The sequence below is a fragment of the Streptomyces sp. NPDC002156 genome (genome assembly GCF_053593675.1).
In genome coordinates this window covers 1-56447 of sequence record NZ_JBSFDA010000056.1, presented here as the reverse complement: position 1 = coordinate 56447, position 56447 = coordinate 1, and the positions used below count along the sequence as shown (strand labels likewise).

General features: G+C 68.9%; 52 protein-coding genes (1 of these 52 running past the window's edge). 33 read left to right on the top strand and 19 right to left on the bottom strand.

The features are described 5' to 3' along the window. The 5 genes from ACWCRB_RS23145 to ACWCRB_RS23125 form a co-directional block, all read left to right on the top strand. Nucleotides 1–566, top strand: partial view of a PucR family transcriptional regulator gene (locus ACWCRB_RS23145; RefSeq protein WP_369036713.1) — the 3' end only. Its footprint begins 640 nt before the window's first position; 566 of the gene's 1206 nt are visible here — the last part of the coding sequence; its start codon lies off the left edge, out of view; it ends in the stop codon at nucleotides 564–566. Nucleotides 567–655: 89 nt separating this feature from the next. Beyond that, entirely contained in the window at nucleotides 656–1612 is a 957-nt protein-coding gene (locus ACWCRB_RS23140) for an ACP S-malonyltransferase (protein ID WP_450997846.1), read from the top strand. Between the two features lie 15 nt (nucleotides 1613–1627). Then, a complete protein-coding gene (locus ACWCRB_RS23135; RefSeq protein WP_389350978.1) occupies nucleotides 1628–2623 on the top strand; it encodes a ketoacyl-ACP synthase III in 996 nt (331 codons plus the stop codon). Between the two features lie 89 nt (nucleotides 2624–2712). After that, entirely contained in the window at nucleotides 2713–2961 is a 249-nt protein-coding gene (locus ACWCRB_RS23130; protein ID WP_105971431.1) for an acyl carrier protein, read from the top strand. A 111-nt stretch (nucleotides 2962–3072) separates the two neighbouring features. Beyond that, nucleotides 3073–4356 (top strand): beta-ketoacyl-[acyl-carrier-protein] synthase family protein, encoded by a 1284-nt coding sequence (locus ACWCRB_RS23125; protein WP_389350977.1) that lies wholly within the window; start codon nucleotides 3073–3075, stop codon nucleotides 4354–4356. A gap of 127 nt (nucleotides 4357–4483) precedes the next feature. On the opposite strand, the gene ACWCRB_RS23120 is transcribed toward ACWCRB_RS23125, so the two are convergent. After that, nucleotides 4484–4978, bottom strand: coding sequence for a DUF3145 domain-containing protein (locus ACWCRB_RS23120; protein ID WP_235479438.1), 495 nt, complete (start codon nucleotides 4976–4978; stop codon nucleotides 4484–4486). A 283-nt stretch (nucleotides 4979–5261) separates the two neighbouring features. On the opposite strand from ACWCRB_RS23120, the gene ACWCRB_RS23115 reads away from it, so the two are divergent. Together ACWCRB_RS23115 and ACWCRB_RS23110 are read left to right on the top strand one after the other, a co-directional pair. Then, on the top strand, nucleotides 5262–6167 hold the full coding sequence (locus ACWCRB_RS23115; protein WP_450997845.1) for an SGNH/GDSL hydrolase family protein: 906 nt from the start codon (nucleotides 5262–5264) through the stop codon (nucleotides 6165–6167). Nucleotides 6168–6212: 45 nt separating this feature from the next. Next, nucleotides 6213–7190, top strand: coding sequence for an aldose epimerase family protein (locus ACWCRB_RS23110; protein ID WP_450997844.1), 978 nt, complete (start codon nucleotides 6213–6215; stop codon nucleotides 7188–7190). 96 nt (nucleotides 7191–7286) lie between these two features. On the opposite strand, the gene ACWCRB_RS23105 is transcribed toward ACWCRB_RS23110, so the two are convergent. Beyond that, a complete protein-coding gene (locus ACWCRB_RS23105; RefSeq protein ID WP_450997843.1) occupies nucleotides 7287–9749 on the bottom strand; it encodes a beta-glucosidase in 2463 nt (820 codons plus the stop codon). A 156-nt stretch (nucleotides 9750–9905) separates the two neighbouring features. Here ACWCRB_RS23105 and ACWCRB_RS23100 point away from each other — a divergent pair, with 156 nt between their 5' ends. Then, entirely contained in the window at nucleotides 9906–11180 is a 1275-nt protein-coding gene (locus tag ACWCRB_RS23100) for a pyroglutamyl-peptidase I family protein (RefSeq protein WP_450997842.1), read from the top strand. On the opposite strand, the gene ACWCRB_RS23095 is transcribed toward ACWCRB_RS23100, so the two are convergent. Both ACWCRB_RS23095 and ACWCRB_RS23090 read right to left on the bottom strand, forming a co-directional pair. After that, nucleotides 11150–11932, bottom strand: a complete 783-nt coding sequence (locus ACWCRB_RS23095) for an EI24 domain-containing protein (RefSeq protein ID WP_450997841.1) — start codon at nucleotides 11930–11932, stop codon at nucleotides 11150–11152. The two genes, ACWCRB_RS23100 and ACWCRB_RS23095, sit on opposite strands and share 31 nt — an antisense overlap. A gap of 43 nt (nucleotides 11933–11975) precedes the next feature. Beyond that, a complete protein-coding gene (locus ACWCRB_RS23090; RefSeq protein WP_450997840.1) occupies nucleotides 11976–12836 on the bottom strand; it encodes a hypothetical protein in 861 nt (286 codons plus the stop codon). Between the two features lie 180 nt (nucleotides 12837–13016). Here ACWCRB_RS23090 and ACWCRB_RS23085 point away from each other — a divergent pair, with 180 nt between their 5' ends. After that, nucleotides 13017–15593: a M14 family zinc carboxypeptidase gene (locus ACWCRB_RS23085; protein ID WP_450997839.1), complete on the top strand. Its 2577-nt coding sequence runs from the start codon at nucleotides 13017–13019 to the stop codon at nucleotides 15591–15593. A 13-nt stretch (nucleotides 15594–15606) separates the two neighbouring features. Beyond that, a complete protein-coding gene (locus ACWCRB_RS23080) occupies nucleotides 15607–16758 on the top strand; it encodes a serine hydrolase domain-containing protein (protein WP_450997838.1) in 1152 nt (383 codons plus the stop codon). A gap of 84 nt (nucleotides 16759–16842) precedes the next feature. Here ACWCRB_RS23080 and ACWCRB_RS23075 read toward each other — a convergent pair whose 3' ends face one another. Next, complete coding sequence (locus tag ACWCRB_RS23075; protein ID WP_450997837.1) at nucleotides 16843–17874, bottom strand: NADP-dependent oxidoreductase; 1032 nt, start codon at nucleotides 17872–17874, stop codon at nucleotides 16843–16845. 106 nt (nucleotides 17875–17980) lie between these two features. Between ACWCRB_RS23075 and ACWCRB_RS23070 the strand changes: the two genes are divergently transcribed. The 4 genes from ACWCRB_RS23070 to ACWCRB_RS23055 all read left to right on the top strand — a co-directional run bounded on the left by ACWCRB_RS23070 (nucleotide 17981) and on the right by ACWCRB_RS23055 (nucleotide 21314). After that, entirely contained in the window at nucleotides 17981–18418 is a 438-nt protein-coding gene (locus ACWCRB_RS23070) for a MarR family winged helix-turn-helix transcriptional regulator (protein ID WP_235479430.1), read from the top strand. A 150-nt stretch (nucleotides 18419–18568) separates the two neighbouring features. After that, nucleotides 18569–20167, top strand: coding sequence for a subtype B tannase (locus ACWCRB_RS23065; protein WP_450997836.1), 1599 nt, complete (start codon nucleotides 18569–18571; stop codon nucleotides 20165–20167). Nucleotides 20168–20253: 86 nt separating this feature from the next. Further along, the gene (locus tag ACWCRB_RS23060) at nucleotides 20254–20415 is read left to right on the top strand and encodes a GNAT family N-acetyltransferase (protein ID WP_450997835.1); all 162 of its coding nucleotides are present in this window, start codon (nucleotides 20254–20256) and stop codon (nucleotides 20413–20415) included. A gap of 104 nt (nucleotides 20416–20519) precedes the next feature. Continuing rightward, a complete protein-coding gene (locus ACWCRB_RS23055) occupies nucleotides 20520–21314 on the top strand; it encodes a hypothetical protein (protein WP_450997834.1) in 795 nt (264 codons plus the stop codon). 4 nt (nucleotides 21315–21318) lie between these two features. Here ACWCRB_RS23055 and ACWCRB_RS23050 read toward each other — a convergent pair whose 3' ends face one another. The 6 genes from ACWCRB_RS23050 to ACWCRB_RS23025 all read right to left on the bottom strand — a co-directional run bounded on the left by ACWCRB_RS23050 (nucleotide 21319) and on the right by ACWCRB_RS23025 (nucleotide 28216). Next, on the bottom strand, nucleotides 21319–22083 hold the full coding sequence (locus ACWCRB_RS23050; RefSeq protein WP_450997833.1) for an SCO2400 family protein: 765 nt from the start codon (nucleotides 22081–22083) through the stop codon (nucleotides 21319–21321). A gap of 194 nt (nucleotides 22084–22277) precedes the next feature. Continuing rightward, nucleotides 22278–23303 (bottom strand): galactofuranose ABC transporter, permease protein YjfF, encoded by a 1026-nt coding sequence (gene yjfF, locus ACWCRB_RS23045; RefSeq protein ID WP_450997832.1) that lies wholly within the window; start codon nucleotides 23301–23303, stop codon nucleotides 22278–22280. After that, nucleotides 23303–24436, bottom strand: a complete 1134-nt coding sequence (locus ACWCRB_RS23040) for an ABC transporter permease (RefSeq protein WP_450997831.1) — start codon at nucleotides 24434–24436, stop codon at nucleotides 23303–23305. Before ACWCRB_RS23040 ends, yjfF begins: the two co-directional genes overlap by 1 nt. Beyond that, a complete protein-coding gene (locus ACWCRB_RS23035) occupies nucleotides 24433–25971 on the bottom strand; it encodes a sugar ABC transporter ATP-binding protein (RefSeq protein WP_450997830.1) in 1539 nt (512 codons plus the stop codon). The genes ACWCRB_RS23040 and ACWCRB_RS23035 overlap by 4 nt, the downstream gene beginning before the upstream one ends. A gap of 143 nt (nucleotides 25972–26114) precedes the next feature. Then, complete coding sequence (locus ACWCRB_RS23030; protein WP_450997829.1) at nucleotides 26115–27119, bottom strand: ABC transporter substrate-binding protein; 1005 nt, start codon at nucleotides 27117–27119, stop codon at nucleotides 26115–26117. Nucleotides 27120–27220: 101 nt separating this feature from the next. Further along, complete coding sequence (locus tag ACWCRB_RS23025; protein WP_450997848.1) at nucleotides 27221–28216, bottom strand: LacI family DNA-binding transcriptional regulator; 996 nt, start codon at nucleotides 28214–28216, stop codon at nucleotides 27221–27223. A 481-nt stretch (nucleotides 28217–28697) separates the two neighbouring features. Here ACWCRB_RS23025 and ACWCRB_RS23020 point away from each other — a divergent pair, with 481 nt between their 5' ends. The 8 genes from ACWCRB_RS23020 to ACWCRB_RS22985 all read left to right on the top strand — a co-directional run bounded on the left by ACWCRB_RS23020 (nucleotide 28698) and on the right by ACWCRB_RS22985 (nucleotide 38975). Continuing rightward, nucleotides 28698–29855, top strand: a complete 1158-nt coding sequence (locus ACWCRB_RS23020; protein WP_235479423.1) for a mandelate racemase/muconate lactonizing enzyme family protein — start codon at nucleotides 28698–28700, stop codon at nucleotides 29853–29855. Next, nucleotides 29852–30856: a zinc-dependent alcohol dehydrogenase gene (locus tag ACWCRB_RS23015; RefSeq protein ID WP_389350955.1), complete on the top strand. Its 1005-nt coding sequence runs from the start codon at nucleotides 29852–29854 to the stop codon at nucleotides 30854–30856. The genes ACWCRB_RS23020 and ACWCRB_RS23015 overlap by 4 nt, the downstream gene beginning before the upstream one ends. Before the next feature lie 130 nt (nucleotides 30857–30986). Next, the gene (locus tag ACWCRB_RS23010) at nucleotides 30987–31955 is read left to right on the top strand and encodes a hypothetical protein (RefSeq protein WP_450997828.1); all 969 of its coding nucleotides are present in this window, start codon (nucleotides 30987–30989) and stop codon (nucleotides 31953–31955) included. 156 nt (nucleotides 31956–32111) lie between these two features. Next, nucleotides 32112–33224, top strand: a complete 1113-nt coding sequence (chvE, locus tag ACWCRB_RS23005) for a multiple monosaccharide ABC transporter substrate-binding protein (RefSeq protein WP_450997827.1) — start codon at nucleotides 32112–32114, stop codon at nucleotides 33222–33224. Between the two features lie 32 nt (nucleotides 33225–33256). Then, the gene (mmsA, locus tag ACWCRB_RS23000; RefSeq protein ID WP_450997826.1) at nucleotides 33257–34807 is read left to right on the top strand and encodes a multiple monosaccharide ABC transporter ATP-binding protein; all 1551 of its coding nucleotides are present in this window, start codon (nucleotides 33257–33259) and stop codon (nucleotides 34805–34807) included. Further along, on the top strand, nucleotides 34804–36051 hold the full coding sequence (gene mmsB, locus ACWCRB_RS22995) for a multiple monosaccharide ABC transporter permease (RefSeq protein WP_369036738.1): 1248 nt from the start codon (nucleotides 34804–34806) through the stop codon (nucleotides 36049–36051). The genes mmsA and mmsB overlap by 4 nt, the downstream gene beginning before the upstream one ends. 73 nt (nucleotides 36052–36124) lie before the next feature. Continuing rightward, on the top strand, nucleotides 36125–37171 hold the full coding sequence (locus ACWCRB_RS22990) for an aldose epimerase family protein (protein WP_450997825.1): 1047 nt from the start codon (nucleotides 36125–36127) through the stop codon (nucleotides 37169–37171). 211 nt (nucleotides 37172–37382) lie between these two features. After that, nucleotides 37383–38975: a pyridoxal phosphate-dependent aminotransferase gene (locus ACWCRB_RS22985; protein ID WP_450997824.1), complete on the top strand. Its 1593-nt coding sequence runs from the start codon at nucleotides 37383–37385 to the stop codon at nucleotides 38973–38975. 78 nt (nucleotides 38976–39053) lie between these two features. On the opposite strand, the gene ACWCRB_RS22980 is transcribed toward ACWCRB_RS22985, so the two are convergent. The 3 genes from ACWCRB_RS22980 to ACWCRB_RS22970 all read right to left on the bottom strand — a co-directional run bounded on the left by ACWCRB_RS22980 (nucleotide 39054) and on the right by ACWCRB_RS22970 (nucleotide 41339). Next, the gene (locus ACWCRB_RS22980) at nucleotides 39054–40385 is read right to left on the bottom strand and encodes a DUF3500 domain-containing protein (RefSeq protein ID WP_450997823.1); all 1332 of its coding nucleotides are present in this window, start codon (nucleotides 40383–40385) and stop codon (nucleotides 39054–39056) included. Between the two features lie 204 nt (nucleotides 40386–40589). After that, a complete protein-coding gene (locus tag ACWCRB_RS22975) occupies nucleotides 40590–40832 on the bottom strand; it encodes a type II toxin-antitoxin system VapB family antitoxin (protein WP_450997822.1) in 243 nt (80 codons plus the stop codon). Nucleotides 40833–40850: 18 nt separating this feature from the next. After that, a complete protein-coding gene (locus ACWCRB_RS22970) occupies nucleotides 40851–41339 on the bottom strand; it encodes an ATP-binding protein (protein WP_450997821.1) in 489 nt (162 codons plus the stop codon). Between the two features lie 159 nt (nucleotides 41340–41498). Between ACWCRB_RS22970 and ACWCRB_RS22965 the strand changes: the two genes are divergently transcribed. The 6 genes from ACWCRB_RS22965 (at nucleotide 41499) to ACWCRB_RS22940 (ending at nucleotide 46324) form a co-directional block, all read left to right on the top strand. After that, nucleotides 41499–42347 carry a helix-turn-helix domain-containing protein gene (locus ACWCRB_RS22965; protein ID WP_450997820.1) on the top strand — a complete coding sequence of 283 codons (849 nt, stop codon included), beginning with the start codon at nucleotides 41499–41501 and terminating at the stop codon, nucleotides 42345–42347. Beyond that, a complete protein-coding gene (locus ACWCRB_RS22960; RefSeq protein ID WP_450997819.1) occupies nucleotides 42344–42592 on the top strand; it encodes a DUF397 domain-containing protein in 249 nt (82 codons plus the stop codon). Before ACWCRB_RS22965 ends, ACWCRB_RS22960 begins: the two co-directional genes overlap by 4 nt. 592 nt (nucleotides 42593–43184) lie before the next feature. Next, complete coding sequence (locus ACWCRB_RS22955) at nucleotides 43185–43865, top strand: RNA polymerase sigma factor (protein WP_450997818.1); 681 nt, start codon at nucleotides 43185–43187, stop codon at nucleotides 43863–43865. 164 nt (nucleotides 43866–44029) lie between these two features. After that, complete coding sequence (gene metK, locus ACWCRB_RS22950) at nucleotides 44030–45259, top strand: methionine adenosyltransferase (RefSeq protein WP_450997847.1); 1230 nt, start codon at nucleotides 44030–44032, stop codon at nucleotides 45257–45259. 523 nt (nucleotides 45260–45782) lie between these two features. Further along, nucleotides 45783–45953, top strand: a complete 171-nt coding sequence (locus ACWCRB_RS22945; RefSeq protein WP_450997817.1) for a hypothetical protein — start codon at nucleotides 45783–45785, stop codon at nucleotides 45951–45953. Between the two features lie 14 nt (nucleotides 45954–45967). After that, complete coding sequence (locus tag ACWCRB_RS22940; protein ID WP_450997816.1) at nucleotides 45968–46324, top strand: hypothetical protein; 357 nt, start codon at nucleotides 45968–45970, stop codon at nucleotides 46322–46324. Nucleotides 46325–46347: 23 nt separating this feature from the next. Here ACWCRB_RS22940 and ACWCRB_RS22935 read toward each other — a convergent pair whose 3' ends face one another. Continuing rightward, nucleotides 46348–47412, bottom strand: coding sequence for an NAD(P)-dependent alcohol dehydrogenase (locus ACWCRB_RS22935; protein WP_450997815.1), 1065 nt, complete (start codon nucleotides 47410–47412; stop codon nucleotides 46348–46350). Nucleotides 47413–47536: 124 nt separating this feature from the next. Between ACWCRB_RS22935 and ACWCRB_RS22930 the strand changes: the two genes are divergently transcribed. The 4 genes from ACWCRB_RS22930 (at nucleotide 47537) to ACWCRB_RS22915 (ending at nucleotide 50319) form a co-directional block, all read left to right on the top strand. After that, nucleotides 47537–48151 carry a TetR family transcriptional regulator gene (locus ACWCRB_RS22930; protein WP_450997814.1) on the top strand — a complete coding sequence of 205 codons (615 nt, stop codon included), beginning with the start codon at nucleotides 47537–47539 and terminating at the stop codon, nucleotides 48149–48151. 32 nt (nucleotides 48152–48183) lie between these two features. Further along, nucleotides 48184–48435 (top strand): hypothetical protein, encoded by a 252-nt coding sequence (locus ACWCRB_RS22925; RefSeq protein ID WP_450997813.1) that lies wholly within the window; start codon nucleotides 48184–48186, stop codon nucleotides 48433–48435. An 84-nt stretch (nucleotides 48436–48519) separates the two neighbouring features. Then, on the top strand, nucleotides 48520–49440 hold the full coding sequence (locus ACWCRB_RS22920; protein WP_450997812.1) for a hypothetical protein: 921 nt from the start codon (nucleotides 48520–48522) through the stop codon (nucleotides 49438–49440). A gap of 108 nt (nucleotides 49441–49548) precedes the next feature. Then, entirely contained in the window at nucleotides 49549–50319 is a 771-nt protein-coding gene (locus tag ACWCRB_RS22915; protein WP_450997811.1) for an intradiol ring-cleavage dioxygenase, read from the top strand. A gap of 137 nt (nucleotides 50320–50456) precedes the next feature. Here the strand turns inward: ACWCRB_RS22915 and ACWCRB_RS22910 are convergent, their stop codons facing one another. After that, nucleotides 50457–51101 carry a DUF4360 domain-containing protein gene (locus tag ACWCRB_RS22910; RefSeq protein ID WP_369035755.1) on the bottom strand — a complete coding sequence of 215 codons (645 nt, stop codon included), beginning with the start codon at nucleotides 51099–51101 and terminating at the stop codon, nucleotides 50457–50459. A gap of 367 nt (nucleotides 51102–51468) precedes the next feature. Between ACWCRB_RS22910 and ACWCRB_RS22905 the strand changes: the two genes are divergently transcribed. Further along, nucleotides 51469–52293, top strand: a complete 825-nt coding sequence (locus tag ACWCRB_RS22905) for an intradiol ring-cleavage dioxygenase (RefSeq protein WP_450997810.1) — start codon at nucleotides 51469–51471, stop codon at nucleotides 52291–52293. Between the two features lie 38 nt (nucleotides 52294–52331). Here ACWCRB_RS22905 and ACWCRB_RS22900 read toward each other — a convergent pair whose 3' ends face one another. The 3 genes from ACWCRB_RS22900 to ACWCRB_RS22890 form a co-directional block, all read right to left on the bottom strand. Beyond that, nucleotides 52332–53249, bottom strand: a complete 918-nt coding sequence (locus tag ACWCRB_RS22900) for a sulfite exporter TauE/SafE family protein (RefSeq protein ID WP_450997809.1) — start codon at nucleotides 53247–53249, stop codon at nucleotides 52332–52334. Nucleotides 53250–53362: 113 nt separating this feature from the next. Beyond that, nucleotides 53363–55642: a peptidoglycan recognition protein family protein gene (locus ACWCRB_RS22895; RefSeq protein WP_450997808.1), complete on the bottom strand. Its 2280-nt coding sequence runs from the start codon at nucleotides 55640–55642 to the stop codon at nucleotides 53363–53365. Nucleotides 55643–55822: 180 nt separating this feature from the next. Further along, nucleotides 55823–56281, bottom strand: coding sequence for an RrF2 family transcriptional regulator (locus ACWCRB_RS22890; RefSeq protein WP_235479401.1), 459 nt, complete (start codon nucleotides 56279–56281; stop codon nucleotides 55823–55825). Between the last annotated feature and the right edge of the window lie 166 nt (nucleotides 56282–56447).

Genomic DNA, 56447 nt, shown 5'->3' with positions numbered 1-56447 from the left:
CCATTCGGCGGGCCGCCCGGCATGCCAAGGTGCAGGTGCTGACGGGGGTTCTTGGGGATCGGCTTGTCGTCATTGCGGGGGGCAACGACAATCCGCTCGCCGTTGCCAAGTCGCTGATCGGGCCTTATGCCGCCGGGCCCGTCGTCGCGGGGCCGATCGTGCCCGATCTGCTGGCCGCGACCCGGTCCGCGCAGGCCGCCGCCGCGGGGCTCAAGGCCTGTTCCGCCTGGCAGGACGCCCCGCGGCCGGTGCTGGCCGACGATCTGCTTCCGGAGCGTGCCATCGCCGGTGACCCCGGTGCGCGTGACCAATTGGTGGAGGAGATCTACAGACCGCTGGAGGAGGCCGGGTCCGCGCTCCTCGAAACGCTCGCCGTCTATCTCGAACAGGCGAGCAGTCTGGAGGGTGCGGCACGAATGCTCTTCGTTCATCCCAACACCGTGCGCTACCGGCTTCGACGTGTGACTGACGTCACCGGCTGGTCGCCTTCAGATGTACGATCCGCATTCACATTGCGGATCGCGCTGATTCTCGGGCGCCTGGCCGATGGGGATCTTCAACCCTAGGCTTTTGTCGGGGCCCTACAAAACCCCCTGCCGTTCTTCGTCCCTGTCCCCACGGGCGGCCGCGCCCGTCCACAAGAGAGAGTGTGAGAGTGCTCGTACTCGTCGCTCCCGGCCAAGGCGCCCAGACGCCCGGCTTCCTGACTCCTTGGCTCGAACTGCCCGGTGCCGCCGAGCGCGTCGCCGAGTGGTCCGACGCCATCGGCCTCGACCTCGTCCACTACGGGACCGAGGCCGACGCCGACGCGATCCGTGACACCGCGGTGGCCCAGCCGCTGCTGGTCGCGGCCGGGATACTGTCCGCCTCGGCACTGGGTGCCATGGGCGGTGGCCTCGTACCGGGTGCCGTCGCCGGACACAGCGTCGGCGAGATCACCGCCGCCGCCTTCGCGGACGTGCTCGACGACACGGCCGCCCTGACCCTCGTACGCAAGCGCGGCCTGGCCATGGCCGAGGCCGCCGCCGTCACGAAGACCGGGATGGCGGCGCTTCTCGGGGGCGACCCCGAGGTGAGCGTGGCTCATCTGGAGAAGCTGGGTCTGACCCCGGCGAACGTCAACGGCGCCGGACAGATCGTCGCCGCCGGGACGGAGGAGCAGATCGAGACCCTCCTCGCGGACAAGCCCGAAGGCGTGCGCAAGGTCGTCAAGCTGCAGGTGGCCGGTGCCTTCCACACGCACCACATGGCTCCGGCGCTCGATGCCCTCGCCGCTGCCGCCGCCTCGCTGACGCCCGGCGACCCGAAGGTCACGTACGTCTCGAACAAGGACGGGCAGACGGTCGCGGACGGGTCGGAAGTGCTCGCGCGGCTGGTCGGGCAGGTCGCCAACCCGGTGCGCTGGGACCTGTGCATGGAGACGTTCAAGGCGCTGGGCGCGACCGTGTTCATCGAGGTGTGCCCGGGCGGCACCCTCACCGGTCTCGCCAAGCGCGCACTGCCCGGCGTGAAGACCCTGGCCCTGAAGACCCCCGCCGATCTCGACGCCGCTCGTGAGCTGATCGCCGAGTCGCTGATCCCGACCTCTGCCGCTGACGCGGCGGGTGCCTGAAAGGAGCCCCGCGCAATGCCGAAGATCAAGCCCAGCAAGGGTGCCCCGTACGCGCGCATCCTGGGCGTGGGCGGGTACCGGCCGGTCCGGGTCGTGCCGAACGAGGTGATCCTGGAGACGATCGACTCGTCCGACGAATGGATCCGCTCCCGCTCCGGTATCGAGACCCGGCACTGGGCCTCCGACGAGGAGACCGTCGCCGCGATGTCCCTGGAGGCGTCCGGCAAGGCGATCGCCGACGCGGGCATCGCCGCCGAGCAGATCGGCGGCGTGGTCGTCGCCACCGTCTCCCACTTCAAGCAGACTCCGGCCGTGGCCACCGAGATCGCCGACAAGCTCGGCACGGCCAAGGCCGCCGCGTTCGACATCTCGGCGGGCTGCGCGGGCTTCGGCTACGGCCTGACCCTGGCCAAGGGCATGATCGTCGACGGTTCCGCGGAGTACGTCCTTGTCATCGGCGTCGAGCGGCTGTCCGACCTGACCGACCTGGAGGACCGGGCGACCGCCTTCCTGTTCGGTGACGGCGCGGGCGCGGTCGTCGTGGGTCCCTCCCAGGAACCGCACATCGGTCCGACCGTGTGGGGCTCCGAGGGCGACAAGTCGGACACGATCAAGCAGACCGTCCCGTGGAACGAGTACGACAGTTCCGGCAAGTTTCCTGCGATCACGCAGGAGGGCCAGGCGGTGTTCCGCTGGGCCGTGTTCGAGATGGCGAAGGTCGCCCAGCAGGCGCTGGACGCGGCCGGGATCACCCCGGACGACCTGGACGTCTTCATTCCCCACCAGGCCAACGAGCGGATCATCGACTCGATGGTGAAGACACTGAAACTGCCGGAGCACGTCACGGTCGCACGCGACGTGCGCACCACCGGCAACACGTCGGCCGCCTCGATCCCGCTCGCGATGGAGCGGCTTCTGGCGACCGGCGAGGCGAAGAGCGGCGACACCGCGCTCGTCATCGGCTTCGGGGCGGGTCTCGTGTACGCCGCGACGGTCGTTACCCTCCCCTAGGCACCCCGCGCCGGATCCGGATCGTCGGAACCGGAACGGGGACAACAGCCAACCCTCTCTGGATAGATACACAAGAAGGAGCGCCTGCCATGGCCGCCACTCAGGAAGAGATCGTCGCCGGTCTCGCCGACATCGTGAACGAGATCGCCGGCATCCCGGTTGAGGACGTCCAGCTGGACAAGTCCTTCACCGACGACCTGGACGTCGACTCGCTGTCCATGGTCGAGGTCGTCGTCGCCGCCGAAGAGCGCTTCGACGTCAAGATCCCCGACGAGGACGTCAAGAACCTCAAGACGGTCGGCGACGCGACCGCGTACATCCTCAAGAACCAGGACTGATCGCAGGGCCGGCCCTTCGGCCGGCCCGTCAGCCCCGCCACCCGGCGGTGGCGCCGTTCTCCCCGCCTACGCGGGGGTTGTCCTCCCGTATCCGTTGGAGAAGGAATTCCCGTGAGCCCGACCAATCGCACCGTGGTCGTCACCGGTATCGGCGCAACCACACCGCTGGGTGGCGACGCGGCCTCTACCTGGGAGGGTCTGGTCGCCGGCAAGTCCGGTGTCCGTGCCCTGGAGCAGGAGTGGGCGGCCGAGTCGGCCGTCCGCATCGCCGCGCAGATCGCCGTGGAACCGTCCGAGATCATCCCCCGGCCGCAGGCCCGCCGTCTGGACCGGTCGGCGCAGTTCGCGCTGATCGCCGCCAAGGAGGCGTGGGCCGACGCGGGCTTCACCGACCGGGCGGGCGAGGGCGCCGCTGAGGGCGAGAGTCCGGCCGTCGACCCCGACCGGCTCGGTGCGGTCATCGCCTCGGGCATCGGTGGAGTGACGACCCTGCTCGACCAGTACGACGTGATGAAGGAGAAGGGCGTACGCCGCGTCTCCCCGCACACCGTGCCGATGCTGATGCCCAACAGCCCCTCCGCCAACGTGGGTCTGCTCGTCGGCGCGCGCGCCGGTGTGCACACCCCGGTCTCCGCCTGCGCGTCGGGCGCCGAGGCCATCGGCTACGCCATCGAGATGATCCGCACCGGCCGCGCCGACATCGTCGTCGCGGGTGGCACGGAGGCGGCGATCCATCCGCTGCCCATCGCCGCGTTCGGCAACATGATGGCGATGTCCAAGAACAACGAGAACCCCGAGGGTGCCTCTCGTCCGTACGACACGGCCCGCGACGGCTTCGTGATGGGCGAGGGTTCCGGTGTGATCGTGCTGGAGTCCGCCGAGCACGCGGCCGCGCGCGGTGCGCGAGTGTACGCGGAGGCGGTCGGCCAGGGCATTTCGGCCGACGGCCACGACATCGTGCAGCCTGAGCCGGAGGGGCGCGGTATCTCCGCGGCTCTGCGGAATCTGCTGGCCGCGACCGACCTCGATCCGGCGGAGATCGTGCACGTGAACGCGCACGCCACGTCTACGCCGGCGGGTGATGTGGCTGAACTGAAGGCGCTGCGGAATGTGTTCGGTGACGATGCGGATCACATGGCTGTGTCTGCTACCAAGTCGATGACCGGGCATCTGCTGGGTGGTGCGGGTGGGGTTGAGACGGTTGCGACCGTGCTCGCGCTGTATCACCGGGTTGCTCCTCCGACGATCAATGTCGAGAACCTTGATCCGGAGGTTGATGCGGACATCGTGCGGGGTGAGGCTCGTAAGTTGCCTGTGGATGGGCGGATTGCCGCGCTGAACGACTCGTTCGGGTTTGGTGGGCACAACGTGGTGCTGGCGTTCAGGTCGGTGTGATTCTCGACTGACTGTGGCCCGGACTCCCTGGTGGAGTTCGGGCCACTTTCGGTTGTGTGTCGGCTGACCGCCGGTGGGGGCTGGTCGCGCAGTTCCCCGCGCCCCTAAAAGCCCCACTGGACGTCTCTCACACGACCTGGTGGAGCCATCTCACCGGGGCGCCCTCGCCCGCGTACCTGAAAGGTTCGAGTTCGTCGTCCCACGGCTTGCCCAGGAGTTTGGACAACTCGGCTTCCAGGTCCGTTTCGCCTCGTTGGGAGCGGGTGAGGGCGGCGCGGAGGCGGTCCTCGGGGATGAGGATGTCGCCGTGGATGCCGGTGACGGCGTGGTAGATGCCCAGGTCGGGGGTGCAGCTGTAGCGCTCGCCCTCGGCGGTGGCGCAGGGCTCGGCGGTGACCTCGAAGCGGAGCAACTGCCAGCCGCGCAGGGCGGAGGCGAGCTTGGAGGCCGTGCCGACCTGGCCCTTCCAGGAGAACTCGGAGCGCCAGGTGCCGGGGGCGGCGGGCTGGCGGATCCAGTCGAGGCTGACGCGTGTGCCGAGCACTCCGGCGACAGCCCACTCGACGTGCGGGCACAGCGCGCGCGGCGCGGAGTGCACGTACAGAACTCCACGTGTCGTCACTGGGACCTCCGGACAGAGCGGGACATCTTCGAACTGGTCGAGCGGCGGTGGCAAGGCAGCCACGTTGATGGCGAGGCTACCGTGCGGCGGCGCGAGGAGTGTGACGTACCGTCGGTCCCGATGCCATGAAACGCCCGCCATTCACCCAGGGGGACGCTTGTACTGGTGTGCGGCGTTGCACTGTTTGGGGCATTAGTTGTTCTCGGTTTCGGGAACTCCCGTGCGTTGTTATGGGCGAGAACCATTGCGCACCGCGCTGCGCGCCGACCGAGGGGACCCAGGCATGCCGAAACCAAGTCACCGTTCGCGGGCCGTCGTCGCCTTCGCGTCGGCGGCCCTGCTGGGTGTCGCCGGGTGTAGCGGCGGCGGCGGTGACACGTCCCCGGCGCCGGACGGCACGCGGGCCAAGGCCAAGCCGTCCGCGACTCCGGCGTCCGCGTGGGACAGCAGTCCGGCCTCCATGGCGGCCGTGGGCGACTCCATCACGCGTGGCTTCGACGCCTGCTCGGTGCTGTCCGACTGTCCCGAGGTGTCCTGGGCGACCGGCAGCGACAAAGAGGTGAACAGTCTGGCCGTACGGCTGTTGGGTGCGTCGGGGGCTGCCGCGCGCAGTTGGAACTACGCCGTCACCGGGTCCCTGATGGACGATCTGCCCGCCCAGATGACGAAGGCCGCCGCCCGCAAGCCCGCGTTGGTGACGGTGATGGCGGGGGCCAACGACGCGTGCCGGTCGTCTGTGGCGGAGATGACGTCGGTGGCGGACTTCCGGGCGTCGTTCACGGAGGCGTTGCGGACTCTGCGTACGGCCGCGCCCAAGAGCCAGGTGTACGTGGCGAGCGTGCCGGATCTCAAGCGGCTCTGGTCGCAGGGGCGGACCAACGGGATGAGCAAGGCGGTGTGGAAGCTCGGGCTGTGCCAGTCGATGCTGGCCGACCCGGACGCGGTCGACTCGGCGGCGACCGCGCGGCGGGACGAGGTGCGGGGGCGGGTGGAGGCGTACAACTCGGTGCTGAAGGAGGTGTGTGCCACGGATCGGCTGTGCCGGTTCGACGGGGGCGCGGTCTTCGACTACGACTTCGGGATACGGCAGCTGAGCCCCTGGGACTGGTTCCATCCGAGCCGGAACGGCCAGGCGCGGCTCGCCGAGATCGCGTACCGCGAGGTCACCGCCAAGAAGGCAGTGGCCTAGCGTTGTGACCCAGGGGTGTGACCTAGGGTTTTCCTCATGGTCCACATGAACGAACTTTTCGGCACACTTTCCGACGGCACTCCTGTTCACCGCTGGACCCTGGAGCGGGCCGGGGTCCGAGTGTGTGTGCTGACGTACGGCGGGATCGTGCAGTCGGCCGAGGTCCCGGACCGGGACGGGCGGGCCGTGGACGTGGTGCTGGGCTTTCCGGACGTGGCCGGTTATCTGGCGCACCCGGAGCCGTACTTCGGCGCGCTGGTGGGCCGGTACGCGAACCGCATCGCGGGCGGTGCCTTCCCGCTGGACGGGCGGACGTACGAGCTGGCGCGGAACAACGCGCCCAACTCCCTGCACGGCGGCACCCACGGCTTCGACAAGCGGGTGTGGGACGCGGAGCCGGTCGAGCACGGGGTACGGCTGTCCCGGGTGAGCCCGGACGGCGAGGAGGGGTTCCCGGGGCGCCTTGAGGTCTCGGCGACGTACACGCTGGACGCGGACGGGGCGCTGCGGATCGCGTACGCGGCGGTCACGGACGCGCCGACCGTGGTGAATCTGACGAATCACTCCTACTGGAACCTGTCCGGGCCCGCCTCCGGCAGCGCGGGCGGGCATGCCCTGCGTGTCGACGCCTCGCGGTACACGCCCGTCGACGCGGATCTGATCCCGACCGGTGTCGGGCCGGTGGCGGACTCCCGCTTCGACTTCCGTACGGAACGGAAGGTGGGCGCCGGGTACGACCACAACTTCGTCCTCGACAAGGGGCGGACGGCGGACGCGGTCGAGGTCGCCGAGTTGTACGACCCTGCCTCGGGGCGTGTCGTGACCGTGGCGACGACCGAGCCGGGCCTTCAGCTCTACACCGCCGACCACCTGGGTGAGCCCTTCGGGCCGGGGCACGGCATCGCGCTGGAGACCCAGCACTTTCCCGACTCCCCGAACCGGCCCGAGTTCCCGAGCACGGAGCTGCGGCCGGGTGGTGCGTACCGCTCGGAGACGGTGTACGGGTTCGGCGTACGGGACTGAGAGGCGTAGGGCTGAGACGCGTACGCCAGCCGGCTGGCCCCGGTCCGGGGGTCAGGTCCCGGGCCGGGGCCGGCTGGTGGGGCGGACTGCCCTTGGCTAGACCGTAATCGGCGCGGTGAGCCGGTGGTCGGTGATCGAGCGGCTGATCTGGATTTCGTACGAACCTTTCACAAAGGCCCATGCGTTTGCCGACTCGTCCCAGGTCTCGAAGGCGCGGCGCGGGAGTTCGAGGGTCACCTCGGTCGTCGCGCCGGGGGCGACCTCGATCCCGGCGAAGGCGGCCAGCCAGCGGGCCGGGCGGTCGGGGTCCTGAGTGGTGGGTGCGAGGTACGCCTGGATGGTCTCGCGGCCCGGGCGCGTGCCCGAGTTGGTGACCCGGACGGTGACCGTCACCCCGGTCGCTCCGTTCCCCTCCGCCTCGGCGCTCTCGTAGGTCCAGTCGGTGTAGCCGAGGCCGTGGCCGAAGGGGTACGAGGGGATCCGGCCCTTCTGCTCCCAGGCTCGGTAGCCGATGAACACGCCCTCCGTGTACGGGAGTTCGCCGTCGGTCGGGGTGACCTGGGTGACCGGGGCGTCGGCCAGCGTGCCCCAGGTGGTGGGGAGTCGGCCGCCGGGTTCGCGGGCGCCCGTGAGGACGTCCGCCAGGGCCGCGCCGCCCTCCTGGCCGGGGAACCAGGTCAGCAGTACGGCGGCGACCTCGTCACGCCAGGGCAGTTCCACCGGGGAGCCGGAGTTGACGACCACGACGGTGTTGGGGTTGGCGGCGGCGACGGCGCGCACCAAGTCGTCCTGGCGGCCGGGGAGTTGGAGGTCGGTGCGGTCGAAGCCCTCTGATTCGACGCGGTCGGTGGTGGCGACCACGACGACGGCGGTGTCGGCGGTGCGGGCCGCTTCGGCGGCCTCGGCGATCAGTTCGTCGGGGTCGCGGCGGGGTTCCTGGTGGCAGAGGCTGAAGGCGACGGTCGGCATCGGGGTGTCCTTGGGGAAGGTCACGACGTAGGTGAGGGACACCTCCACCCTTGTGTCCGCGGTGAGTTGGACCTCGGCGCGGGGTTCGGGGTCGCCGAAGAAGGCGATGAAGGGGTCGTCGCTGTCGGTGGTCTGGATGTCGTCGTAGTGGGTCGTGCCGTCGACGGTGAGGGTGAAGGCGCCGAGGCCCTTGATGCCGAAGGTGTGCGGGCCGGTGTGGCGCGGGGTGAGGGTGCCGGTGAGTTCGACGGTGTGCAGTCGGTCGTGGGTGACGCCCTCGGGGAGGTCCGAACCCATCCAGTTGATCTGGCCGTTGGGCGCGGCACCGGTGCCGATGACCGTGCCGGACGCGTCGCGGCAGACGGCGCGCAGGGTGAACCCCTTGTCTGCGACGGCGAGTTCGGTGTTCGGGTCGGCGCCGACCGAGTAGGTGAGGGCGCCTTCGGGGAGCGCGGCGGTGAGGCCGTCGAGCGGGGAGACGACGCGGGCCGGGAAGACGGTGGCGGAGCCGCCGCCGAGGACGCGGGCGTCGCGGGCGGCGGCTCCGCTGAGGGCGACGGTGTGCCCGGCGGGCAGCGGCAGGGCGCCCTCGTTGCGGACGAGGACGAAGGAGCGGTGGGCGATCTCACGGGCCAGGGCGCTGCCGTCGACGGTCGCCGGGAGTTCGGTGACTGCGGGTTCGGCGCCCTCCAGGACGCCGACGCGGGCGGCGAGGCGCAGAACGTTGCGGACGGCCCCGTCGAGGGTGGCCTCGGCGACGACTCCGTCCCGTACGGCCTTGGCGAGGGGGGCGCCGTACACCGTCCTCGGGCCGGGCATGGCGACGTCGAGGCCGCCGTCGATGGCGCCGGTGGTGGAGCGGGCGGCCGTCCAGTCGGAGACGTTGTAGCCGTCGAAGCCCCATTCGCCGCGCAGGACCTCGTTGACGAGGTAGCGGTGCTCGCTCATCGTCGTGCCGTTGACCGTGTTGTAGGCGGTCATGATGCCCCAGGGGTGGGCGTTCTCGACGATGGCCTCGAAGGGGGCCAGGTACAGCTCGCGCAGGGCGCGTTCGGAGACCAGGTTGTCGACGGTGAAGCGGTCGGTCTCGGCGTCGTTGGCGATGAAGTGCTTGACGGTCGTGCCGACGCCGCCGGACTGGACGCCGTTCACATAGCCGGCGCCGATCCGCCCGGTGAGGTACGGGTCCTCGCTGTACGCCTCGAAGTGCCGGCCGCCCAGCGGGGAGCGGTGCAGGTTGACGGTGGGCGCGAGGAGGACGTGGACGCCCTTGCGGCGGGCCTCCTGGGCCAGCAGCACGCCCGCCCTGCGGGCGAGTTCGGGGTCCCAGGTGGCGGCGAGGGCCGTCGGAGAGGGCAGGGCGACGGAGGGGTCGTCGGCGGTCCAGCGGGTGCCTCGGACACCGATCGGGCCGTCGGACATCACGAGGGACCTCAGCCCGATCTCGGGGAGTCCGGGCAGCGACCAGCTGTCCTGCCCGGACAGCAGCCGGGCCTTGGCGTCCAGGTCGAGCCAGCCGAGAGCCGCCTCGACGGCCGCCTCCCGGGCCCTGTCCCCCGATGCCTGCCGTACCTGCGGTGTCTCCGTCACGTGGGCGCCTCCTCGTCGAAGTCCATGGACGTCTCCCCGCCCAGCACTCCACCTCACACTATGGCGTAGACCACTTCCGTCACGCGATACTGCGGCCGTCCGGCAGCACCCCACTGTCGTGTCCTCCCCCACGGCGACGGAAAGGCCTGAACTCCCTTGAATTCCCTACGTGTTCGGATCGGCGTACTCGGACTCGCACTGCTGGCGGGGCTCTCGGCGCCCGCCACCGCCTCGGCCGCCGAAGCCCCGGCCGCGCCCACCGTCGAGGAGCAGCGGCTCGACAAGGCCGCGCCGCAGGAGATCCTCCGGCGTTCCGGGTTCGACTCGGTGGCGCCGAGATTCGCGCGGGCGCTCGGCGACGCGCGCTCGTACGGGCAGGCCCGCGGGCTCGTCGTACGCCAGGCGTCGGCGTTGTGGCAGCGGGCGGTCGACCGGGCGCAGGGGCGCGGTCCTGCCGGGGGCGATCTGAGCCGGGACGACGACCGGCCGCTGTACTGGGCGCGGCTCGCGATGATCCGTGAACTGCGGCTTTGGGAGCCGTCGTTCGAGGTGAGCACCGAACAACGTGCCGCTCTGCTGGGTGAGTTGGAGCGGAACTCGCGCGGGCAGACGTCGATCCGGTATCCGTGCGGCGGGGCGCTGAAGCGGGTTCTGGTCACCGGGTTCGATCCGTTCACGCTCGACCGTGACGTGCGGATCTCCAACCCGTCCGGGGCCACCGCGCTCGCCCTCGACGGCACGGTGATCCAGACGGCGGAGGGGCCGGCCAGGATCGAGACCGCCGTGTTCCCGGTGCGCTGGCAGGACTTCGCGGACGGGACGGTGGAGCGGACGTTGCGGCCGGTCCTGCCGAAGGTCGATCTGTTCACGACCGTGAGTCAGGGGCGGGTCGGGCGGTTCGACGTGGAGCGGACCAACGGGGCCTGGCGGGGCGGTTTCCCGGACAACGAGAACATCGGCCGCACGGAGACGGTCCCGGTCGACGACCCGGCCTCGCAGCCGCAGTGGACGTCAACGACGCTGCCGTACAAGGCGATCGTGGCCGCGAGCACCGGGCGGTTCCCCGTGTACGACAACACCGCCGTGACCGAGATACCGGCGGGCGGCACCGATCCCGTCGTACGGGCGGACGGGCCCACCGCCGGGTCGACGGCTCGGGCCGGGGGCGGCGGGAACTACCTCTCCAACGAGATCGCCTACCGGGCGACCCTCTTGCGCGACCGGCTCGGTCTGGGCGGCACGCTTCCCGGCGGGCATGTGCACACGCCGGTGCTGCAGTTCGGGACGGGCAACACCGACCCGGCGACCGGGACGGTCACCGATGCCGAGTTCGTACAGAACCGGCTGGACATCATCGCGCAGGTGCGGTCGATCCTGACGGTCGCTGTCGACTCGTCCGGTCAGGCTGCTGCTTCCTCCGACGGTTCCTGACCGACGGTCTCCTCGCCGAGCAGGTCGCGGGCCATCATCGTGGCGCCCGCGACCGCGCCCGGCATCAGGAAGACGGCCACGAACGGCACCACGAAGGCCAGCGCGAGCGGTGTGCCGAAGCCCCACACCAGCAGCCTGCGGGAGCGAAACAGGGCCAGCCGGTCCCGGAGTTCGACCCGGCGTCGCTGAAGGGCGACGCCGGCCAGCTCCTCGGTGAGGAAGAAGCCGGTGACCATGAAGCCGATCACGGGTACGACGGTCTGGCCGAGGAACGGGACGAAGCCGAGGGCGAAGAGGAGCACGGCCCAGCACAGGGCCCGTACGAGGACCCGGAGGCTGTCGCGGGCCGAGATCCACAGCTCCCTGTACAGCGGGAGGCCCGACTCGGGGGCCGTGCCGTCGGGGGACACGTCACGGTCGACCTTCTCGGAGAGGTTCTCGTAGAAGGGCTGGCCGATGAGGAGGGTCATCGCCGTGAAGGTGAGGACCGAGAGCAGCAGCGCCAGGGCGAAGAGGAGCACGGTGAGGAAGCCGCGGAAGAGTCCGAGCCAGGGGCTCGACCAGTCGTCGGCGAAGGGGGTGGCCCAGGTGGTGAGGTCGGTGCCGTAGAGGGCTAGGGCGGTGAGGGCGGCAAGGTAGAGGACGAGGGTGAGGAGGCCGGGCAGTAGTCCGAAGCCGTACTGCTTGCCGTGTTGGGCGACCCAGCGTTGGCCCTTCAGGAGGTAGCGGAAACCTGTCGCAAGATCGCTCATGGGGGAACTCTATCCGGGGCGAAACGTGGGGTTGTAGGTGCGGCTAGGCAGAAGTGGCCACCACCAGGGGGCCGTCCGCCCTCGGTGACACCGCCGCCGACACCCGTACCGCCGCCGCCCTCGCCACGCGGCCCGTACGGGAGGCCGTGGCGAGCAGGAGGGGCTGGAGTTGTTCCAGGCTCGCGACCAGCAGCTCCTCCCCCGCGATCAGTACCGGCCTGGCCGCCTTCGTCGAGGCCGCCGCTGCTTCCGTGAGGTCGGCGAGGGGGGACAGGGTCGCGCGGACGACGCCCGCTCCGGCTGCCGCCGCGCGTTCCGCGAGGGCGACCTGGAGAGGCATCAGGGGTGCCAGTGCGGACGTCAACGCGTCCGCGATGCGGCGGAGTTCGGGGGTGCCGTCGCGCAGGACCTCCGCCGCCGCGCGGATCAGCGGGGTGAGGGCGAGGAGGACTCCGGCGGTCAGGCCCGCCGCCGCGGGCAGCAGCGGGGACAGTGCGTCGACGAACTCACCGAGCGCTTCCGCCACCTCCTCCACGGCCGGTTCCACCGCGTCCAGGACCGGCAGCAGGCTGTCGCCGAGGGCGGTCAGCAGGGCCTGCGCGGGCTCGCTCACGGGGTGTACGGCGAGCGGGGCGCCCGTGGTGCCGAGCCGGGTGAGGGTGTCGACAATGCGGTAGAAGGCCTCCTGGGCCTGCGGTGACGCGCTCGCCTCGGCCAGTTCGGCCGTGGTCTTCCGCAGGACACGCAGTGCCTCGGCGCCCGAACCGTCTCTCGGGTCGAGGGTGTTGACGGCGATCTTGGTGATGTTCCCTGCGGTGTCCAGGAGTTGGCCGGTGATGTCGGTCGTACTGCGGGCCATGCGCAGTACGTCCTCCCTGCTGGGGAGCGAAGGAATCGTTGCCATCGGCCGGCTCTCCTCGTCTCGTCTCTCGCACTCAGGATGCCCCTTCCGGCCCCTCCGGCATGCGCCATCCGGGGCATCCGTGGCGCGGGGGCCCTCTTGTTGGCGTTGAGTCGAGGAGGTACATCTCGCCGTACCGATCTCAGGAAGCACAGAACACAGGAAGCAATGGAGGACGTACGCGTGCGTCGCACAAGACCCGTTCCGCCGAGCCCTGTTCTGCTCGCCGCCCTCGCCGTCACCACGGCAGGCTCGCTGTTGCTCACCCCCCACATCGCCACCGCCGACCGCAAGCCCGTGACCCGGGAGGGGGCCGCGAGTGAGCGGTCCGTGGCCGGTGAGCGCGCCGCCACCGCCCCGGCCGGCGCCGCCACCCGCGCCCTCACCAGCCCCGTCACCGGCCTCACCGGCACCGGCCGCGGCTACCCCCGTGAACAGACCCTGTCCCTCGACCCGGAGAACCCGGCCGACAAGTCCATCAAGCTGGGCCTGGTCCCGTACCACGCCATCGCGCCGAAGCTGAACGCCCTTCAGCGGCTGGGCGACCGGGTGAGCGTCGAGGTCGCGGGCCGGTCGGCGGGCGGGCACCGGCTCTACCTCGTCACGGTGACCGCGCCGGAGAGCGCGGCCCAGACACGTGCCCAGGAGGGCATGCGCGAGCTGATCGAGAACGCGCCCGCGGTCGCCGCCAAGAGCCAGGCGATCAAACGGAGTTACAAGGCGCCCGTCTTCGTCAACAACAACATCCACGGCAACGAGTGGGAGGGCACCGACGCCTCCCTGAAGCTGATCGAGCGGCTCGCGACCGCCACCGACACCAGGACGAAGGACCTGCTCGCCCACTCCCGGCTCTACTTCAACATCACCGCCAACCCGGACGGCCGGATCGCCGGTACCCGGGCCAACGCCAACGGGTTCGATCTGAACCGGGACTTCGTGACGTCCTCGCAGCCCGAGGGGCGGGCGATGCGGCAGATCGAGATCGACAAGCAGCCGACGGTCATGCTCGACCTGCACGGATACGTCAACGGCACGCTCATCGAGCCGACCACTCCCCCGCACGGCGAGAACTACGAGTACGACCTCTTCCTGAAGAACACCTACGCCAACGCGCTCGGGATGGAGGCCGCCGTCAACGGCCTCGGCTACACACCGCAGAAGGACGGCGTCGAGGCCGCCCAGATCCCGTTCCGCGATCAGGAGGAGGGCTGGGACGACTGGCCGCCGATCTTCACCCCGCAGTACGCGGCCTTCCACGGCACGGTCGCCGCGCACACCGTCGAGATCCCGCTGACGGTCAACAACCGCGCCTACGACACTCTCCCGGTGGATGAGTTGCGGCGCCGTTCCGCGATCAATGTCGCCGTGGCGGGGGCTGCCATCGACGCGACCCTCGACTACGTCCAGGATCACCGGACTTCGCTCGTCGCCGACCAGATCGAGGTCTTCCGGCGCGGGGCGGCCGGGGCCGCGCAGGTGCCGGTGTCGGCCGAGACCGTCCCGGGGGTTCCGGGGATCGGGCCCGAGGACGTCTACACGACCACCTTCCCCCGGGCGTACGTCATCCCGGCGGGCACCTCGGCCCAGCGTTCCGCGCCCGCCGCCGCCCGGCTGGTCGACCACCTGCTCGCCAACGACGTCAAGGTCACCCGCGCGACCCATGACTTCCGGTTCGGCGGACGGACGTACTCGAAGGGCTCGTACGTCGTCGACATGCGCCAGCCGAAGCGCGGGCTCGCCAATGTGCTGCTCGCCGACGGGCGGGACATCAGCGACAAGGTGTCGGTGATGTACGACATCTCGGGCTGGAGCCTGGGACGGCTGTGGGGCGCGACCGTCCAACCGGTGGGCAGCGGCAGCCTGTCGGGCGTGCCCGCGCGGGCGGTGAGCGCTGCCACGCGGGTCGGGTATGTCGCCCCGTACGGCGATCTACGGCTCCGGCTCGACGATCCGCGTGAGATCGCCGCCCTCAACTCGCTTCTACGGGACGGTGTTTCGGTACGGCGGGCTGCGGACGGCAGTGCGATCGTCCCGGCGTCGGCGCGCAGGAAGGCGGGCGCGGTGGCCCGTACCTACGACGTGGCCTTCGACGCGACGAAGGCGGCCGGAACCACTGCTCTGCGGCGTACGCGGGTGGCGGCCGCCGTCACGCCCGGGGAGTTGTTCGCGCTGCGTGAGATGAACTTCGAGGTGACTCCGGTGTCGACGGACGTCCTCAACGCCGGTTTCGACTGGTCGGGGATGGATGTGCTGTTCGTGTCGCAGGGGGTGCAGTACGAGGGGCTGAACACGGCCGCCCGTACGGCACTCGACGCCTTCCTCGACTCCCGGGGACTCGTCGGCCGGGGTGCCACCGGGGCCGCGTTGAACTCCGCAGCCGGGGTGCTCGCGGCCAAGGCGGTGGAGGGGAACGGGGATGCCAACGGCGTTGTACGGGTGGTGAATTCGGGGCCGGTGACTGCCGGTGCCCCCGGCCACGGCTTTGTGTACGCGCCCGTCTGGTTCACCGATCTCGGCCCCGCGGTCCGGGTCGAGCAGTCGTACGCGAGCGGCAACCCCCTCGTCTCCGGGCACTGGCGGGCGCTGGCGGACGGCTCGGGCGGGCCCACGGCCGCGGCCGGGCAGCCGTCCGTGGTCAGTGGTCCGGGAGCCGTACTGTTCGGCACGGAGCCGCTCTTCCGGGATCATCCCAAGGGGGAGTTCGCGCAGGTCGCACGGGCGTTGTTCACAGTGGCGCCCCGCACGGCACAGCTGCAGTAGGTGAGGAGAGCGGATGACGCAGGAGATCCACGGCACTGTCAGCGACGGGTTCGAGGCAGTGCGGGAGGAGTTCGCCGGCTTCGTCGCCGGTGAACAGCCGGACTACGAGGGCCAGTTGTGCGCGTATGTGCACGGCAGGCGGGTCGTCGACCTGTGGGCGGGCCCGGACACGGGACCGGACACCCTCTACGGCGTGTACTCGTCCACGAAGGGCGCCGCCCATCTCGTGGTCGCCGTCCTGGTCCAGGAGGGCACCCTGGAGCTGAACCGCAAAGTCACCTACTACTGGCCGGAGTTCGCCGCCGAGGACAAGTCGACCCTGACTCTGCGCGACCTGCTCGCGCACCGGGCCGGCCTGGTCGGCGCCGACACCGGGTTCACCCTGGAGGAGCTGGCCTGCGACCGGGTGATCGCCGAACGCCTCGCGGACCAGCGCCCGTTCTGGCGCCCGGGGACGGCGTTCGGCTACCACGCCTTCGTCATCGGCGCGTTGACCGGCGAGATCGTCCGGCGGGCAACCGGCCGTACGCTCCAGCAGGTCCACGAGGAGCGGGTGCGCGCCCCTTACGGCCTCGACTTCTATCTGGGGCTGCCGGAGGAGCTGGAGCCCCGCTTCCGGACCGTCCAGCCCATGCAACCGACGCCGGAGGAGAGGCAGTTGCTGGACGCGCTCCCCTCCGGGCCGCACACGCTCGCGTCGATCGCCTTCAACCGCCACGGGGCCGAGCCCACCGACCTCGAATCGCTGCCCAACCACCGGGTGGTCCGCGCCAAGGGGCCCGCGTCGGTCGGCGGGGTGGCGTCGGCTCGGGGGCTGGCCGGGCTGTACGCGGCGGCGATCAGTGAGGTCGGGGAGCACGCGCCGCTGCTGAAGCCGGACACGGTCGCGGAGTTCGGCCAGTTCCACTCGACCGGCTACGACCTGGTGGCCCGGGCCCACAAATCGTTCGGCCTGGGCTTCCAGAAGACCGCGGACGTGGCCTACCCGTTCCTGGGTGCCAACACGATCGGCCACAGCGGCGCGGGCGGCTCCCAGGCCTTCGCCGACCCGCACAGCGGCCTGGCGTACGGCTACACCCGCCGCCGGTTCGCCTTCCCGGGCGGAGCGGCACCGGAGAACGAGCGGTTCGTACGGGCGGTGCACGCGGCGGCGCTGCGCGACTGACCCGTTCAGCGGCGGAGGCCGCACCCCACGTCCAGGGGTGCGGCCTCGGTCGTACTCGACAACTACCGCCGTACGAAGGTCGGTTCAGTACTTGACGATCATCTTGCCGGTGTTGTCGCCGCGCAGCACCCCGAAGAACGCCTCCAGGTTGTTGTCGATGCCCTCGACGACCGTCTCGCGGTACTTGAGTTCACCGGAGCGGACCCAGGCGCCGACCTCCTGGACGAACTGCGGCTGGAGGTCGTAGTGGTCGCCCACGAGGAGGCCCTCGATACGGCCACGGGTCGCGATGAGACGGGCGAGGTTCTTCGGGCCGGGGGCGGGCTCCGTGTTGTTGTAGACGGAGATCATGCCGCAGATGGCGATCCGGCCGTGCAGGTTGAGGGAGCCGATGGCCGCCTCCAGGTGGTCGCCGCCCACGTTGTCGAAGTACACGTCGATGCCGTCGGGGGCCGCCTTGCGGAGCTGCTCGCTGACCGACCCGTCCTTGTAGTTGAAGGCGGCGTCGAAGCCGTACTCCTCCACCAGGAGCTTGACCTTGTCGTCGGATCCGGCGGAGCCGATGACCCGGGAGGCGCCCTTGAGCTTGGCGATCTGTCCGACCTGGCCGCCCACGGCACCGGCGGCGCCGGACACGAACACGGTGTCGCCCTCCTTGAAGGAGGCGGTGCGCAGGAGGCCCGCGTAGGCGGTGAGGCCGGTCATACCGAGCACGCCGAGGTACGTCGACAGCGGGGCGGCCTCGGGGTCGACCTTGACGGCGTCCTTCGCGTTCACGGCCGCGTACTCGCGCCAGCCCAGGAAGTGCAGGACGTGGTCACCGACGGAGAGACCCTCGGCGTTGGAGGCGATCACCTCGCCGACGGCACCGGCCTGCATGACCTTGCCCAGCTCGAAGGGGGCGACGTACGACTTGGCGTCGCTCATCCGGCCGCGCATGTACGGGTCCACGGAGGCGTACAGGTTCCGCACCAGCACCTGGCCCTCGCGGGGCTGCGGGACCGCGGCCTCGACCAGGGCGAAGTCCTCGGTCTTGGGCCGGCCGACCGGACGGCTGAGCAGGTGCCATTCGCGGTTGACGGTGGGGAGCGGGGCGGGGGCGGAGCTGTCGGACATGAGGGTGCCTTCCGGTGCGGCTCAAATACTTCAGATGCTTCAGTACGTGAAACAATAATGCTCCTGAATATTTCAGGGTGTCAAGTAAAGGGGTAGCCTGGAGAGCATGGCCACACCGGAGAAGACTCGCCGCCCCGACCCCCTGACCCTTGAAGTCGTCGACCTCATCGGCGCGGTCGTGGCCCGCTACCACCAGGAGTACGAGGAGGCGGCCACGCAGCACTCCCTCACCGGAGCCCAGGCCCGTCTGCTGAGCCTGCTCTCACTGGGGCCGCTGCCGATGCGGCAACTGGCCCGGAAGCTGCGCTGCGAGCCGTCGAACGTCACCGGGATCGTGGACCGGCTGGAGTCCCGGGACCTGGTCGAGCGCCGCCCCGACCCCTCGGACCGCCGGGTGAAGCTGGCCGCGTGCACGGAGGAGGGGGTCCGGGTCGCACGGAGCCTGCGCGAGTCCCTGAACTTCGCCCGGGAGCCACTGGCGGGACTGTCGGAGGAGGAGCGGGTGCTGTTGCGGGGTTTGCTGGTGCGGATGGCGGAGGCATAGGGCAAGCCTCGGTTTCTGAGAAAGCTCCTGTCAGTTCATAGGGGCCCGCTGTGCGTTGGCGATGAGTTCAACGAAATTGTTGACGATTTTGCCGCCACCAAATTACGTTCGCATGCGCAGACAGACCCCCTCACGGACCTAGGAGACATCGTGAAGCGCAGGACCGTAATCGGAGGACTGGGCGCGGCAGTGGCCGTCCCGGCGATCGCCACGTTCGTGAACAACGAGGCCATGGCCGGTTCGGAGTCCTCGTCGTCCTCCGCCTCGTCCGGCGCGCTGGTCTTCGACAAGGACGCGTACACCGAGCTGACCACGACGATCACCACGGACGCCGGCGACAGGTCGGTGACGTACCACTTCTACAAGGCGATCACGTACGTCACGAACCCGGTCGACGAGAAGTACCAGAGCCTGAACGTCAGCGTCCCGGTCGAGATCGACGGTACGGCGGTGGACGCGACCCGGGCGCCCATCCTGTTCGCCAACGCGGTGGGCGGGTACATGCCGTCGTCGGTGGCGGACGCCACGGGGATCGGGGGCGGGGGGATGACGGGGGCACCGGGTGGTGCGGCTCCGTCGGCATCGGCATCGGCTTCCGCCTCTGGGGAAGTCGCGTCCGGCGGTAACGCCCAGGTGGATCAGCAGGGCGAGATGGTGAGCAACGCCAAGCTGGGGCTGGCGGCGGGGTACGTGGTCGTGGAGCCCGGCGCGCGCGGCCGTACGCTGGTCGACTCGTCCGGCACCTACTACGGCACGGCGCCGGCGGCGATCGTCGACCTCAAGGCCGCTGTCCGCTATCTCCGCTTCAACAAGGGCCGCATCCCGGGCGACACCGACCGGATCGTCTCCTCCGGTACGAGTGCCGGTGGCGCCCTGTCCGCGCTGCTCGGGGCGTCGGGCGACAGCCCGCTGTACGCCGAGTACCTGACGGAGCTGGGCGCGGCCGACGCGAGCGACGCGATCTTCGCCAGTGGTGACTGGTGCCCGATCACCGACCTCGAACACGCGGACATGGCGTACGAGTGGAACTGGGGCGCCAACAAGCTGAGTTCGGGCTCGCTGGTGGACCAGACGGTGTCGAAGGACCTCAGCACGGCGTTCACTGAGTACCAGGCGTCGCTGAAGCTCCGGGCGCGCGGTTTCGGCGCGCTGACGGCACGCAACCTGGACGACTACCTGCTGGAGACCTACCTCCGGCCGGCCGCGACCAAGTACCTCGACTCCCTTTCGGAGTCGGCGCGTTCGACGTATCTCGCGGCGAACACCTTCATCACGTGGTCCGGCGGGAAGGCGACCTTCACGTGGGCCGACTTCCTTACGCACGTGGGTGCGCGGAAGAAGGACACACCGGCGTTCGACGCGTTCGATCTGTCCGCCGGGGAGAACAACCTGTTCGGGACCGGGACGACCCAGGCCCGTCACTTCACGCTGTACAGCCTGCGGCACGAGGGCAGCAGCAGTGCGCGCCTCGACAGTGACCTGCCCGAGAAGCTGACGCTGATGAACCCGATGCCGTTCATCGCGAAGCGGAACCCCTCGCGGGCGAAGCACTGGTGGATCCGGGTCGGCACGAAGGACAGCGACACGTCGCTGTCGGTGGTGGGCAACCTGGCAGCGAGCCTTGAGCAGTTGGGCGACGACGTGAACGCGCTGATGTACTGGGACTCGGGGCACGGCGCGAACGACGACGCGGCGGACTTCATCACCTGGATCGCCAAGGTGACGGGGTACAAGACCAGCACCAAGTAGCCCTCCGGCCACTGCTCCGTCTGCTCCCTGCGCTCCCTCTTACTCCGTGGCTGCTCCTCGGCGCCCGGTGGTAGTACTGGCCCCGGGTGATCTGCGACGGGGAACGGCTGGTCGGGTTCGTCATGGCCGGCTTCGACCCGGCGCATCCGGTGGAGCCGTACCGGAGTTATCTGTGGCGGCTCGACATCGCCGCGGACCTCCAGGGGCAGGGGTACGGCAGCTTCGCGGTGGCCGAGCGGGAGTTGTAGCTCCGCTCCGGTCCTGTTCACCACGGTCTCCCGGTCACTCACGGCCATAAGATGCCTACTGGCAGCGCCAGTTGGCCATCGGCCGACTCAGGGGGAGGCGAGTGATGACAGTGCCGGGCACGGACACCACCCAGGGGATGGACGGGCCGTCATCGCCTCCGCCGGACGCCGGTCGACCCGTACGACGGACTCCGGGCCGACCGCGGCTCGTGGGCGTGGTGCTGATCGTGCTGTCCCTGATACCGGCGCTGGGCTGCTTCCTCGTGTTCACCATGTGGCTGCCCTCCGACATCGGGCGGTACCAGGACTACAGGGCGGCGGAGCCGTGCCCTGCCGGGGCGACAGCGGAAGCGTGGGAGGACTGCCTGCGCACGGTCTCCTTCACCGTCGAGAGCACGAAGGTCGAGCAGAGCAGATCCGGCAGCTACAAGGCGACCCTGTCCGGGGCGCCCTTCTGGAACGGGGTCGTGGCCTTCGGCGATCCCGGGCCGCTGCTGGAGCGGCTTCGGCCGGACGACCAGGTCGGCGCGGTCGTCTGGCGCGGCGACGTCATGTCGCTGAGCGACGGAGGGGTTCGGCAGAGCACCTCCGAAGAGCCCCGCTCCGAACCTCAGATGATCGTCGCCCTCGGCACGTTCCTGGGCCTCCTGGCGGCCCTGGGGCTCGGGTTCGGCGCGGTGCGGCTGGCCAGGCCCGATGACCACGAGCCCTTCACCTGGCGCCCGTACGGCAGACCGCTGTTCCTCGTCATGATGTTCATCTGCGTCGCCGTGGGGCTGCCCGCTGTGTGGCTCGGCATACCGTCGTGGATCGTCCCCGCCGTTGCCGTACCGGTCGTGGTGTGCACGGCCCGGCTGCTCCACCAGCACCGGCGGCCGGGCGCCGCCCGGGGTGCGTGAAACCCTACGTACACCACCAAAGGAACTGCTCGCACGTCTCCGAAGGCGAGGGTTCCGGGGTCGGGTCCGCCGTGGTCGGGTCCGATGTCGGGGTCGTCGAGTCCGTCGGGGTCGAGGACTCGCCCCTTGTCGGGGTCGGGGCCGAGCCGACCGGGGCCGACTGGGCGTCCTTGCTTCTGCTCGGGGAGGCCGTCGGGGACGGGGAGCCCGAGCTTTCGGATGCCGAGGGGGATGGCGACCCCGACGGGGACGCCGAGTCGGATGCGCCGTCGTCCGCCGACGACGACTCGTCGGACAGGGGCTCCGCCGTGTCGCCGGCCTCCGTCGTCGCCGAGCCGTCGGCCGACTCGCCGCCCGCCGCCGCGGGCTTCGGGCTCGATCCCGGCGCGTCTATGCCCAGTTCCGCGAGGCTCAGTCCGCCCGCCGCGAGGACGAACCCCACGGCGACCAGCAGCGTCCGCTTCCGGCGCCGTCGGTGCGCCGCGGCCTTGCGGTCGCGTCGGCTGCCGACCGGCTGGTCGGCGGCCTCGTCCTCGTCGTCGTACTCGTCGGAGTCAGCCGCCTCGGCCTCTGCCACCGCACGGCCTCGTCCGCGGCCCGCCCTCCGGGTCTCCGCACGCCCAGGACGCCGTACCTCATCGGCACCGCCCTCTTCCGGGCGCGCGTCGGTCTCCTCCACGTGCGTGTGGAGGGGCGCTATCGATGAGCCGCACCCCGGGCAGGCGAGTGCGCCGTTGAGGTGCCGTTGGCACTGGTGGCAGAAGTCCATGACGCGGGAAGAATAAGTTCCCCGTAGGGCGCGTTCCTAGGGGTGACTGTGAAGTTTCCGTGCGGAACCGGCGTTTCAGGTTTGATCGGTTGGGGTCAAGCCCGACCATTCCACGCCATAGTTCCGGCATCTTCTGACAGGGCTGCGGGCTTGGGGCCGGTCCGGCCCCAAGCCCGCACAGGGCGTCCCCCGGCTCAGGTTTTCCCGCGTGCCGTCATGGCCCGCTGGATCAGGATGAACGCGCAGAGCAGTACGCCTGTCGCGATCTTCGTCCACCAGGAGCTGAGCGTCCCCTCGAACTGGATGATGCTCTTGATCAGGCCCAGGACCAGGACGCCGAACAGGGTGCCGATCACATAGCCCGAGCCGCCCGTCAGCAGCGTGCCGCCGATGACGACCGCGGCGATGGCGTCCAGCTCCATGCCCGTCGCGTGCAGCGGGTCGCCGGACTGGATGTAGAGCGTGAAGAGCAGGCCCGCCAGCGCCGAGCAGAAGCCGCTCACCGTGTAGACCGCGATCTTCGTGCCGCCCTGCGGGAGGCCCATCAGCATCGCCGACTGCTCGTTGCCGCCGATGGCGTACACGCGTCGGCCGAAGCGGGTGTAGTGGAGGATGTAGAAGGCCACCGCCAGGACGACCAGGGCGACTATCGCGCCTATCGACAGGAAGCCCACGCCCAGTTGGGCCTGCGCCTGCGCCATGCTGCTCACCGACGAGTCGTCGATGGCGATCGACTCCTTGCTGATGACCAGGCACAGGCCCCGGAAGAGGAAGAGTCCGGCGAGGGTCACGATGAAGGGCTGGATCTCGAAGTTGTGGATCACATAGCCCATCAGGAAGCCGCCGAAGGCTCCCACGCCCAGTGCGATGGGGATGACGACGAGGATCGGCAGGCCCTGCTTCTCCACCAGCCAGGCCGTGAGCATGGTCGTGAAGCCGATCACCGAGCCGACCGAGAGGTCGATGCCGCCGGAGAGGATCACGAAGGTCGCGCCGACCGCGGCCACCAGCAGGTAGCCGTTGTCGATGAACAGGTTGAGGAACACCTGCGGTTCGCCGAAGCCGTAGTTCTGGTAGCGGCTCAGGCCCACGATGTACATCACGAGGAAGAGCGTGGCCGTCACGACGACGGGCAGGCGCCGGTCGCCCAGCAGGCTTGCGGCCTTGGACGTCGCCGGACGGCCGTCCTGGATCTTGGGGGTCTGGGTGGTCGTGCTCATCACGACACCTCCATCTTGGGGGCTGCCGTGGTCGTCGTCTGGGCGGCGTCCGCCGGGGCGGCTGCGTCCGAGGTGCCGCTGCCGCCCTTCGCGCCCTTCCCGGAGCCGAACTTCCCGGGGCCGAACCTGTTGCCGAAGACCTTCGCGCGGAACTTCGGCGACTGCAGCAGGCAGACGACGATGACGACGGCGGCCTTGAAGACCAGGTTGGTCTGGGTCGGTACGCCGATGGTGTAGATCGTGGTCGTGAGGGTCTGGATGACCAGGGCTCCCACCACCGTGCCGCCGATCGAGAACCGGCCGCCCAGGAGTGACGTGCCGCCGATGACGACCGCCAGGATCGCGTCCAGCTCGATCCACAGGCCGGCGTTGTTGCCGTCCGCCGCCGAGGTGTTGGAGCTGATCATCAGGCCCGCGATACCGGCGCACAGCGCGCAGAACACGTAGCACATGATCTTGATGCGGCGGGAGCGGATGCCGACCAGTCGGCTGGCCTCCGCGTTGCCGCCGACCGACTCGACCAGCAGGCCGAGGGCCGTTTTGCGGGTCAGGGCCACCGTGACGGCGACGACCGCCGCGACCACGAAGATGGAGAACGGCAGGGTCAGCCAGTAGCCGCCGCCGATCAGCTTGTACGGCTCGCTGTTGATGGTGATGATCTGGCCGTCGGTGATCAGCTGGGCCACGCCTCGGCCCGCGACCATGATGATCAGGGTCGCGATGATCGGCTGGATGCCCATCCTGGCCACCAGGAAGCCGTTCCAGAGGCCGCAGACCACCGCCGCCACCAGGCCTATGCCCATCGCCAGGAAGACTCCCGACAGGGCGTCCTGGTCTGACTGGTCGCTGATGTACGAGCAGGTCAGGGCACCGGTGATGGCGACGACCGCGCCGACGGAGAGGTCGATGCCGCCGGTCGCGATGACCAGGGTCATACCGACGGCCACCAGGATGAGCGGCGAGCCGAACAGCACGATCGAGACGAGGCTGCCGTAGAGGTGGCCGTCCGTCATCTTGATCGAGAAGAAGTCGGGGGTGAAGGGAACGTTGATCAGCAGCAGCACGACCAGCACGGCCACCGGCCAGAACAGGTGATGCTGGGTCAGCGTCCGCCAACGGGGAGTGGTGGTCACTGGTGCTCTCCGCTCGCGATGGTCTCCAGGATCCGGGTGGGGGTGATCTCGGGCCCGTTGGCGATGCGGGCGACCAGCTTGCGGTCGCGCAGCACACCGATCGTGTGGCTCAGGCGGAGTACTTCCTCCAACTCGGCCGCGATGTACAGCACGGACATGCCTTCCTCGGAGAGCGAGACCACGAGTTTCTGGATCTCCGCCTTCGCGCCGACGTCGATGCCGCGCGTCGGCTCGTCCAGGATCAGCAGCTTCGGCTGGGTGATCAACCAGCGGGCGAGCAGCACCTTTTGCTGGTTGCCGCCGCTCAACTGCCCTACCCGGGCCTCCGGGTTGGCGGGGCGGATGTCCAGCGCCTTGATGTACTTGGCGACGAGTTCGTCGCGCTGGGCGACCGGGATGGGCCGGGTCCAGCCGCGGGCCGCCTGGAGGGCCAGGATGATGTTCTCCCGGACCGTCAGGTCGGGGACCAGACCCTCCGTCTTGCGGTTCTCCGAGCAGAAGGCGACGCCCGCGCCGATCGCGTCGTTCGGGGCGCTCATCGAGACCTGCTTGCCGCCGATGCTGACCTTGCCGCTGTCGGGCTGGTCGGCGCCGAAGAGCAGCCGGGCGAGTTCGGTTCGGCCGGAGCCCAGCAGGCCTGCCAGGCCCAGGACTTCGCCCTTCTTGATCTCCAGGTCGAAGGGGGCGATACCGCCCGTCCGGCCGAGGCCGTCCGCCTCGACCAGGGTCTCGCCGACGTCGGCGTGCAGCTGGTGCTCGTGGAGCCCCTCCAGCTGGTCCATGGCCTTGCCGATCATCAGCTGGATCAGTCCGACCTGGTCGAGTTCGCTGACCATGTGCTCGCCGACGAGGGCGCCGTTGCGCAGGACGGTCATGCGGTCGCAGATCTCGTAGATCTGGTCGAGGAAGTGCGAGACGAACAGGATCGCCACGCCCTCGTCCCTCAACTGCCGCATCAGGCGGAAGAGTTCGAGGACCTCGTCGCGGTCGAGGCTGGACGTCGGCTCGTCGAGGACCAGCACCTTGGTGCCGGCTCCGGCGCCGTCGCTGTCCCCGGTGCCCACCGACCGTACGATCGCGACCAGTTGCTGCACGGCGAGGGGGTACGAGGACAGGGGCGCGGTGACGTCGATGTCGAGGCCGAGGCGGTCGACCAGCTCCGCGGCCTCCTTGCGCATACGGCTCCACTGGATGCGGCCGTAGCGCGTGGGTTCACGTCCGATGAAGATGTTCTCCGCCACCGAGAGGTTGGGGCAGAGGTTCACCTCCTGGTAGACGGTGCTGATGCCGGCCTGCTGCGCCTGCAGCGGGCTGTCGAAGCGGACGGGTTGCCCGTCGAGGGTGATCCTGCCGCCGTCCAGCGGGTAGACGCCGGTCAGCACCTTGATGAGGGTGGACTTGCCGGCTCCGTTCTCGCCCATCAGGGCGTGGATCTCGCCGGGGAAGAGCCGGAAGTCGACACCCGACAGAGCCCGTACCCCCGGAAACTCCTTGACTATGCCCGTCATCTCCAGGACGGGCCGCGGCTCTGCCATGGCAGCGCTCCTCTTGAATCTTGAATCGCGTAAATCTCGTAGTCGCGTTGAGTCCTGAATCGCGTTGAATCGTGAATCGCGTTCAGGCCCGCAGGGAGCCCCCGGCTCGTGGTGGGGGGCTCCCTGCCGATGCGTGCGGTGGGTCAGTACTTGCGGGTGGGGAGCGCGGCCGCTGCCTGGTCCTGCATGAAGTCGCCCTCCTTGGTCTTGATCCAGCGCTCGACCGTCTCGCCGTCCTTGACCTTCTGGACGACCTCCATCAGCTGGGGGCCGAGCAGCGGGTTGCACTCGACGATGGCGTTGATCTTGCCCTCGGACATCGCGATGAAGCCGTCCTTCACGCCGTCGACCGTGACGATCAGGATGTCCTTGCCGGGCTTCTTGCCGGCCGCCTCGATGGCCTGGATGGCACCGATGCCCATGTCGTCGTTGTGCGCGAACAGCACGTCGATGTCCGGGTTGGACTGCAGGAAGGCGGCCATGACCTGCTTGCCGCCGGCCCGGGTGAAGTCGCCGGTCTGGCTGACGACGATCTTCCAGTCGTCGGCGTGGTCGGCGTCCATGACCTCCTTGAAGCCCTTGGCACGCTCGATCGCGGGGGCGGCACCGGTGGTGCCCTCCAGCTGGGCGATCTTCACGGCGCCCTTCTTGCCGGCCTTCTCCAGGACCTTCTCCAGGATCTTGGCGGCGCGGCGGCCCTCGTCCGTGAAGTCGGAGCCGACCAGGGTGACGTACAGGGACTCGTCGGAGGTCTCGACGGAGCGGTCGGTGAGGACCACGGGGATCTTCTTGGCCTTGGCCTCCTTGAGCACCGCGTCCCAGCCGGTGACGACCACCGGGGAGAAGGCGATGACGTCGACGCCCTGGGTGATGTAGCTGCGGATCGCGGAGATCTGGTTCTCCTGCTTCTGCTGCGCGTCGGAGAACTTGAGGGTGTAGCCCGCCGTCTTGGCCGCCTCCTTCACCGAGTCGGTGTTGGCGCTGCGCCAGCCGCTCTCGGAGCCGACCTGGGAGAAGCCGAGGACGAGCGCCTTGCTGCCACCGGAGGTGGAGCCAGTGGAACTGTCGTCCTCCTTGGCGCAGGCCGCCAGGCCCGTCGCCGCCGCCACGCCGACCGCCGCAGTGAGGAAGTTCCGTCTGTTGAGCATGTTCTTCTCCTTTGAAGAGCCGACGCACACACTGCGTCCAGCCTGTCGATCATTGTTCGAGATATCGACCGCGTGCTGTCGTGGGGACGATCGGGTCGGTGCTAGGGGTTGTACGGGAACGTGCTGGCGCGAACGAGGAGTTGGGGTTCGATGGCGACCTGGGACGTCCCTGAGGGCGTCCGGCCCTCGATGAGGTCCAGCAGCAGGGCGATGGAGCGCGAGCCCACCGCCGAGAAGTCCTGCCGGACGGTGGTGAGCGGCGGGGCGAAGAACTCCGACTCCGGGATGTCGTCGAAGCCGACCACCGCCACGTCCTGGGGAGTGCGCACGCCCGCCTCGCGCAGGGCCCGCAGCACCCCCAGGGCCATCTGGTCGTTGGCCACGAAGACCGCGGTCAGACCGCGGCCCACCCAGCCCGCCAGTTCCTGGCCTGCCCGGTAGCCCGACAGCGGGCTCCAGTCCCCGCGCAGCGGCGAGGGCGGTTCCACCCCTGCCGCTTCGAGGGTCGCCCGCCAGCCGTCGGCCCGGTCCGCGGCCTCCTGCCAGTCCTCGGGCCCGGCGAGATGCCAGACCGTGCGGTGGCCCATGGCGAGCAGATGGCCGGTGGCCAGCCGTGCGCCCAGTCGCTGGTCGACGTTGACGCTGGGGATCTCCACGCCGGACCCGGTTCCGACGGCCACCACCGGGAAGGGGTGGCGGAGTTCGGTGAGGGCCTCGACCGCCGAGCGCTGGGGGGCGAGGGCGATCACTCCCTCCACCCCGCCTTCGCTGAGCCGGTCCAGGGCCTCGGACAGTGTCTCGACCGTCAGTTCGCGCAGACTGACCGTCGAGACGAGATATCCCTCGGCACGCGCGGCGTCCTCCAGCGCGAAGAGCGTGCTGGCCGGTCCGTAGAGCGTGGTGTTGGAGGCGACCACACCCAGGGTCAGGGTGCGCCGGGTCGCCAGGGCCCGGGCGGAGGAGTTGCGGCGGTAGCCCATCTCCTCGATGGCGTGCAGCACCCTGGCCCGGGTCTCGATCCGTACGTTGGGGTGATCCCCGAGGACGCGGGACACGGTCTGGTGGGACACGCCGGCCTGGCGTGCCACGTCGGCCATGGTGGGCGGCCGGAGCTGCGAGTTGCTCTGCGGGTTGCTCACGGCACCTCCCTGGCGATCGTCTGCGGATAAGTCCTGTGGTGCGGGCGGTCGTTTCCGGGCCGCCGGCTTCACTCCGGGGCTCCGGATTGCCCCAAGGCACCGGGCGGGAAGGCCATTTGGGGCACTGCCGACATGACTCTCGGACCTCCTTGGATGCCGTCGGGCGACAACTGGTGAACGCGGAGGTCATTGTGAGCGCTAACAATTCATGCCGGTCAAGAGGGCTGCATCAGGAAGGCGTCACGGTTGGATAACGCAGCATGCGGTGGGCGGGAGGGCCGCGGCGCGGCGATGTGGGCGCCGATGACGGCCGTCCACGACACGGCGAAGTGATGTGCGTTCGACCCATTGACACCCCGGCCAATGCGTCCTTACTGTCGCGACAGCATTTCGAACAAGTGACGATATCTCGAACAGGCCAAAGGACTTAGGGAGTACCGTGCGCATCACGGGAATCAGCACGCACGTGGTCGGGACGCCGTGGCGGAACCTGACCTACGTCCAGGTGCACACCGACGAGGGACTCACCGGCGTCGGCGAGACCCGCATGCTGGGCCACACCGACGCGCTGCTCGGCTATCTGCACGAGGCGAAGACCAACCACATTCTCGGCTCCGACCCGTTCGCTGTCGAGGATCTGGTCAAGCGCATGAAGTACGGCGACTACGGCCGGGCCGGCGAGATCGTGATGTCCGGCATCGCCGTGATCGAGATGGCCTGCTGGGACATCAAGGGCAAGGCCCTCGGCGTACCGGTGTGGCAGCTCCTCGGCGGCAAGGTCACCGACAAGGTCAAGGCGTACGCCAACGGCTGGTACACCACGGAGCGCACGCCCGAGGCGTACCACAAGGCGGCGCAGGGCGTCATGGAGCGCGGGTACAAGGCGCTCAAGATCGACCCCTTCGGGACCGGCCACTTCGAGCTGGACCACGAGCAGAGCATGTACGCGGTCTCCCTGATCGAGGCCGTGCGCGACGCGATCGGGCCGGACTCCGAGCTGATGCTGGAGATGCACGGCCGCTTCTCCCCCGCCACCGCCGTCCGTCTCGCCAAGGACCTGGCACCCTTCAAGCCCGCGTGGCTGGAGGAGCCCTGCCCGCCGGAGAACCTGAAGGCGCTGGAGAAGGTCGCCGCGAAGGTCGACATCCCGGTGGCCACGGGTGAGCGGATCCACGACCGGATCGAGTTCCGGGAGCTCTTCGAGAGCCAGGCCGTGGACATCATCCAGCCGGACGTCGGTCACATCGGCGGCATCTGGGAGACCCGCAAGCTGGCCGCGACCGCCGAGACGCACTACGTGCTGGTCGCGCCGCACAACGTGGGCGGGCCGGTCCTGACGGCCGCCTCCCTCCAGGTCGGCTTCACCTCCCCGAACTTCAAGATCCTCGAACACTTCAACGACTTCGCGGACGCGGAGATCAAGAAGGTCGTCTCGGGCGCCCCCGAGGTCGTGGACGGCTACTTCCACCTCTCCGACAAGCCCGGCCTCGGTGTCGAGCTGGACGTGGACGCGGCGGCGGAGTTCCCGCAGCAGCAGGCCCGCTTCGACCTGTGGGCCGAGGGCTGGGAGCAGCGCAAGCCCAAGGGGACCGAGTGAGCAGCGCCGTGGTGATCGAGGCTCCGGGCGAGCACCGTCTGGTGCCGCACGAGCCTCGGCAGCCGGAGGCCGGCGAGGCCCTCGTACGGGTCCACGCGGCCGGGATCTGCGGCAGCGACCGCGAGGTCTACCAGGGCAACAGGCCCGAGGGGTACGTCCGTTACCCGCTGATCCCCGGCCACGAGTGGTCCGGGACGGTGGCGGCGGTCGGGGCCGGGGTTCCGGCAACTCTCGTGGGGCGCAAGGTCGTTGGGGAAGGCTTCCGCAACTGCCAGGTGTGCGACCGCTGTCACGCGGGCGAGACAACGTTGTGCAGTGCCGGGTACGAGGAGACCGGGTTCACCGAGCCCGGCGCGATGGCGACCACGCTGACGCTGCCCGCGCGGCTGCTGCACGTGTTGCCGGAGGACGCGGATCTCACGGCGGCGGCGCTCCTCGAGCCGGCCGCGTGCATCGCGGCCGCCGCGCTCAAGGCGAACGCCGTTCCGGGTGAGCGGGTGGCCGTGGTGGGCACCGGGACGCTCGGGATGTTCGCCGTGCAGTTCCTGAAGGCGGGTTCGCCGTCCGAGCTGCTGGTCGTGGGGACACGTCCGGACCGGGCCGAGCTGTCGAAGCGGTTCGGCGCCACGGACTTCCGTACGAAGGACCAGGAGCTGCCGGACGACTTCGACGTCGTCATCGAGACCGCCGGGTCCGCGGACGCGGCGCGTACCGCCGCCGCCCTGCTGCGGCGCGGTGGCCGGCTGGTCCTGACGGGGATCCCGGCGCCGGGTGCGGACGGGCTCGACCCGACGGATCTCGTCGTACGGCAGCTGGAGGTGCACACCGTGTTCGGCGCCGCGCCGGACGCGTGGGCGCACACGGTGCGGGTCTTCGGGGCCGGGCTCCTCGATCCGCTGCCGTTGGTCACGCACGAGCTGCCGCTGGAGGAGTTTCCGCAGGCCATCGAGTTGGTGGGGTCCGGCGATCCGAAGGTCGGAAAGGTCCTGCTGCGGCCATGACACACCCCTGAGCCGTACGCCGGTACGGGGTACCTGACGACCCCGTACCGGCGTACATCCAAAGCCTTGTGCACCCAGAGCCGCGAACCTCGTCCGAAATACCGAACCTGCCGAACCTGAAGGACAGATTGTGACCGACACCACCGCCTCCGCAGCCCGCCGCCCCGGAGAGCAGGCGCTCGCCGCGCTCGGCCTGGACGTGCCCGCACTCGACCCCTCCGACTCCTCCCCGCACACCTTCCCCGGCGGCGGTCGCTGGCGTACCGAGGTGCCCTCCGTGGAGGGGCCCGAGGCGCTCGGCGTCGTCCTCAAGGAATCCTCGCGGCTCGATGTGCCGATCCACCGGGTCAGCCAGGGCAGCGGTGTCTGGATGCTCACCGACGCCGAGATCACCGAGATGGTGGAGGCGACGGCCGAGCGTGACATCGAGCTGTGCCTGTTCACCGGTCCGCGCGGCACCTGGGACATCGGCGGCTCCACCCGTACCGACTCCAAGGGCGGCGGGCTGCGCGCCCGGGGCCATGACGCGGTCGCCGGGTGCGTCGAAGACGCCATCAGGGCAACGGAGTTGGGCGTCAAGTGCCTGCTCGTCGCCGACGAGGGCGTGCTGTGGACCCTGCACCGGGCGCGAGTCGGGGGAATCATCCCGGCCGACACGACGCTCAAGGTGTCGGCGCTGATCGGTCCGGTGAACCCGAGCGCGTACGCGGTGTACGAGAACCTCGGCGGCGACTCGATCAACGTACCGAGCGATCTGACGCTCGATCATCTCACCGAAATCCGGCGGGTGTCGGCCGCTCCGATGGACATGTACATCGAGGCGCCGGACGACCTCGGCGGCTATGTGCGGATGTACGAGGTCGCCGAGCTGATCCGGCGCGGCGCACCGCTCTACCTGAAGTTCGGGCTGTCCAAGGCGCCCGGGATCTACCCCTACGGGAACCACATGCGCGACCTGACGCTGTCCACGGCCAAGGAACGGGTGCGGCGCGGCCGGCTCGCTCTGGACCTGCTCGCGCGGCACGGGGCGGACGGCGACATGGCGCCGCTCGGCTCGCGGCTGCCGGGCGCCCTCAAGCGGTTCGAAACGCCTGCATAACGTTACGGACAACGCCCCTTCACAAAACACGACGCAGTCGAACAGACTCCACCACGACTCGTCTCCACGACTCCGCTCGGTCTCTCCCTCGCTCAGCCCACAGGGCGCCCGTACCGCCAGACCGCTCCAGGCCTCACGACATCAAGGATGATGATCATGCGTACTCGCAGAGCCGCACTCTCCGCCATAGCCTCCTCCGCCGCTCTCGCCCTCTCCCTCACCGCCTGTGGTCAGAGCAGCGATGGTGGCAGCGAGGCGGGCTCCGCCGACGCCAAGGACGCGACCGTCGGCATCTCCATGCCGACCAAGTCCTCCGAGCGCTGGATCGCCGACGGCGCCAACGTCGTCAAGAACCTGGAGTCCAAGGGCTTCAAGACCAAGCTGGTCTTCGGCGAGGACGAGCCGGACCAGCAGGTCTCGCAGATCGAGAACATGATCACGCAGGGCGTGGACGCGCTGATCATCGCCGCGATCGACAACAAGTCGCTGAACAACGTGCTCGAGCAGGCCGCGGAAGCCGACATCCCGGTGATCTCGTACGACCGTCTGATCCTCGGCTCCGAGAACGTCGACTACTACGCGTCCTTCGACAACGAGAAGGTCGGCGAGCTCCAGGGCAACTACATCCTGGAGAAGCTCGGCCTGGCGGACGGCTCCAAGAAGGGGCCGTTCAACATCGAGCTGTTCGCGGGCTCCAACGACGACAACAACACGCGGTACTTCTTCGGCGGCGCGATGAAGGTCCTGCAGCCGTACATCGACAAGAAGCAGCTCGTCGTCAAGTCCGGCCAGACCGAGCTGACGCAGGTCACCACCCTGCGCTGGGACGGTGCCACCGCGCAGCGGCGCATGGACGACATCCTCACCGCCTCGTACAAGAGCGGCAAGGTCGACGCGGTGCTCTCGCCGTACGACGGCATCTCCATCGGCATCATCTCGGCGCTGAAGTCGGACGGCTACGGCAGCGCGAGCAAGCCGCTGCCGGTCGTCACCGGCCAGGACGCCGAGGTCGCCTCGGTGAAGTCGATCATCGCGGACGAGCAGTCGATGACCGTCTACAAGGACACCCGCGAACTCGCCAAGGTGGCCGCGAACATGGTCGACGCGGCGCTCAACCGCAAGACGCCGGAGACCAACGACACCAAGACGTACGACAACGGCTCGAAGGTCGTTCCCGCGTACCTGCTCACCCCGGTGAGCGTGGACAAGTCGAACTACCAGAAGGTCGTCGTCGACTCGGGCTACATCAAGGCGAGCGACCTCAACTAACCGCCGCATTCTAGGGATTGGAAGGCACGACCATGGCGGGACCCGTCCTGGAAATGCGCTCGATCATCAAGACCTTTCCTGGCGTCAAGGCGCTGTCGGACGTCACGTTGACCGTCCGTCAGGGCGAGGTCCATGCCATCTGCGGGGAGAACGGCGCCGGCAAGTCGACCTTGATGAAGGTCCTCTCCGGCGTCCACCCGCACGGGAGTTACGAGGGGGACATCCTCTTCGAGGGAGAGATCTCCACCTTCAAGGACATCAGGGCCAGCGAACAGCACGGCATCGTGATCATCCACCAGGAACTGGCCCTGGTGCCGTATCTCTCCATCGCCGAGAACATCTTCCTCGGCAACGAGCACGCCACGCGTGGGTTCATCAACTGGAACGAGACCCTGCGGCACGCGTCCCAACTGCTGCGCCGGGTCGGCCTCGACGACCACCCGGAGACCCGCGTCACCGACATCGGCGTGGGCAAGCAGCAGCTCGTGGAGATCGCGAAGGCGCTGTCGAAGAAGGTGAAACTGCTCATCCTCGACGAGCCGACCGCCGCGCTGAACGACGAGGACAGCGGCAAACTCCTCGATCTCATCCTGGAGTTGAAGAACCAGGGCATCACCTCGATCATCATCTCCCACAAGCTCAACGAGATCCGCAAGGTCGCCGACTCGGTGACGATCCTGCGCGACGGGCGGTCCATCGAGACCCTCGACGTGAAGGCGGCGGAGACCACCGAGGACCGGATCATCAGCGGAATGGTCGGCCGCGACCTCGACCACCGGTTCCCCGAGCGCACCCCGTACGAGGGGGAGGTCGGCGCGGCCCCGGCCCTTGAGGTCCGCAACTGGACCGTGCACCACCCGATCGACCAGCAGCGCAAGGTGGTCGACGACGTGTCGATCAACGTCAAGCGCGGTGAGATCGTCGGGATCGCGGGCCTGATGGGCGCCGGCCGCACCGAACTCGCGATGAGTGTCTTCGGGCGCACCTACGGCCGGTACACGAGCGGCTCGGTCCTCCGGGACGGCAAGGAGATCCGTACGAAGACCGTGCCCGAGGCGGTCGGCCACGGGATCGCGTACGTCACCGAGGACCGCAAGCACTACGGCCTCAACCTCATCGACACCATCAACCGCAACATCTCGCTCAGTGCCCTGGGCAAGGTCTCCAAGCGCGGTGTCGTCGACGAGCACGAGGAGCGGCAGGTCTCCGAGGGCTTCCGCAAATCCATGAACATCAAGGCGCCGACCGTCTTCGAGCCGGTGGGCAAGCTGTCGGGCGGCAACCAGCAGAAGGTCGTCCTCAGCAAGTGGATCTTCGCGGGTCCCGAGGTGCTGATCCTGGACGAGCCGACCCGCGGGATCGACGTGGGCGCCAAGTTCGAGATCTACACGGTGATCGACAAGCTGGCCGCCGAGGGCAAGGCGGTCGTCTTCATCTCCTCCGAGCTGCCCGAACTGCTCGGTATGTGCGACCGCATCTACACCATGGCCGCCGGGCGGCTCACGGGCGAGGTCCCGCGGGCCGAGGCCACGCAGGAAGTGCTGATGCGCCAGATGACGAAGGACAAAGAGGTATCCCGATGAGCACGGATGTGACCGCCAAGACCCCGGCCCCGGCGCCGCCCGGGAAGTCCGGCGGCTCGGCCACCGGCGGTGGCCTGCTCCAGCTGGTGCTGGACGGCCTGCGCCGCAACATGCGCCAGTACGGCATGCTGATAGCCCTCGGCCTGATCGTCGCCCTCTTCGCGGTCTGGACCGACGGCGACCTGCTGCTGCCGCGCAACGTCTCCAACCTGGTCCTGCAGAACAGCTACATCCTGATCCTCGCGATCGGCATGATGCTGGTGATCATCGCGGGCCACATCGACCTGTCGGTCGGCTCACTGACGGCGTTCGTGGGCGCGTTCGCGGCCGTACTGACGGTGCAGCACGATGTGCCGTGGCCGGTCGCCGTGGTGCTGTGCCTGCTCATGGGCGCGGTGGCGGGCGCGGTACAGGGCTTCTTCATCGCGTACGGCGGCATACCGTCGTTCATCGTCACCCTCGCCGGCATGCTGATCTTCCGCGGGCTGACGGAGATCCTGCTGGAGGGCCAGACCCTCGGTCCGTTCCCGGACGGTCTGCAGAAGATGGGCAACGGCTTCCTGCCCGAGACCGGTCCGGAGACCAACTACCACAACCTCACGCTGCTGCTGGGCCTCGCCCTGATCGTCTTCGCGGTGCTGCAGGAGGTCCGTGACCGCAAGCGGCAGCAGGAGTTCGCGCTGGAGGTGCTGCCCAGGAACATCTTCCTGCTCAAGCTCGTCTCCATCGTCGCCGCGATCCTCGTCGTCACGATGCTGCTCGCCAGCTACAAGGGCGCGCCGATCATCCTCCTGATCCTCGGTGTCCTGGTGGTCGGCTACGGCTACGTCATGCGCAACGCCGTCTTCGGCCGCCACATCTACGCGATCGGCGGCAACCTTCCGGCGGCGAAGCTGTCCGGCGTCAGGGACAAGAAGGTCACCTTCCTGGTCTTCCTGAACATGGGCGCGCTCGCGGCCCTGGCCGGTATGGCCATCGCCGCCCGCCTCAACGCGGCCTCGCCGAAGGCGGGCCTCAACTACGAACTCGAGGCGATCGCCTCGGCGTTCATCGGTGGCGCGTCCATGAGCGGCGGTGTCGGCACCATCCTCGGCGCGATCATCGGCGGTCTCGTCCTCGGCGTGCTGAACAACGGCATGAACCTCCTCAGTGTCGGCTCCGACTGGCAGCAGGTCATCAAGGGCCTGGCCCTGCTGGCCGCGGTCGGGTTCGACGTGTGGAACAAGCGCAAGGTCGGTTCGTAGACAGGTAGTTCGCCGGGGCCTCGCGGGCAGTCCGTCCGCGAGGCCCCTCCGCATGTGGGGAGGCAGGAACACCATGAAGGAACTCTTCGGCAAGCTCGCCGACGGGACGGAGATCCACCGCTGGTCGCTGGAGAACGGCGGCACCCGGCTGAAGGTCCTGTCGTACGGCGGGATCGTGCAGTCCCTGGAGATCCCGGACCGGGAGGGCCGGTACGCCAATGTCTCCCTGGGCTTCGACAGCATCGAGGACTATGTCGCCGCCAGCCCCTACTTCGGCGCGCTGATCGGCCGGTACGGCAACCGGATCGGCGCGGGCCGGTTCACGCTGGACGGCACCTCGTACCAACTGTCCGTCAACGACGGCGAGAACAGCCTGCACGGCGGAACCGAGGGCTTCGACAAGCGGGTGTGGGACATCGAGCCCTTCGAGCAGGGCACGGACGTCGGCCTGCGTCTCCAACTCACCAGCGCCGACGGCGAGATGGGCTTCCCCGGCACCCTCACGACGAAGGTGACCTACACCCTCACCGAGGACGGCGACTGGCGGATCGACTACGAGGCGACCACCGACAGGGCCACCGTCGTCAACCTCACCAACCACGTCTACTGGAACCTGGCCGGCGAGAGCGGCGGCTCGGTCCTCTGGCACGAGCTGGACATCGCCGCCGCCCGCTACACCCCCGTCGACGCCGGCCTGATCCCCACCGGTGAACCGGCCGAGGTCGCGGGCACCCCATTCGACTTCCGTACGCCCAAGACGGTCGGCGCGGATCTGCGCGCCGCCCACCAACAACTGCTGTACGCCAAGGGGTTCGACCACAACTGGGTGCTCGACAAGGGCGTCACGGCCGAGCCGGAACACGTCGCCACCCTCAAGGACCCGTCGTCCGGGCGCACACTGCGGATCGCGACCACCGAGCCGGGGCTCCAGTTCTACTCGGGCAACTTCCTCGACGGCACCCTCGTCGGCAGCGGCGGCACGATCCACCGTCAGGGCGACGCGCTGTGCCTGGAGACCCAGCACTACCCGGACTCCCCGAACCGGCCGGATTTCCCCTCCACCGTGCTGCGCCCCGACCGGATTTATCGCACGACGACGATCCACTCATTCGGCGCGTAATCTCCATCAGCCATGGTGACAGCAAACGTTACCAACGGTAAGAGTGATGATCGGTTTCACAGGAGTTTCACAAATTCCCATCGAAACCACAGCCGTTGAACAGCGCCCCACAGGCATCCGTATCTAAGGCTGGCCCGCGCTCCCCCGCGCGGGCCACCCAAGAGTCGGAGGGCCCGTCCTCCCCAACGGGTTCGCCACATACGGAGGTTCCATGGCCGACAACGTCACCTCGCTCTTTCGCAGCACGGCGGCCCACAGCCCGTCGATGGCTGCGCTGGCGCGAGAGAGCGACGGGACCGGTCCGGTCGACTTCTGCATTCCCTGCAACCCGTACTTCCCCACCCCGGCCATGATGGACACCATGTCGGCGCGGCTGCGGGACATCATCACGTACTACCCGAGCAGCGCCGACACGATCACGGCCGAGCTGTGCAATCTGCTCCAACTGCCGCCGCAGGCAGTGGCGATGGGCAACGGCTCGACCGAACTGATCACCTGGATCGACCACTTGCTGGTCCGTGAGTCCCTCGCCGTCCCCGTCCCCACCTTCGGCCGCTGGACCGACCAGCCCATGGAGACCGGCAAGCGGGTCGACATGTTCCCGCTCCAGGAGTCCAGCGGCTTCAACCTCGACCTCGCCCAGTACGCCGAGTTCATCCGGGCGCGCGGCACCCGGGTCGCTGTCATCTGCAACCCCAACAACCCCGACGGCGGCTTCCTGCACAAGCACGCGCTCGTGCAGTTCATGGACGCGATGGCCGACCTCGACCTCGTCATCATCGACGAGTCGTTCCTGGAGTTCGCCGACGCGGAGGCCGAACCGAGCGTCGTGCAGGAGGCGATGATCCGCCCCAACGTGATCGTCCTGCGCAGCCTCGGCAAGAACTTCGGTCTGCACGGCATCCGCTTCGGCTACATGGTCGCCAACCCGTCGCTCGCGGGCCGGATCCGTTCGATGCTGCCGAAGTGGAACCTCAACGCCTTCGCCGAGTACGTGGTGTTCATGCTCAAGGAGCATGGCCAGGAGTACATGCAGAGCCTCCAGCAGGTGCGCCGTGACCGCCTCGACATGGCGAGCCAGCTCTCCTCCCTGCCCGGTCTGACGGTCTACCCGTCGCAGGGCAACTTCCTCTTCGTGCGCCTGCCCGTCGGCGCCGAGGGCACCGTGGTCCGGGACCGGATGCTCACCGAGCATCGCATCCTGATCCGCGAGTGCGGCAACAAGATCGGCTCCTCCAGCCGCTTCGTGCGTCTCGTGGTGCGCCCCCAGACGGACGTGCGTCGCCTGGTGTCCGGCCTGGAACAGGTGCTCTACGGGAGCCGGAGGGGAGCCGCCGTGCCCGAGCTGGGTACAGGGACCAACTACAGCTCGGGCACGGCGGCGGTGGACCGACTCGTCGGTGCCACCAACGGGGGCGGTATGCCCGGCCTTGCCGCTCAGGCCCTCGGTAGCGGCATGCCGTCCCCCCAACCGGCCATGCCGATGCCCGCCGCCATGCAGCAGATGCCGGCCGCGATGGCCGCGCAGAGCTACGGCGGTGCGCAGAGCTACGGCGGCGCGGGCATGCAGATGCAGATGCCCATGCAGCAGCAGCCGCAGCCGGTCCCCCAGCCGCAGATGCAGCAGCCCCAGATGCCGATGGGCCAGCAGCAGCCCACCCCGTCCGGCGTCCCGGCCCGCAACGGCCTCACGGCCGCCCAGGTCCGCGGCACGACAGGACCGGGCCTGGCACCCGCCCCGGCGACGGGCTGGCCCGCCGCCCAGAGCTGGCCGAACGCGGCGGGCATGGGCCAGGTGAGCTGACCCCGCGCCACGTGTACAGCTGACGTGCCGTCATCCATGCCCGGGTGGCGGCACTTTGGCTTCCGTACCGACGGTCCGTCAGTGGTCGTTCTCCAGATGGAGCTTGAGCAGATCGACGCCGTAGTCGCCGCCGTTGGGGGTGCGGATGATGGTGTGGATGTGCTGCTGGGTGGGCGTCCCGCCGGGGCCGCCCATGCCGCCGCCCGTGCCTCCGGTTGAGGACTTGTTGCCGTAGGCGAGGGGCGACTGGGCGTCGTACTCAATCAGCACGACGGGGCTGTGCACGCGGTAGTAGAAGGCGGAGGAGTCCTTGGTCTCGCCGATCCAGTAGAAGTACGTGTCGTCCAGGTGCTCCTCCACCTCGGACATCCGTACCTCCGCGTGCGCGTCGGCCATGTTGCCGACGTAGACGCGCACCAGGTCGAGCAGCTTGGTCCGCGCGGTGTCGCTGAACTCGGCGGCGGCCAGGCCCTGGTAGGCGAGCTTGAGGTTGTCCTGGCCCGCACCGGCCTTCAGGTTGTCGCCGGCCTTGGTCTCGGAGGAGATGACCTTCTTGCGCTGGGCGTCGGTGAGCGCGCGCAGCGCCGCCAGACCGGCGGTGGTCTCCTTCTTGAACGTGGTGATCTTCTCGCCCTTGTAGGTGGCCGAGGTCGGCTCCGAGCCCATGAAGGTCGGGGTCATGACGACCTGGTCACCGAGGACGAAGTAGTTGATGGCAACATGATGGCCCTCGTACTGGAAACCCCAGGGCTTGGTGGTGGAGGGGTTCCCCATGAAGGTGAAGAAGTAGGCGCCTTCGGTGAGGGTGTCCCTGCCGCCGCCGCTGTAGTCGCCGAGGAACGCGTTGAGCTTCATGATGTTGCGGGTCTGGGTGAGCCCGTCGGCGGACAGGGCGACGCCGAGGAGCGCGTACCCGAGGTTGCGCTGCTTCTCGGTGATGTCGCCCATCCGGACGCCCTGGCGCTCGTACCCGTCGACGTTGCTCCACTTCAGCCATTCGTCGTCGTCCACGTCGAAGACGCAGGACTTCCGCTCGGCGCTGGAGAGCCCGTCGAGGAAGGCCTGCGCGGCCTTGACGACGGAGTCGGTCGAGACGTCGGTGGAGTGGATGGAGTAGAGGTCGTCGACGATCTTCCCGTCGGTGGTGACACCGGTGAAGTCGGCGTACTTGACCTCACTGGCCCCGGGTCCCATCCCTCCCCCGCCGCCACCGCCGGGGCCGCCCGAGGGCATGCCGTTCGGGGGGCCGCCGTACGAGGAGGAGGCACTCGTACTGGCGGAGTCGGAGGAGCCGGAGGAGCAGCCGGTCATGGTCGCCAGGGCGGCGACTCCACCGGTGAGCAGCGCCTTGTTCATGAACCAGCGGCGGCTGCGCTCGGTTTCGGGGGTACGGGGGCGGTGTTCTGACATGGGGACACGGTGGGGGGCGAAGCTGAGGGAAAACTGAAGGCGGGGGGGGACGGTTCAGCCCCAAGTCAGTTGTCGGCGGCGCCCGGGGGAACTACCCATCGGGTCGGCTGTCCGGTGAGGCTGCCGATCATGTCGAAGTCGCCGTCGTACTCGGTGGGATGGCACACGGCGAGCAGGTAGCGCTCGTGCAGCGGGTCGCCGGCATCAGGCGCCCTGGCCGCCGGTGCGCTTGAGGGAGCCGTCGGCATTGCGAGGGCCGGTGTTCTTGATGATTTCGCTGAAGTCGAGTTCACCGGAGTCCATGGCGTCGAAGAACTCCTGGCGCAGGTGGCGCTTGACGGCATCCTCCATGGCCAGGCGCACCGCCTTCGCCTTGGTCTTGGTGCCGAAGATACGCATGGCCTCGGCGACCATCTCTTCGTCGAGGTCGATGACTGTTCGGGCCATGATGCTGACGATAGCGTTTTACGCCTTGATGCCTGTCGGGATCTGCTCCAGCCCCTGCCGCCACCCCGGTACGTCCACCTCGGCCCGTACCGTCTTCCCCGGCGGCTCCCGGTCCAGGATCTCCCACCGGTCCGCCACCGCGTCCACGACGAGCAGTCCGCGCCCGCACTCCGCCAGCCGCGCAGGGGGCCGTACGTCCATCGGGCCCGGCGGACGCGGTCCGCTGCGGCTGTCGGTGACCTCTACGCGCACGCTGCCCGTCATGAGCCCGAGCCGTAGCTCGAAGTCCCGGCCGGGGACACGTCCGTGGGTCACCGCGTTCGCGGCCAGCTCGGCGACGATCAGCGCGACGGCCTCGGAGACCTCCGAGCCGTACGGGATGCGCCAGGCGTTCAGCTGGCCCACAGCGAGGCGCCGGGCGAGGCGGGCACCGCGCGGAGTGGCACTTAGCCGCTGCCTGAACATACGTACGGTAACCGGGTGTTGAGGGGCTGAAGGTGCGCTCATGAGCCCAATGTGCCGGGCGGGAGCAGCACTTCACCAGGCCGTAGCCGTGTACGCCGGGGCAGCGTACGCGGTTACGGACTGGACAGTACTCATCACCGGGCGTGACCATGGACGGATCGGGTGTGTGCAGCGGGGCGAGTGCGCGAGAGGTGGCCGACGATGGCTGAGGGCACGCAGGGGATGACGGGCGGCGAGCCGGAGTCCTCGGACAGTCTGCGGACGTTCGGGGCCGTGGTCCAGGCCCTGCGCGAACACATGGGGATGAGCAGGAAGGAACTGGCACAGGCCGTGCAGTTCTCCGAACACACGGTGGCCTCCGTGGAGTTGGGGAGGAGGATGCCGGATCCGGTGTTCGTGGAGCGGGCGGATGTTGCCCTCGGCAACACGGGCGCACTGAAGAAGGCGGCGGAGTTTCTGAACCGTCAGCCGGGGCTGGCGGCGTGGTTCCGGCGGTGGGCGCAGATGGAGGGGACTGCGATCAGTCTGTGTACGTACGAATGCCGTCTGGTCCCGGGCCTGTTGCAGACGGAGGCGTACGCGCGGGCCGTGACGACGAGTGTGCCGCCGCGACCCGCCGAGGAGGAGTTGAACAGGCGGATCGAAGCCCGCCAGGAACGGCAGAAGCTGCTCTCCCTGGAGCGGAATCCGCCGTGCTCGTTCAGCTTCATCGTCGAACAGGCGGTGCTGGAGCGGCACACGGGCGGCGAGGAGGTCACGCGGGAACTGCTCGACCACCTGCTGGACGTGATCGACCGGCACTGGAACGTGGAGATCCAGGTCATGTCGCTGCGGCAACCCGTACACGCGGGGCTGGACGGGCCGTTGCGACTGCTGGAGACACCGCAGAACAAGTGGTTCGGCTACTCCGAGGGGCAGAAGAACGGCCGCCTCATCTCTGACCCGAAAGAGATCAGCGTCCTCCAGCAGCGGTATGCGAAACTGCGCTCGCAGGCTCTGACACCGGAAGACTCCCGGAGCCTGTTGAAGCGGATGCGAGGGGCACTATGAGGACGACGGCCAACCTGTCCTGGTTCAAGAGCAGTTACAGCGGCTCCGAAGGCGATGACTGCGTCGAAGTCGCCCTCTCCTGGCACAAGTCCAGCTACAGCAGCGGCAGCGAGGGCGACTGCGTCGAGGTCGCCACCTGCCCCGGCACCGTCCACATCCGCGACTCCAAGGACAAGGCCGGCCCCCAACTCGCCCTCTCCCCCACCACTTGGGCCGGCTTCGTCGCGTACGCCGTCAAGGTCTGAGAGGGTGGCACGAGAGTGCGTAGGTGTTTCGCCGCCACCTGAACGCGTGGCGGTGCGGCATCTCGGCCGGTCGGCAGCCGGTGTAGGACGTGCGGAGCCATCTCGGTCGCGGCCATCCGGGCCCGGGTTGCCTCCGGGCAGGGGAACTGCTTGAAGTCGGGCCGACTGTTGTCTACGCGCTGGCTGGTCAGACTACAGCCGATGATGTTCCCGACCGGGACCCGACTACCGGCAAGAACCACGTCACCTACGGCCGTTGACGGTGGGCGACGGTGCACGGACGAGTTCCGCCCGGCGGATGCGATGTGTGGTGTGCTTGAGGATTTCAGGAGCGAACTAAGGGTTTTTCCTTCGAGGTACGACCTCGTGGCATGAGACTGTGCAAAGGTGTTGTGCCCGCGGCCGTGGTGACGGTGGCGTCAAGCCATGGCAGTTGGTCAGTTCTGGTCACACTTGGGGTGATAGGGGTCGCCGTGATGGTCTATCACTTGCTTGCGGAACGGTCCCGACGCAAGACGTTGGTAGCTGTGTTCCATACGGCCCCCGTCGACAGCATCGTCATGCAGGGGCGAGGGCCCGGCTGTCCGGAACTATGGGTGAGGGTCGGAACCGACTCAGGCTCCGGCGAGTCCCCCGTCGGCCGCCGCGAGGACTGCCGCAGGGACGAGCACCCTGGGGGCGTGGGGTGACGGAACCGCCTCCGCAGCCGATTCCCCGCGAGTGGCGTGCGGAACTCGAACGCTGCCACCGCGATCATGCCCGAAGGCTATTCGGTCACGTCCTCCTGTTCACCCAGCGGGACAAACAGACCACCGAAGACGTCGTACAGGAGACCTTTCAGGCCGCTGCTGTGAACTGGGGCCGGATACGCCAACTCGAACCCGGATCCCTTGCCGGGTGGCTGTTTGGCACGGCGTCGAATATCGCGATCGATCACTTCCGCAGTAATGAGCGGGCCCGGCGACACCAGGCCGATGTGTGGTCTCGGCTCTATCAGGCACCTCCGCAAGACACATGCCACTCAGCGCTTACCGAGGCGGCGTTGAAGCACTGCTGGGACGCAATCGAGCAGATGCCTCCCCGCCAGCATGCAGCGGCGCTCCTCCGGTGGCGATGCGGGTACAGCTATCGTGAAATCTCGGGCATCCTGGGTATGGCGGAAGGGACCGTCAGTGCACACATATCTACCGCGCGCAAGACTCTGATCGACAAGGTAGGACCATACTTGCCGTTCAGCCTTGACAAGCCGCAGGAGGGGGGCTCACGGTCATGACCGACGAGGATCGTACGGACGAGACGACGGAGTCACTGCTCCGCGGCATCTACAGTGAACTGTCCCAGGACGCAGGCCGACAGGCAGAAGAGACGTTTGACGAACAGGCCAGCCTGGCACGGTTTTCCGAATGGTTGAACCGGCACTCAGCCGCCCCTTCAACTGTGGGCAGCCGTGCCAACTTTGTCTCCCGTCGCTTGTTCACCTCGGAGTCCGTCACCGAGGGACACCCCGACAAGATCGCTGACCAGATCAGCGACGCTATTCTCGACGCGCTTCTGCGCAAGGACCCGACCTCCCGGGTTGCCATCGAGACGCTCATAACCACCGGCCTGGTGCACGTGGCTGGCCAGGTAACCACCAAGGCCTACGTGGACATCGCGACGCTCGTCCGCAGCAAGCTTCTTGAGATCGGCTACGACTCCTCCAAAAAGGGCTTCGATGGCGCCTCCTGCGGCGTCTCGGTGTCCATCTCCAAGCAGTCCCCGGACATCGCGCAGGGTGTCGATACTGCGTACGAGTCTCGGGTCGAGGACGACGAGGACGAACTGGGCCGCCAGGGCGCCGGTGACCAAGGTCTGATGTTCGGCTACGCGACGGACGAGACGCCGACCCTGATGCCGCTGCCGATCTTCCTGGCGCACCGCCTCTCGAAGCGGCTCTCCGAGGTCCGCAAGAACGGCACCATCCCCTATCTGCGCCCAGACGGCAAAACGCAGGTCACCATTGAGTACGACGGCGACAAGGCCGTCCGCCTCGACACGGTCGTCGTCTCCTCCCAGCACGCCCGGGACATCGACCTGGAGTCCCTGCTGGCCCCCGACATCCGCGAGTTCGTCGTGGAGACGGAACTGAAGGCTCTCCTCGACGACGGCATCAAGCTGGACGTTCAGAACTACCGCCTCCTGGTCAACCCGACCGGCCGCTTCGAGATCGGCGGCCCGATGGGCGACGCCGGCCTCACCGGCCGCAAGATCATCCTCGACACGTATGGCGGGGCGGCCAGGCACGGCGGCGGCGCCTTCTCCGGCAAGGACCCGTCCAAGGTGGACCGCTCAGCGGCCTACGCGATGCGCTGGGTGGCAAAGAACGTGGTCGCCGCCGGTCTGGCCTCGCGCTGCGAGGTGCAGGTCGCGTACGCGATCGGCAAGGCCGAGCCGGTGGGCCTGTTCGTCGAGACCTTCGGTACCGCCAAAGTCGACACGGACAAGATCGAGAAGGCGATCGACGAGGTCTTCGACCTCCGTCCAGCCGCCATCATCCGCGACCTCGACCTGCTCCGCCCGATCTACGCCCAGACCGCCGCCTACGGCCACTTCGGCCGTGAGCTGCCGGAGTTCACTTGGGAGAAGACGGACCGTGTAGAGGCGCTGCGGGCGGCGGTGGGGTTGTAAGGGGGCTGCATGAAACCTCATGTCCGATTCTTGGTTTCGTTCGGGGTGGGCGGCAGGCCGCAGAGGCGCCGGGCCGCTACGGCCGGGGCTGAGTGAACAATCCCTGCTCGGTCTCGGCCAGGATCCCGCGGTCGTCCAGCCGTTTGAGCTTCAGGCGGATGTTGTTGATGTTGTTGGGCGCGACCGTCAGGTCCATCGCCTCGCAGTCTGCCGCGCCCTCAGCGGATGGTCGGCCGCCGTGAACACCGCCATGATCTGCTAGTAGGCCGGAAGTTTCGGTGCCGGGGGTGCGGGCGGTTGCGGATCAGGCAGTTCCAACTGCGCCAGCACCGCCCCGAGCGTCAACTCCCCGCCGGTCATGCGGTGCGCCACGCTGGCGCGGTCACCCCGTTCAGCCGGCGCAGTATCACTCAAGGACAAGGCCGTCATCCACGGCGCGATGCTCGACATCACCGTCGACGTCGTCCGCCGCAACCCCACCGACCAGGGCAAGGGCTTCGTTCCGCAACCGAAGAGATGAGTGGTGGAGCAGGTCAACGGCACGTCGATGTTGCACCGGCGTCTGGTCCGCGGGTACGACCACCGGCCCGACAATGCCGCCTCGCGCATCTACTGGGCATCCACCGCGAACATGAGCCGCCGCCTCACCACGCCTGCACCAGCCTGGCACGATGACTTCGTGGCGGCCGCGTGAACGTCACCGAACTCATGACAGATCTCCAGATCCGGCACGACGCGGCCGCCACCCGGGCCGGCGAACTGCGCGAGCAGATCGAGCACTTGAACGCTGCTCCGGCCGAGGCCGAGGCGCGTTCGGCGGAACTCGTCACGACCCGGAAGGTCCTTGCGGAACCCGGCCCGACCGGGCCCGAATCCGAACCGCCTGAGTTGACCACCGCCTACCAGGTCATCCTGAACGCCTTCAACACCTACCCCGATCAGGCGTTCTGGGTCCGTGATCTGCACGAACTCCTCGGCATGCCCACCGACGACCCGGCCATGAACGTCACCCGCAGCCGCCTCGCCCGCCAGGGCTTCCCCACCCACCCCGGACGAGGTCACTAATAGAAAACGGACTTAACGACCTCTCAGACCACTGACCCCTCCCCCAGGTCCGACATATCCAGGACGAACCGATAGCGGACGTCGTTGCGCCGCAGGCGGTCCAGCGCCTCCTCGACACGCGCCGACGGGAGCAGTTCGACGTCCGCGGCGATGCCGCGCTCCGCGCAGAACTCCAGCATCGCCGACGTCGCGCGCCTGCCTCCGCTGCCCGCCGAGCTGAGCTTCTTGCGGCCCACGAGGAGGTCCATGGCCTCCACGGTGAGGGCGCCGAGGTGGCCGAGATGGCTGAGCGTCCCGTCCATGGCGACCAGGCGGAGGTACGGGCCGAGGTCGTGCGGCGCGGAGATCGTGTCGATGACGACGTCGAACCGGTCGCGGGCGGCGGCCATTTGCTCCGGGTCCGTCGATACGAGGAGACCGTGCGCGCCGAGACGACGGGCGTCGTCGGCCTTGTCGGGTGAGCGGCTGATGACCCAGGTCTCGGCGCCCAGCGCCACCGCGAGCTTGACCGCGAGGTGGCCGAGACCGCCCAGGCCCGCCACCGCGAGCCGGGTCCCCGGCCCCACCCCCAGGGCGTACAGCGGCTCCCAGACCGTGATCCCGGCGCAGAGCAGCGGAGCGGCGGCGGCCGGGTCCAGGCCCGGTGGGAGGGAGTAGGCGAAGCTCTCGCGGACCACGTACTCGCGCGACCAGCCGCCCAGCGTCGGCGAACCGTCGTGCCGGTCGACGCCGTCGTACGTCAGGGTCGGGAAGGTGTGGCAGAAGTTCTCCTGGTCGGCCCGGCACATGGCGCACTCGCCGCACGAGTCGACGATGTTGCCCACCGCGACCGGGTCGCCGATCGCGAAGCGGGTCACCTCGGGGCCGGTCCCGGTCACCACGCCCGTGAACTCGTGCCCCGGCACCAAGGGCCCCCGGCCGGTCTCCCCGTGCCTGGCGGCGTCGACGGCGTGCAGGTCGGTGTGGCAGACACCGCAGTAGTCCACCCGGACCGCGAGGTCGTCGGGGCGCAGCTCACGCCGTCGCAGTGACGTCCGCGTCAGCCTCGTCGACGGGGCTTCCAGCTGCCAACCAACGGTGGTCCTCATAGCGCCCACGTCTCCTTCTTCCACTTCTTCCACGCAAACAGACTGTTCGGTCTATCCGTCTCCACCGTAAGCGCAGACCCACCCCTCAGGCAAACCAACCGTTCTGTTTGGTAGCGTGGGGCGCATGCCCGATCAGCCCCTGAGCCCGCGTGGAGCGGCGACGTACCAGCGCATCCTCGACGTGGCGACCCAGGAGTTCGCCGAGCACGGGATCGCCGGAGCGCGCGTCGAGCGGATCGTGGCCGCCGCCCGCACCAACAAGGCGCAGCTCTATGCCTACTTCGGCAACAAGGAGGGGCTCTTCGACGCCATCTTCTTCGGCTCGCTGGAGCGGATCGTCAACGTCGTCCCGATCGACGCCACCGACCTCGCGGACTGGGCCGTACGCCTCTACGACGAGTATCTGCGCCGCCCCGACCTCATCCGGCTGGCCACCTGGGCCCGTCTGGAGCGGCGTCCGGCCGGTCATCTGGTCGACGATCCCGACCGTCTCGACGACCGTAAACTCGGCGCCATCGCGGAGGCGCAGGCCGCCGGTCTGGTGCGTGCGGGGGATCCGTTCGACGTGATGGCCATGGTGATCGCCATGTCGATGGCGTGGTCCCCGGTCAGCAACGTCTACGCGGCGACCGCCGAGGAGCCGCCCGAGCTGCACGAGCAGCGCCGCGCCCTGCTCCACGAGAGCGTGCGCCGCGCGATGGCGGCGGGGCCGGACGTCTCCGGCCAACGCCCCCGATGAAGAAGCCCTATTGGCAGCCTTACTGGTACCGCGTGCGCATTCGTACCGACGACGAGCCGTGGGCCGGCTGGCACGGACTGGGCGGACCGGAGTTCGCCCCGGTCCCGAACATGGCGTTGCGGGACTCGTCCCTGGAAGCATGGGCCGCCGCCTTCCTGGAAGAGGCCCGCAGCGAACTCGACGACCTGCGCGGCGACTTGCTGCTCGAATGCTTCGACGAGCCGGCCCCGGGCGCGGACACCGAGCCTGTGCACTCCGCCCAGGTGACCCTCCCGAGACCGTAGAGAAGCGAACCAGAGACCGCAGCAGCGAACGCAAACCGGGTCCAATGCGTCACAGTCACGACAGCATCAGCCCCGGGGGGACCCATGCGTACGCACACCACCCGCACCAGCGCCCAACTCCTGCTCGCCCTCAGCCTTTCCCTGTCCCTGGCCTTGACCGCCTGCGGCAGCGACAAGGCGGAGAACAGCGACGCCTCGAAGCCCTCCGCCCCCAAGAGCAGCCCGGCGCCCTCGCCAAGCCGCGCCCAGCAGGTCGCCGACGCCTGGGACGGTTCCGCGGCCGCCAAGGCGTGGCGCGAGGGCTTCTACCCCATGGGCGACACGGCCCCGCAGCCGCCCGGCGACGGCTTCCACAGCGACGACGACAAGATCGCCCACATGCTGGAGAACTACCTGCTGCGCGGCGAACTCCCCACCACCGCGCCCGAGAAGGGGCAGGTGAAGTGGGCGGACGGAGAATCGCTCACCCTGCCCCTGCTGGACGCGCGGGAGGCGTACACCGCCCTGGACCGCGTCGACAGCCCCACAGACCCTCAACTCACTGTCACCGGCGCGAAGTTGAGCGAGATGACGATGGTGACGAGCCGTGGCCCGGCGAGCGTGCCGGCCTGGTTCTTCACGCTGAAGGGGTACGACGAGCCGCTCAAGCGGGTCGCCTTCAAACCGTCGAAGCTGCCGAAGCCCCCGATCGGGAAGGCCGCGGGCGGCCGGTCGACGAGTGACGGACTTCAGGAAATGGGGCGGCTGATCGAGGTGTCCGAGGACGGCCGTTCTGTCACCGTCGTGGCGTACCACGGATCCTGCGACGACGGCCCCGCCGTGGACGTCCTGGAGACGGACGGCAGCGTGGTGCTGTCGGCGACGATCCTCGGGGGCAACACGACGGGCGAGATCTGCACCCAGGAACTCCGCGGCGAGGAGATGACCGTGCAGCTGGACCGGCCGTTGGGCGGCCGGGTCCTCCTAGACGCGTTCATGGGCCGACCGCTGCCGACCCAGTGGTAGGGGCGACAAATCCCCTGTCTCACAAGTGACTTGACGTCCCGTCACTTTGCCGAATTCCCAGCCTTTCGACAGCTCATCGACAGCAACCGCCACTAGCTTGCCGTGTTCATGACAGAGATTTCGGAAACTCCCCCCACTGCGATCAGGCGCCGCACCGTACTGATCGCGACGGGTGCCACCGCCGCCACCCTGGCCGTGGCCTCCGCCGTGCCCGAAACGTCCACCCCCACCGCGGACACCGCCGTTCCGGTCGCCGCCGCGGCCGTCTGCACCCTCACGAAGGAGATGACCGAAGGCCCCTACTACCTCGACGGCCAGTACGTCCGCGCCGACATCAGCGAGGACAAGACCGGCATCCCGCTGAAGCTCGCCCTCACCGTCGTCGACGACGACACCTGCGCACCCCTCAGCAACGCGCTCGTGGAGATCTGGCACTGCGACGCCCTCGGCGAGTATTCCGGCTTCGTCGGCAACAACGGCCACAGCGAACCGGACAACGGCACCTTCCTGCGCGGCGGGGTACTGACGAACTCCAGCGGCGTCGCCAACATCACCAGCGTGTACCCGGGTTGGTACCGGGGCCGCTGCGTCCACATCCACCTCAAGGTGCACACGAACGTCACGCTCACGTCCGACGGCTCGTTCACGGGCGGCCAGGAACTCCACACCGGCCAGCTGTTCTTCGACGAGACGATCACCACAAGGGTGGCGGCGCTCGCGACCTACGCGGCCAACACGGTCACCCGCACCACCCTCGCCCAGGACTCGATCTACGACGAAGGAGGCGCCGCCTCCGGTCTCCTCACCCTTACCGCGCTGGGGAGTTCGACCTCGGCGGGGTACGCGGGGACGCTGACCGTGGGCGTCGAAAGCAGCTGACGCCGGCAGTACCGACGTAACTCACCACAGCGGGGTGTGGACACGACCGTGATGTCCACACCCCGCCTGGCGCTCAGCCGAGGCCGAGCGGGCCTGCAACTCCCGCCCGGCCGCACGGGTTCAGAGCCTCACGACCCTCACTTCGCCGGGCACTGCTGCCATGCCAGGTGATAGATCGTGTCGATGTCGCCGTCCGTCGAGTCCATCGCCATGAAGCTGGTGCCCGTGGACGTGCCCGCGTTCACCCGAAGCTCCGTGTTGATGTTGAAGTTGCGCTGAACTCCGCAGGGCGCCCAGACCAGTTGGGCCCAGTCGGTGGTGTCGGTGGCCTGCCAGTTGTCGTTGAGCGGGCCGTTGTACGTGTGGGTGCGGAACGCCGTGCTCGGCGAGCCCTGGAAGTAGTACGAGGCCCGCTGGACGCCGCTCGCGCCGCGCTGAAGGGCTGCGAAGCCGCGGTAGTCGACGCTCGCGATGGCGTACGTGAAGCCCGCCGGGACATGCACCAGCAGGTTGAGCTGGCAGTTCTTGCGGAACGCCGTCGGGTCGGAGTTGCCGCCGGCCTGGGCGAGGTAGTCGCTGTAGGTGACGGTGAAGGCGGTGTTGTCGCCGGAGACGGCCACCGCGGCCGTACCCGCGGGACAGCCGGAGCCGTTCACCGTGGCGACCTTGATGACGATCTTGTCCGGGGGCGGGTCCTCGAAGGACGACCCGGCACCCTGCGCGGGTACCGCAGCGGCGAGCAGAGCGGCTATCGCGCCGCCCACGAGCAGGCCAGCAGCCATGTTTCTCCCTTTCGTCGTGCTGTTGCGGTGGGGGGTGAGAATCACGCACACAGCCTTCACGTAGTCATGCGCATGCCAAATACAGACACACACCCGACCCAACCTGTGATTGAACAGTGAAGAGTCTGTGAAGGCGGGGCGGTCGCAGCATAGGTGTCACGACAGACACCAGCCAGGTCGATCCCCGGCCAATCCCCGTTCACACCTCGGCCTGTTCCGTCCGTCGATGTAACGCGCAGCCATCGTCACGCCACGCGGAGTGTGCCCCAACTCTGCCCCAAACCAACGGAGTTGAGAGATAGGTCCCCAGGGCATTCATAGCCCCGATTTAAGGAAAACCTCAGGTGCGCCCCTAAGTTTCCGGAACATGACAGAGAACAAGAACACCTCCCCAGCCAAACACCGGATCGACAAGACCGTCCAGCGGCGTCGCGTCCTGATCGGCGGCGGCACCGCGGCGGTCGTCGGCGGACTCGCGGTGGCCGGCTTCGCCTCCGCCGGCGAGACCACCACGACCACGGAGTCCGACTCCGCGACCACCACCGCCGAGGACAGCTCCTCGTCCAGCACCAGCAGCGTCTGCGTCCTCAACGCCGAGGTCACCGAAGGCCCGTACTCCCTCGACGGCGCCCTCGTCCGTGAGGACATCCGCGAGGACAAGGAAGGCTTCGAGGTCCAGTACACCTTCACCGTCGTCGACGTCGCCAACGACTGCGCCCCGCTGGAGGGCGCCCTCGTCGAGATCTGGCACTGCGACCACCTCGGCGAGTACTCCGGCTTCGTCGGCGGCAACGGCCACGAGGAGGAGGACAACGGCACGTTCCTGCGCGGCGGTGTGCTCACCGACGCCAACGGCGAGGCCAGCATGATCTCGATCTGGCCCGGCCACTACGTCTCCCGCTGCACCCACGTCCACATGCGGGTGCACACTGACGTCACGCTCACCGACACCTCGTACACCGGCGGCGAGGTCATCCACACCGGCCAACTGTTCTTCGACGAGGACATCAACACGGAGATCCAGGCGACCTCCCCGTACTCGGCGAACACCACCCCGGAGACCACCCTCTCCAACGACAGCATCTACGACGACGGTGGCGCCGCCTCCGGCCTGCTGACGCTCACCGCCCTCGGCTCCAGCGTCTCCGACGGCTACAAGGCCACCCTCACCGTGGGTGTCGACAGCGCCTGACCCGGCCCGCCGCCAGGAGGTCCGAGACCGTAACGGATCTACTGGGCCACGACCGGCCGCCGCTCCTCGGCGTGCTCTCCCCGCCCCGCATTCCCGTCCCTGCGGTGCGCCCGGATCGAGTACGCCAGGGCGGCGGCCCACAACCCGTACAGCAGTACGTATACGAGGGTGCTGACCAGGCCCGACACCTCCACCCAGTCGCTCCTCAGCAGCGTACGGACGTTGGTGACCACGATGACTCCCCCGACCGCCGAGCCCAGCACCCTCGGCGGGACGAGCCGGACCAGCCAGGCCGCGATCGGCGCGGCGACCAACCCGCCCAGCAGGAACGCGGCCACCCACTGCCAGTCCAGGCCCTGCGAGCCGAGCGAGAGCAGAAAGCCCAGGCTGGCGGCGACCGCGACCAGGAACTCGCTGGTGTCGATGGAGCCGATCACCTTCCGCGGCTCCATCCGGCCCCCGGCCAGCAGCGCGGGTGTCCCCACCGGGCCCCAGCCGCCACCGCCCGTGGCGTCCAGGAACCCGGCGACCAGCCCGAGCGGAGTCAGGAACCGTTTCCGCAGCGGCTTGCCGAGTTGTCCTTTCGGCAGACCGCGCAAGGTGAACCGGGACAGGACGTACACGCCGAGGCCCAGCAGGATCACGGACATCAGCGGCTCGGCGAGTTCCGTGGAGAGGTTCGACAGGACCGTCGCCCCGAGGAACGAGCCGACCGCCCCCGGCACCCCGATCCGCACGACGACCTTCCAGTCCACGTTCCCGAAGCGCCAGTGCGAGGCGCCCGACATCAGCGTCGTACCGATCTCGGCGAGGTGGACGGTCGCGGAGGCGGCGGCCGGGTTGGTGCCCATGGCAAGCAGCAGGGTCGTCGACGTCACGCCGTAGGCCATCCCGAGGCTGCCGTCGACGAGCTGGGCACCGAGGCCGGCGAGGGCGAGGAGTATCAGCGTGCGCATGGGGCGCGACCCTAGGCCCCAGAAATGGGAACAACCTGAGCGCCGTATGAGGACGGCACTCAGGTTGTTCACTTACGGGCTGTTCACTTACGGGCTGTTCGCCTACGGGCTGTTCACTTCAGGTAGACGAGACCGTCCGTCGTGACCGCCGGGCGGCCGGTCGTGCCGACGACCACGATCTTGACGGTGTGCTTGGCACTCGCGCTCCAGCTCTTCGTCCAGATCGCGTCGCGGTACTTCGTCGTCGACGACTTCAGGTCGACCGTCGCGACCTTGACCCCGTCCACGAAGACGTTGACCTGACCGGACGTCGAGGCCCGCGACACCGCGAGGGCGGCCGAGCGGCCGGTGAACGTCCAGGTCAGCGAGGCGTTCTTCGCGGAACTGGAGTACGACTTGCCGCCCAGGTAGCTGGTCGACGACTTCGTCGTCCAGGTGCCGGTGCGGGTCGCCGAGGTCTCCTGGAGGATCACCGGCGTACCGGCGACCGAGGCGGCCTTCGTGTTGCCCGCCTGGTCGTACGCGGTCATCGACCAGGTCGTGGCCGAGCCGGACTTGGAGGTCAGGGCGGCACTGGTGACCGTCGGGCCGTACGTCTTGGCGACCGGGGCCGTCAGACGCACCTCCTTCAGGGCGGCGGTGTCCGTGGCCTTCCACTTCAGGGTGACCGGGACGGCCGTCGTGCTCACCGTGCCGGTGCGCAGGGCGAGGTTCGGCGCGGTGGTGAAGGTCGGCGCGGTCGTCTCGGCCACGACGGTCGCGGCCGCGGTGGTCGTCGTCTTGCCGGAGATGTGGGTGACCCGTACGGACACGGTGTGCGTGCCGAGCGCCAGGTTCACGCTCGCCGAGGTCACCGAACCGGCCTTGGTGGCGGCGGCCTTGCCGTCGACCAGCACCTCGTACTTGCTGATCAGGGCGGCGGGCGTGGTCGCCGACCAGCCAACCGTTATGGCCGACTTGGTGTACGTCCGCGAACCCGAAGTACCCGCTCCCGTCACCGACTTGAGCGCGAGACCGGTGACCGGGCCCGCCGCGTAGGTGCGGATGGTGGGCAGCTTGGCGTAGAGGTTGGTGCCCGGGCACTCGGTGGCGTAGCTGTCGCCGTGCCCGAAAATGGTCGGGAAGTTGAGCTGGGCGCCCGTGCTCCACGTCCTCGGGTTGTACGTGCTGTTGCCGGCGGCGCCCGCGGTGAGCGTGGTGGTGGCGGTCGGGCTGACGCCGTACATGCCGAGCTTCCAGGCGGCGACACGGGCGACGGAGGTCAGTACGGCCGTCGGCGGGGCGACCTCGCTGTAGTTGCCGAGGACGGAGACGCCGGTGGTCTGGGTGTTGAAGCCATAGGCGTGCGCGCCCAGCACCGCCTTGTCGACGCCGCCCTTACGGCCCTCGAAGATCGTGCCGCACTTGTCGACCAGGAAGTTGTAGCCGATGTCCTTCCAGCCGTTCGTCTTCACGTGGTACGTGTAGATGCCCCGGATGATCGCCGCGGACTCGGCGCACGTGTAGTCGTTGGTGCCGGCGCTGTGGTGGACGACCACCGCCTTGATCCCGTTGGCCAGGTAGTCCGGCGCCTCGGGGCTCAGCGACTCGTCGGCGCCCCAGCCCGCCCTTGAGGTGATCGGCGGCTTGGCGGCGGTGGAGGGCGTGGTCGTGGGCGCGGTGCTCACCGACGTGGACGGGGTGGGCGCGGCCGAGGTCGTCGCCGGCGCGGACGCCGTGGGCGAGGTGCTCGGCGACGCGGACGTGGAGGCGGAGGCCGAGTCGCTCGGAGAGGCGGAGGCGGACGCCGAGTCCGTCGCCGTCGGCGAGGCGGATTCCGTCACCTCCGGTGTCGTCGTCGCGTCCGGCGTCGCGCTCTCCGCCGCCACGTAGGCAGCGGGCTCCAGGTCCGAGACCGAACCGGTGCCGGGGTCGATCATGTCGACGCGCAGGCCCGCGGGCAGTTCGGCGGACGCCTTGCCGTCGACGCGGACCTCGACGCCGTCGGACGCGCCGACCCACGCGGGCTCGGTGCCGGCGCGGGTCGCGCCCTCCTCGCCGGGTCCGCTGTCCGTGTCCAGCTCCCGCCAGGACGACCAGGTGTCGGTGCCGGCGTCGCGGGTACGGACCTCGACCTTGCCGGCGATCGTGGCCGACGGGTCGGACCAGGTGACGCCGAGCATGCTGAACGGCTTGGTGTCCCGCTTGGCCAGGGTGGCCGAGTCACCGTCGGCGGCGACCTTCAGCGCCGCCGCGTACTCCTCGCTCGCGATCGGCCCGGACGACGGCTTGCCGTCGTCGGCCGCGCTGTCCGCACCGCCGCCGCTCACACCCTGCACGATCAGAACCCCGGACACTCCGGCGGCCACTACGGCCCCGATGCCCCACCCTCGACGCGATCTCAGCGATCTCATCCCCGTACGCACAACCCTTCACCTAGACCCCACCTGTTACATGCACATGCAGAGGTCAAGGTATCGGGAGAGTGGTGCGCGTCAACGACCAACCCTGAACTTAATCCTTCACGGTGGTTTACGAGCGCTCCGATGGAGCACAATAAACGGCCCTGAAAGACTGAAAGTTTACGAATACCGCTACGGGTTCTCCCAGGCCGCCGGTTCCGCCGCGAGCCCCCGCACCGGCTCGGGCAGCTCCCCCGCCGCGAGATCGGCGAAGGTCACCCCCTCCAGGACCTTGCGGACGTTGGCGCGCAGCGCGACCCACAGCGGCAGCAGGGGTTCGGCGGGGCCGGTGTAGGCGAGGCCGGTCGGGCGTTCGCCGCGCACCGACACGATGGGTCCGTCGACGGCCCGGACGACATCCGCGACGGTGATCGCGTCGGCGGGCCGCGCGAGCCGGTAGCCGCCGTTGCCGCCGCGCCGGGAGTCGACGATCCCGCCGCGCCGCAGATCGCCGAGGATGCCCTCCAGGAACTTGTGCGGAATGGCCTGGGCGGCGGCGACGGTCTCCGCCTTCACCGCACCCTCGTCCTGCCGTACGGCCAGCTCCAGCACCGCTCGCACCGCGTAGTCCGCCCGCGCCGAGATCCTCATGGGGTCATTGTCGGTCGTCGCGGGGTGTGGACAATGACCGGACACGTGTACGAGGAGATCCCGTTGGTGCTGAGCAGACGAACCTTCACCGCAGCCGCAGGCACCGCCGCCCTCGGCCTCTGCCTCGACGCCAGCGCGGGCGTGGGCTCCGGCGCCCCGGGCGGCC

Excerpts from the sequence above, each read along its gene's own strand:
- ACWCRB_RS23135 (WP_389350978.1), top strand. The coding sequence starts at position 1,628 with ATGCCGAAGATCAAGCCCAGCAAGGGTGCCCCGTACGCGCGCATCCTG.
- ACWCRB_RS23130 (WP_105971431.1), top strand. The coding sequence starts at position 2,713 with ATGGCCGCCACTCAGGAAGAGATCGTCGCCGGTCTCGCCGACATCGTG.
- ACWCRB_RS23115 (WP_450997845.1), top strand. The coding sequence starts at position 5,262 with ATGCCGAAACCAAGTCACCGTTCGCGGGCCGTCGTCGCCTTCGCGTCG.
- ACWCRB_RS23110 (WP_450997844.1), top strand. The coding sequence starts at position 6,213 with ATGAACGAACTTTTCGGCACACTTTCCGACGGCACTCCTGTTCACCGC.
- ACWCRB_RS23095 (WP_450997841.1), bottom strand. The coding sequence starts at position 11,932 with ATGAGCGATCTTGCGACAGGTTTCCGCTACCTCCTGAAGGGCCAACGC.
- ACWCRB_RS23090 (WP_450997840.1), bottom strand. The coding sequence starts at position 12,836 with ATGGCAACGATTCCTTCGCTCCCCAGCAGGGAGGACGTACTGCGCATG.
- ACWCRB_RS23080 (WP_450997838.1), top strand. The coding sequence starts at position 15,607 with ATGACGCAGGAGATCCACGGCACTGTCAGCGACGGGTTCGAGGCAGTG.
- ACWCRB_RS23075 (WP_450997837.1), bottom strand. The coding sequence starts at position 17,874 with ATGTCCGACAGCTCCGCCCCCGCCCCGCTCCCCACCGTCAACCGCGAA.
- ACWCRB_RS23070 (WP_235479430.1), top strand. The coding sequence starts at position 17,981 with ATGGCCACACCGGAGAAGACTCGCCGCCCCGACCCCCTGACCCTTGAA.
- ACWCRB_RS23055 (WP_450997834.1), top strand. The coding sequence starts at position 20,520 with ATGACAGTGCCGGGCACGGACACCACCCAGGGGATGGACGGGCCGTCA.
- ACWCRB_RS23050 (WP_450997833.1), bottom strand. The coding sequence starts at position 22,083 with ATGGACTTCTGCCACCAGTGCCAACGGCACCTCAACGGCGCACTCGCC.
- yjfF (WP_450997832.1), bottom strand. The coding sequence starts at position 23,303 with ATGAGCACGACCACCCAGACCCCCAAGATCCAGGACGGCCGTCCGGCG.
- ACWCRB_RS23035 (WP_450997830.1), bottom strand. The coding sequence starts at position 25,971 with ATGGCAGAGCCGCGGCCCGTCCTGGAGATGACGGGCATAGTCAAGGAG.
- ACWCRB_RS23030 (WP_450997829.1), bottom strand. The coding sequence starts at position 27,119 with ATGCTCAACAGACGGAACTTCCTCACTGCGGCGGTCGGCGTGGCGGCG.
- ACWCRB_RS23025 (WP_450997848.1), bottom strand. The coding sequence starts at position 28,216 with ATGGCCGACGTGGCACGCCAGGCCGGCGTGTCCCACCAGACCGTGTCC.
- chvE (WP_450997827.1), top strand. The coding sequence starts at position 32,112 with ATGCGTACTCGCAGAGCCGCACTCTCCGCCATAGCCTCCTCCGCCGCT.
- mmsA (WP_450997826.1), top strand. The coding sequence starts at position 33,257 with ATGGCGGGACCCGTCCTGGAAATGCGCTCGATCATCAAGACCTTTCCT.
- mmsB (WP_369036738.1), top strand. The coding sequence starts at position 34,804 with ATGAGCACGGATGTGACCGCCAAGACCCCGGCCCCGGCGCCGCCCGGG.
- ACWCRB_RS22990 (WP_450997825.1), top strand. The coding sequence starts at position 36,125 with ATGAAGGAACTCTTCGGCAAGCTCGCCGACGGGACGGAGATCCACCGC.
- ACWCRB_RS22985 (WP_450997824.1), top strand. The coding sequence starts at position 37,383 with ATGGCCGACAACGTCACCTCGCTCTTTCGCAGCACGGCGGCCCACAGC.
- ACWCRB_RS22980 (WP_450997823.1), bottom strand. The coding sequence starts at position 40,385 with ATGTCAGAACACCGCCCCCGTACCCCCGAAACCGAGCGCAGCCGCCGC.
- ACWCRB_RS22975 (WP_450997822.1), bottom strand. The coding sequence starts at position 40,832 with ATGGCCCGAACAGTCATCGACCTCGACGAAGAGATGGTCGCCGAGGCC.
- ACWCRB_RS22970 (WP_450997821.1), bottom strand. The coding sequence starts at position 41,339 with ATGAGCGCACCTTCAGCCCCTCAACACCCGGTTACCGTACGTATGTTC.
- ACWCRB_RS22965 (WP_450997820.1), top strand. The coding sequence starts at position 41,499 with ATGGCTGAGGGCACGCAGGGGATGACGGGCGGCGAGCCGGAGTCCTCG.
- ACWCRB_RS22960 (WP_450997819.1), top strand. The coding sequence starts at position 42,344 with ATGAGGACGACGGCCAACCTGTCCTGGTTCAAGAGCAGTTACAGCGGC.
- ACWCRB_RS22955 (WP_450997818.1), top strand. The coding sequence starts at position 43,185 with ATGGGTGAGGGTCGGAACCGACTCAGGCTCCGGCGAGTCCCCCGTCGG.
- ACWCRB_RS22940 (WP_450997816.1), top strand. The coding sequence starts at position 45,968 with ATGACAGATCTCCAGATCCGGCACGACGCGGCCGCCACCCGGGCCGGC.
- ACWCRB_RS22935 (WP_450997815.1), bottom strand. The coding sequence starts at position 47,412 with ATGAGGACCACCGTTGGTTGGCAGCTGGAAGCCCCGTCGACGAGGCTG.
- ACWCRB_RS22930 (WP_450997814.1), top strand. The coding sequence starts at position 47,537 with ATGCCCGATCAGCCCCTGAGCCCGCGTGGAGCGGCGACGTACCAGCGC.
- ACWCRB_RS22920 (WP_450997812.1), top strand. The coding sequence starts at position 48,520 with ATGCGTACGCACACCACCCGCACCAGCGCCCAACTCCTGCTCGCCCTC.
- ACWCRB_RS22915 (WP_450997811.1), top strand. The coding sequence starts at position 49,549 with ATGACAGAGATTTCGGAAACTCCCCCCACTGCGATCAGGCGCCGCACC.
- ACWCRB_RS22910 (WP_369035755.1), bottom strand. The coding sequence starts at position 51,101 with ATGGCTGCTGGCCTGCTCGTGGGCGGCGCGATAGCCGCTCTGCTCGCC.
- ACWCRB_RS22905 (WP_450997810.1), top strand. The coding sequence starts at position 51,469 with ATGACAGAGAACAAGAACACCTCCCCAGCCAAACACCGGATCGACAAG.
- ACWCRB_RS22900 (WP_450997809.1), bottom strand. The coding sequence starts at position 53,249 with ATGCGCACGCTGATACTCCTCGCCCTCGCCGGCCTCGGTGCCCAGCTC.
- ACWCRB_RS22895 (WP_450997808.1), bottom strand. The coding sequence starts at position 55,642 with ATGAGATCGCTGAGATCGCGTCGAGGGTGGGGCATCGGGGCCGTAGTG.
- ACWCRB_RS22890 (WP_235479401.1), bottom strand. The coding sequence starts at position 56,281 with ATGAGGATCTCGGCGCGGGCGGACTACGCGGTGCGAGCGGTGCTGGAG.